59 protein-coding genes and 1 other annotated feature (1 of these 60 running past the window's edge) are annotated in these 57,671 nt (G+C 42.5%); of the genes, 37 read left to right on the top strand and 22 right to left on the bottom strand.

Features of this window, described 5'->3' with window-relative positions; genetic code table 11:
* Positions 1–56, bottom strand: partial view of a cyclic 2,3-diphosphoglycerate synthase gene (locus tag ACFQU8_RS08235; RefSeq protein WP_382358731.1) — the 5' end (the start) only. Its footprint begins 1,270 nt before the window's first position; the window shows 56 of its 1,326 coding nt (coding positions 1–56); its start codon is at positions 54–56; the stop codon falls past the left edge of the window.
* Between the two features lie 144 nt (positions 57–200).
* Positions 201–1,400 (bottom strand): site-2 protease family protein, encoded by a 1,200-nt coding sequence (locus ACFQU8_RS08230; protein ID WP_382358730.1) that lies wholly within the window; start codon positions 1,398–1,400, stop codon positions 201–203.
* Positions 1,401–1,646: 246 nt separating this feature from the next.
* On the opposite strand from ACFQU8_RS08230, the gene ACFQU8_RS08225 reads away from it, so the two are divergent.
* Complete coding sequence (locus tag ACFQU8_RS08225) at positions 1,647–2,360, top strand: EcsC family protein (RefSeq protein WP_382358729.1); 714 nt, start codon at positions 1,647–1,649, stop codon at positions 2,358–2,360.
* 248 nt (positions 2,361–2,608) lie between these two features.
* Here ACFQU8_RS08225 and ACFQU8_RS08220 read toward each other — a convergent pair whose 3' ends face one another.
* Entirely contained in the window at positions 2,609–2,692 is an 84-nt protein-coding gene (locus ACFQU8_RS08220) for a putative holin-like toxin (RefSeq protein ID WP_382358737.1), read from the bottom strand.
* Between the two features lie 320 nt (positions 2,693–3,012).
* Between ACFQU8_RS08220 and ACFQU8_RS08215 the strand changes: the two genes are divergently transcribed.
* From ACFQU8_RS08215 to ACFQU8_RS08155, 13 genes are all read left to right on the top strand, one after another.
* On the top strand, positions 3,013–3,807 hold the full coding sequence (locus tag ACFQU8_RS08215) for a hypothetical protein (protein WP_382358728.1): 795 nt from the start codon (positions 3,013–3,015) through the stop codon (positions 3,805–3,807).
* 3 nt (positions 3,808–3,810) lie between these two features.
* Positions 3,811–4,518 carry an AAA family ATPase gene (locus ACFQU8_RS08210; RefSeq protein WP_382358727.1) on the top strand — a complete coding sequence of 236 codons (708 nt, stop codon included), beginning with the start codon at positions 3,811–3,813 and terminating at the stop codon, positions 4,516–4,518.
* A 731-nt stretch (positions 4,519–5,249) separates the two neighbouring features.
* The gene (locus tag ACFQU8_RS08205; protein ID WP_382358726.1) at positions 5,250–5,549 is read left to right on the top strand and encodes a hypothetical protein; all 300 of its coding nucleotides are present in this window, start codon (positions 5,250–5,252) and stop codon (positions 5,547–5,549) included.
* A 55-nt stretch (positions 5,550–5,604) separates the two neighbouring features.
* Complete coding sequence (locus ACFQU8_RS08200; RefSeq protein WP_382358725.1) at positions 5,605–5,997, top strand: disulfide bond formation protein DsbD; 393 nt, start codon at positions 5,605–5,607, stop codon at positions 5,995–5,997.
* Between the two features lie 83 nt (positions 5,998–6,080).
* Positions 6,081–6,902 carry an SDR family oxidoreductase gene (locus ACFQU8_RS08195; protein ID WP_382358724.1) on the top strand — a complete coding sequence of 274 codons (822 nt, stop codon included), beginning with the start codon at positions 6,081–6,083 and terminating at the stop codon, positions 6,900–6,902.
* A gap of 126 nt (positions 6,903–7,028) precedes the next feature.
* Positions 7,029–7,397, top strand: a complete 369-nt coding sequence (locus ACFQU8_RS08190) for a thiol-disulfide oxidoreductase DCC family protein (protein WP_382358723.1) — start codon at positions 7,029–7,031, stop codon at positions 7,395–7,397.
* A gap of 112 nt (positions 7,398–7,509) precedes the next feature.
* Entirely contained in the window at positions 7,510–7,860 is a 351-nt protein-coding gene (locus ACFQU8_RS08185) for a hypothetical protein (protein ID WP_382358722.1), read from the top strand.
* An 821-nt stretch (positions 7,861–8,681) separates the two neighbouring features.
* Entirely contained in the window at positions 8,682–9,479 is a 798-nt protein-coding gene (locus ACFQU8_RS08180) for a fumarylacetoacetate hydrolase family protein (protein WP_382358721.1), read from the top strand.
* A 410-nt stretch (positions 9,480–9,889) separates the two neighbouring features.
* A complete protein-coding gene (locus ACFQU8_RS08175; RefSeq protein WP_382358720.1) occupies positions 9,890–10,261 on the top strand; it encodes a GntR family transcriptional regulator in 372 nt (123 codons plus the stop codon).
* Entirely contained in the window at positions 10,258–11,115 is an 858-nt protein-coding gene (locus ACFQU8_RS08170; protein ID WP_382358719.1) for an ABC transporter ATP-binding protein, read from the top strand. The genes ACFQU8_RS08175 and ACFQU8_RS08170 overlap by 4 nt, the downstream gene beginning before the upstream one ends.
* Positions 11,116–11,823 (top strand): hypothetical protein, encoded by a 708-nt coding sequence (locus ACFQU8_RS08165; RefSeq protein WP_382358718.1) that lies wholly within the window; start codon positions 11,116–11,118, stop codon positions 11,821–11,823. It begins immediately after the preceding gene.
* Positions 11,824–12,358: 535 nt separating this feature from the next.
* The gene (locus ACFQU8_RS08160) at positions 12,359–13,267 is read left to right on the top strand and encodes a hypothetical protein (RefSeq protein ID WP_382358717.1); all 909 of its coding nucleotides are present in this window, start codon (positions 12,359–12,361) and stop codon (positions 13,265–13,267) included.
* 78 nt (positions 13,268–13,345) lie between these two features.
* Entirely contained in the window at positions 13,346–13,861 is a 516-nt protein-coding gene (locus tag ACFQU8_RS08155; protein WP_382358716.1) for a DUF6141 family protein, read from the top strand.
* A 115-nt stretch (positions 13,862–13,976) separates the two neighbouring features.
* Here ACFQU8_RS08155 and ACFQU8_RS08150 read toward each other — a convergent pair whose 3' ends face one another.
* Positions 13,977–15,110, bottom strand: a complete 1,134-nt coding sequence (locus ACFQU8_RS08150) for an NADH-dependent flavin oxidoreductase (protein WP_382358715.1) — start codon at positions 15,108–15,110, stop codon at positions 13,977–13,979.
* Between the two features lie 475 nt (positions 15,111–15,585).
* On the opposite strand from ACFQU8_RS08150, the gene ACFQU8_RS08145 reads away from it, so the two are divergent.
* The 4 genes from ACFQU8_RS08145 to ACFQU8_RS08130 all read left to right on the top strand — a co-directional run bounded on the left by ACFQU8_RS08145 (position 15,586) and on the right by ACFQU8_RS08130 (position 20,514).
* The gene (locus ACFQU8_RS08145) at positions 15,586–16,527 is read left to right on the top strand and encodes a glycine betaine ABC transporter substrate-binding protein (protein WP_382358714.1); all 942 of its coding nucleotides are present in this window, start codon (positions 15,586–15,588) and stop codon (positions 16,525–16,527) included.
* Positions 16,528–16,662: 135 nt separating this feature from the next.
* Positions 16,663–16,890, top strand: a binding site (T-box leader).
* A gap of 86 nt (positions 16,891–16,976) precedes the next feature.
* Complete coding sequence (locus ACFQU8_RS08140; protein WP_382358713.1) at positions 16,977–18,140, top strand: pyridoxal-phosphate-dependent aminotransferase family protein; 1,164 nt, start codon at positions 16,977–16,979, stop codon at positions 18,138–18,140.
* Complete coding sequence (gene serA, locus ACFQU8_RS08135; RefSeq protein ID WP_382358712.1) at positions 18,137–19,723, top strand: phosphoglycerate dehydrogenase; 1,587 nt, start codon at positions 18,137–18,139, stop codon at positions 19,721–19,723. Before ACFQU8_RS08140 ends, serA begins: the two co-directional genes overlap by 4 nt.
* A 227-nt stretch (positions 19,724–19,950) precedes the next feature.
* The gene (locus ACFQU8_RS08130; RefSeq protein ID WP_382358711.1) at positions 19,951–20,514 is read left to right on the top strand and encodes a hypothetical protein; all 564 of its coding nucleotides are present in this window, start codon (positions 19,951–19,953) and stop codon (positions 20,512–20,514) included.
* Between the two features lie 152 nt (positions 20,515–20,666).
* On the opposite strand, the gene ACFQU8_RS08125 is transcribed toward ACFQU8_RS08130, so the two are convergent.
* Positions 20,667–21,566: a glycine betaine ABC transporter substrate-binding protein gene (locus ACFQU8_RS08125; protein WP_382358710.1), complete on the bottom strand. Its 900-nt coding sequence runs from the start codon at positions 21,564–21,566 to the stop codon at positions 20,667–20,669.
* A 389-nt stretch (positions 21,567–21,955) separates the two neighbouring features.
* Between ACFQU8_RS08125 and betA the strand changes: the two genes are divergently transcribed.
* Positions 21,956–23,638, top strand: coding sequence for a choline dehydrogenase (gene betA / locus ACFQU8_RS08120; RefSeq protein WP_382358709.1), 1,683 nt, complete (start codon positions 21,956–21,958; stop codon positions 23,636–23,638).
* A gap of 493 nt (positions 23,639–24,131) precedes the next feature.
* Here the strand turns inward: betA and ACFQU8_RS08115 are convergent, their stop codons facing one another.
* On the bottom strand, positions 24,132–25,367 hold the full coding sequence (locus ACFQU8_RS08115) for a cytochrome P450 family protein (protein WP_382358708.1): 1,236 nt from the start codon (positions 25,365–25,367) through the stop codon (positions 24,132–24,134).
* Positions 25,368–25,681: 314 nt separating this feature from the next.
* Here ACFQU8_RS08115 and ACFQU8_RS08110 point away from each other — a divergent pair, with 314 nt between their 5' ends.
* From ACFQU8_RS08110 to ACFQU8_RS08090, 5 genes are all read left to right on the top strand, one after another.
* Positions 25,682–26,290, top strand: a complete 609-nt coding sequence (locus ACFQU8_RS08110; RefSeq protein ID WP_382358707.1) for a TetR/AcrR family transcriptional regulator — start codon at positions 25,682–25,684, stop codon at positions 26,288–26,290.
* 134 nt (positions 26,291–26,424) lie between these two features.
* Positions 26,425–27,693: a kynureninase gene (gene kynU / locus ACFQU8_RS08105; RefSeq protein WP_382358736.1), complete on the top strand. Its 1,269-nt coding sequence runs from the start codon at positions 26,425–26,427 to the stop codon at positions 27,691–27,693.
* Positions 27,693–28,340 (top strand): arylformamidase, encoded by a 648-nt coding sequence (gene kynB / locus ACFQU8_RS08100; protein ID WP_382358706.1) that lies wholly within the window; start codon positions 27,693–27,695, stop codon positions 28,338–28,340. Before kynU ends, kynB begins: the two co-directional genes overlap by 1 nt.
* On the top strand, positions 28,330–29,172 hold the full coding sequence (gene kynA / locus ACFQU8_RS08095) for a tryptophan 2,3-dioxygenase (RefSeq protein WP_382358705.1): 843 nt from the start codon (positions 28,330–28,332) through the stop codon (positions 29,170–29,172). The genes kynB and kynA overlap by 11 nt, the downstream gene beginning before the upstream one ends.
* Before the next feature lie 152 nt (positions 29,173–29,324).
* Entirely contained in the window at positions 29,325–30,668 is a 1,344-nt protein-coding gene (locus tag ACFQU8_RS08090) for a sodium-dependent transporter (RefSeq protein WP_382358704.1), read from the top strand.
* 21 nt (positions 30,669–30,689) lie between these two features.
* Here ACFQU8_RS08090 and ACFQU8_RS08085 read toward each other — a convergent pair whose 3' ends face one another.
* Positions 30,690–31,316 (bottom strand): YczE/YyaS/YitT family protein, encoded by a 627-nt coding sequence (locus tag ACFQU8_RS08085; RefSeq protein ID WP_382358703.1) that lies wholly within the window; start codon positions 31,314–31,316, stop codon positions 30,690–30,692.
* A 127-nt stretch (positions 31,317–31,443) separates the two neighbouring features.
* Positions 31,444–32,073 carry a YczE/YyaS/YitT family protein gene (locus tag ACFQU8_RS08080; RefSeq protein ID WP_382358735.1) on the bottom strand — a complete coding sequence of 210 codons (630 nt, stop codon included), beginning with the start codon at positions 32,071–32,073 and terminating at the stop codon, positions 31,444–31,446.
* Positions 32,074–32,667: 594 nt separating this feature from the next.
* Here ACFQU8_RS08080 and ACFQU8_RS08075 point away from each other — a divergent pair.
* The 3 genes from ACFQU8_RS08075 to ACFQU8_RS08065 all read left to right on the top strand — a co-directional run bounded on the left by ACFQU8_RS08075 (position 32,668) and on the right by ACFQU8_RS08065 (position 35,602).
* Positions 32,668–33,435 (top strand): gluconate 2-dehydrogenase subunit 3 family protein, encoded by a 768-nt coding sequence (locus tag ACFQU8_RS08075; protein WP_382358702.1) that lies wholly within the window; start codon positions 32,668–32,670, stop codon positions 33,433–33,435.
* Between the two features lie 18 nt (positions 33,436–33,453).
* The gene (locus ACFQU8_RS08070; protein WP_382358701.1) at positions 33,454–35,196 is read left to right on the top strand and encodes a GMC family oxidoreductase; all 1,743 of its coding nucleotides are present in this window, start codon (positions 33,454–33,456) and stop codon (positions 35,194–35,196) included.
* An 88-nt stretch (positions 35,197–35,284) separates the two neighbouring features.
* Positions 35,285–35,602, top strand: coding sequence for a hypothetical protein (locus ACFQU8_RS08065; RefSeq protein ID WP_382358700.1), 318 nt, complete (start codon positions 35,285–35,287; stop codon positions 35,600–35,602).
* A 491-nt stretch (positions 35,603–36,093) separates the two neighbouring features.
* Here ACFQU8_RS08065 and ACFQU8_RS08060 read toward each other — a convergent pair whose 3' ends face one another.
* The gene (locus ACFQU8_RS08060) at positions 36,094–36,351 is read right to left on the bottom strand and encodes a DUF3006 domain-containing protein (protein ID WP_382358699.1); all 258 of its coding nucleotides are present in this window, start codon (positions 36,349–36,351) and stop codon (positions 36,094–36,096) included.
* 14 nt (positions 36,352–36,365) lie between these two features.
* Positions 36,366–37,694, bottom strand: a complete 1,329-nt coding sequence (locus ACFQU8_RS08055; protein WP_382358698.1) for an MBL fold metallo-hydrolase — start codon at positions 37,692–37,694, stop codon at positions 36,366–36,368.
* Between the two features lie 434 nt (positions 37,695–38,128).
* Here ACFQU8_RS08055 and ACFQU8_RS08050 point away from each other — a divergent pair, with 434 nt between their 5' ends.
* Positions 38,129–38,695, top strand: a complete 567-nt coding sequence (locus ACFQU8_RS08050; RefSeq protein WP_382358697.1) for a DUF3006 domain-containing protein — start codon at positions 38,129–38,131, stop codon at positions 38,693–38,695.
* A 551-nt stretch (positions 38,696–39,246) separates the two neighbouring features.
* The gene (locus tag ACFQU8_RS08045) at positions 39,247–40,656 is read left to right on the top strand and encodes an MDR family MFS transporter (protein WP_382358696.1); all 1,410 of its coding nucleotides are present in this window, start codon (positions 39,247–39,249) and stop codon (positions 40,654–40,656) included.
* Positions 40,657–40,755: 99 nt separating this feature from the next.
* On the opposite strand, the gene ACFQU8_RS08040 is transcribed toward ACFQU8_RS08045, so the two are convergent.
* Entirely contained in the window at positions 40,756–41,259 is a 504-nt protein-coding gene (locus tag ACFQU8_RS08040) for a hypothetical protein (RefSeq protein WP_382358695.1), read from the bottom strand.
* Positions 41,260–41,416: 157 nt separating this feature from the next.
* On the opposite strand from ACFQU8_RS08040, the gene ACFQU8_RS08035 reads away from it, so the two are divergent.
* A complete protein-coding gene (locus tag ACFQU8_RS08035) occupies positions 41,417–41,824 on the top strand; it encodes a hypothetical protein (protein WP_382358694.1) in 408 nt (135 codons plus the stop codon).
* Positions 41,825–41,962: 138 nt separating this feature from the next.
* Complete coding sequence (locus tag ACFQU8_RS08030; RefSeq protein ID WP_382358693.1) at positions 41,963–42,676, top strand: arylamine N-acetyltransferase family protein; 714 nt, start codon at positions 41,963–41,965, stop codon at positions 42,674–42,676.
* A 447-nt stretch (positions 42,677–43,123) separates the two neighbouring features.
* On the opposite strand, the gene ACFQU8_RS08025 is transcribed toward ACFQU8_RS08030, so the two are convergent.
* Both ACFQU8_RS08025 and ACFQU8_RS08020 read right to left on the bottom strand, forming a co-directional pair.
* Entirely contained in the window at positions 43,124–43,840 is a 717-nt protein-coding gene (locus ACFQU8_RS08025; protein ID WP_382358692.1) for a hypothetical protein, read from the bottom strand.
* Positions 43,837–44,682 (bottom strand): ATP-binding cassette domain-containing protein, encoded by an 846-nt coding sequence (locus ACFQU8_RS08020; protein ID WP_382358691.1) that lies wholly within the window; start codon positions 44,680–44,682, stop codon positions 43,837–43,839. Before ACFQU8_RS08020 ends, ACFQU8_RS08025 begins: the two co-directional genes overlap by 4 nt.
* 135 nt (positions 44,683–44,817) lie before the next feature.
* Between ACFQU8_RS08020 and ACFQU8_RS08015 the strand changes: the two genes are divergently transcribed.
* Both ACFQU8_RS08015 and ACFQU8_RS08010 read left to right on the top strand, forming a co-directional pair.
* On the top strand, positions 44,818–45,408 hold the full coding sequence (locus tag ACFQU8_RS08015) for a CBO0543 family protein (RefSeq protein ID WP_382358690.1): 591 nt from the start codon (positions 44,818–44,820) through the stop codon (positions 45,406–45,408).
* Positions 45,405–45,887, top strand: coding sequence for a hypothetical protein (locus ACFQU8_RS08010; RefSeq protein ID WP_382358689.1), 483 nt, complete (start codon positions 45,405–45,407; stop codon positions 45,885–45,887). Before ACFQU8_RS08015 ends, ACFQU8_RS08010 begins: the two co-directional genes overlap by 4 nt.
* Here the strand turns inward: ACFQU8_RS08010 and ACFQU8_RS08005 are convergent.
* The 8 genes from ACFQU8_RS08005 to ACFQU8_RS07970 all read right to left on the bottom strand — a co-directional run bounded on the left by ACFQU8_RS08005 (position 45,816) and on the right by ACFQU8_RS07970 (position 51,583).
* Complete coding sequence (locus tag ACFQU8_RS08005) at positions 45,816–46,109, bottom strand: DUF3923 family protein (protein ID WP_382358734.1); 294 nt, start codon at positions 46,107–46,109, stop codon at positions 45,816–45,818. The genes ACFQU8_RS08010 and ACFQU8_RS08005 overlap by 72 nt on opposite strands.
* A gap of 756 nt (positions 46,110–46,865) precedes the next feature.
* The gene (locus ACFQU8_RS08000; protein WP_382358688.1) at positions 46,866–47,849 is read right to left on the bottom strand and encodes a DUF3231 family protein; all 984 of its coding nucleotides are present in this window, start codon (positions 47,847–47,849) and stop codon (positions 46,866–46,868) included.
* Positions 47,850–48,031: 182 nt separating this feature from the next.
* Positions 48,032–48,562, bottom strand: coding sequence for a hypothetical protein (locus ACFQU8_RS07995; protein ID WP_382358687.1), 531 nt, complete (start codon positions 48,560–48,562; stop codon positions 48,032–48,034).
* A gap of 441 nt (positions 48,563–49,003) precedes the next feature.
* Positions 49,004–49,240 (bottom strand): hypothetical protein, encoded by a 237-nt coding sequence (locus ACFQU8_RS07990; protein WP_382358686.1) that lies wholly within the window; start codon positions 49,238–49,240, stop codon positions 49,004–49,006.
* Between the two features lie 131 nt (positions 49,241–49,371).
* Entirely contained in the window at positions 49,372–49,578 is a 207-nt protein-coding gene (locus ACFQU8_RS07985; protein WP_382358685.1) for a hypothetical protein, read from the bottom strand.
* A gap of 667 nt (positions 49,579–50,245) precedes the next feature.
* Positions 50,246–51,037 (bottom strand): VLRF1 family aeRF1-type release factor, encoded by a 792-nt coding sequence (locus ACFQU8_RS07980; RefSeq protein ID WP_382358684.1) that lies wholly within the window; start codon positions 51,035–51,037, stop codon positions 50,246–50,248.
* Between the two features lie 83 nt (positions 51,038–51,120).
* The gene (locus tag ACFQU8_RS07975; RefSeq protein ID WP_382358683.1) at positions 51,121–51,261 is read right to left on the bottom strand and encodes a lmo0937 family membrane protein; all 141 of its coding nucleotides are present in this window, start codon (positions 51,259–51,261) and stop codon (positions 51,121–51,123) included.
* Between the two features lie 79 nt (positions 51,262–51,340).
* Complete coding sequence (locus tag ACFQU8_RS07970) at positions 51,341–51,583, bottom strand: DUF4190 domain-containing protein (RefSeq protein ID WP_382358682.1); 243 nt, start codon at positions 51,581–51,583, stop codon at positions 51,341–51,343.
* Between the two features lie 283 nt (positions 51,584–51,866).
* Between ACFQU8_RS07970 and ACFQU8_RS07965 the strand changes: the two genes are divergently transcribed.
* Complete coding sequence (locus ACFQU8_RS07965; protein ID WP_382358681.1) at positions 51,867–53,024, top strand: M20 family metallopeptidase; 1,158 nt, start codon at positions 51,867–51,869, stop codon at positions 53,022–53,024.
* A gap of 97 nt (positions 53,025–53,121) precedes the next feature.
* Positions 53,122–54,528 carry a YfcC family protein gene (locus ACFQU8_RS07960; RefSeq protein WP_382358680.1) on the top strand — a complete coding sequence of 469 codons (1,407 nt, stop codon included), beginning with the start codon at positions 53,122–53,124 and terminating at the stop codon, positions 54,526–54,528.
* 126 nt (positions 54,529–54,654) lie between these two features.
* Here the strand turns inward: ACFQU8_RS07960 and ACFQU8_RS07955 are convergent, their stop codons facing one another.
* Entirely contained in the window at positions 54,655–55,542 is an 888-nt protein-coding gene (locus ACFQU8_RS07955) for a LysR family transcriptional regulator (protein ID WP_382358679.1), read from the bottom strand.
* Positions 55,543–55,654: 112 nt separating this feature from the next.
* Here ACFQU8_RS07955 and ACFQU8_RS07950 point away from each other — a divergent pair, with 112 nt between their 5' ends.
* Positions 55,655–56,878, top strand: coding sequence for an MFS transporter (locus tag ACFQU8_RS07950; RefSeq protein ID WP_382358678.1), 1,224 nt, complete (start codon positions 55,655–55,657; stop codon positions 56,876–56,878).
* A gap of 21 nt (positions 56,879–56,899) precedes the next feature.
* A complete protein-coding gene (locus tag ACFQU8_RS07945) occupies positions 56,900–57,325 on the top strand; it encodes a universal stress protein (protein ID WP_382358677.1) in 426 nt (141 codons plus the stop codon).
* Positions 57,326–57,671: the final 346 nt, after the last annotated feature.

The raw sequence follows: 57,671 nt of genomic DNA, 5'->3' as shown, positions 1-57,671 counted from the left end.
AAGTTATGGAAATCTCTCCCCGCCGCACCTATAATAATAACGTTTTTGGTTGTCATAGATACAAGCCTCCAATGATTGTCATTGAGCGTCTTAATTGTTTTTATTTTCTGTATTTTAAATCAAATAGGACTATTTTGCAATGAAAAGTTGGCAAATATCAATTTTCAAAAACGATTCACCTTAATCGAGAGGCCCCTGATCTACTGTCTAATGTTACTTGCCTCCAATATATTCATCCCGTACACGAGCAGCAGTGCCAATACAATGGCCAGGCCGAGATACAGGGACAAGGCGCGGATTTTTGTGCTGGTAGACGTTTTGTAATAGGCTTTGGCTTGGTTGATTTCTTGTCGAATTGGCGCCAGCTTTTTTTCGTTTTCACGGATGACGTTAGTCAAATCCTTATCAAGCGGCGTGTTTTCATAAAAGGCCATTTCATAGTTTTTGACGTTACTGAACAAACCTTGCAATATGTTTTTTTCCGTTCGAAGCTTTTTAAGATCATTGCGCTTAGTTTCCTGAATGATCGGGATAGCCTTTCCCGACTCATTCGAAAGGTGAGCATTGATGGTATCGAGCCTGCTCGCGATTTGGTTTTTTAAAGCACGCGCCTGGAGCGGATCTTGCTCTGCATGCGACGCGTCTTGCGATTCATCCGGAGCGATACGCTTCAAGGCGTCGTTCCATTTGGACCGTACAGTTTCTTCATGGCGCAGGATCTCGATGCGTGCATTGTCTTTATAACGTTCCCACCATGTGAAAATACCAAAAATGAAAATCAACATGATAATCGGATCCGGCGACAGGAACATAACTGGAATCATCGCCAAAAGCCCGATAAGCCATATTTTTGTTGACAGAACGGTCACGATCCGTCCGCCGTCAAGCGGTGAAACAGGAAAGAGATTAAACAGATTAATAAGCGCACCGAGCTGTATGACCAGGCCCCAGTAAGGCTCTTGTGTCATCAAATACAGGGCGACGGCTGGCATAATAGAAATGAATCCCGCCAGCGGGCCTCCATACGCCACAAAAAATTCCGTTTCCGCATCCTTGATTTTTTTCGGATCGATGCCGATAGCGGCGCCCAAAAACGGAATGAAAACGGCCGGACTGGTCGGAATGTTCCGCAGCTTGGCCGCAATGAGATGCCCCATTTCGTGGACAAAAATAAGATAGACGATAGCGAACGCGAACTTCCAGCCAAAAAACAGAGCATATCCGCCCAATGAAACGAACATCGACGCAAGCGTTGCAAACTTGCCGATTTTAAACAGCGCAAGCACCCATTTCAGTTTCGCCGCAAGAAACACCCCGATGACTGCGAGCCATCCCCATAAGCCTCGCTTGGTATTGTTGTTTGTATTCGTTGCCATAATAGCCAACCTTTCTAAACGCATCCAATTTCTATCCATTTTACCATATTCAGCGAAGGACTGGGAGAGTGGGATTACCCAGATAGCTGGTGTCTGGCACGATCCGGATTAGTTCGCAACAATTAACAAAGACAGCAATCAAAAATAAGATGTCACGTTTTCCTGGATCATTACATCTGCTAATGATAGTGTGCTAAGATTAATCGGAACTTATTTCAATATGAAGGTTTATGGCGAGGGTCTTTTGATTCCCATGCTGGAGGTTTTAACATGGACTATGAAGCATTGGTTCAGCAGGAACTGTACGAATGGGAGACGAAGATTTTCAGGCGTTCCAGCTGGTTCAAACGGCTGTCTAAAAAAACACAGAATAAAATAAACAGCAAAATACCTGATAAAGCACATGCGATCATTACAACAAGCATTAAGCAAATGGTGAAAGCCACCTTGTTCGGTTCGGACTTAACAACGACAAGTCATTACCCGAGCGAGCATTCCTTGTATGAAAGGGACCGGCTTTTAGACGAAAAGTTGACTGCTTACCGGCGAACGGCCACGGCAGAAGGTGCTGGGACAGGTACAGGTGGATTCTTCTTAGGCCTTGCAGACTTTCCGATGCTTCTGCAGATTAAGATGAAATTTTTATTTGAGGCAGCCAGCATCTATGGGGTAGAAACAAAAAGTTATGAAGAGCGGCTATTTCTGCTGCACGTCTTCCAGCTTGCTTTTTCGAGTGATGAGAAGCGCCGAGAAACATACCGGATTATAATCGATTGGGAAAACCAAAAAAATGGGCTTTTAGATATGGATTGGCACGTGTTTCAGCAGGAATACCGGGATTATATGGATATTATCAAATTGCTGCAGTTAGTGCCAGGTTTTGGCGCCGTGTTCGGAGCCTATGCCAACCACAATTTACTGGACCAGCTGGGTGAAACCGCCAAAAATGCTTACAGGATACGCTATTTAGAGCGCATGTTGTAGGCGCGTTTGGCAAGGGTGCCAGGTACATACACTATTGTGATTTTTATGAATATTTTATGTACCTGGCACGGTTTTGGATGTTTACTTGCTATAAAAAATGGCGTATACTATATATAGAAGAGTATAATATAATAAAGACCGCCCATGCGGATACATGGACGGCCGTGTGTCACAACCCTTCACAGGGTGACTCACATTGATAGGAATAAATAACCATCCTAGATGCTTGTCAGGCTAAGATAGGGTGGTTATTTTTTATTTGAAAATGACAGAATCGCCACAATCAGACTTCCAAAAGAAATCATGAGAATCAGGCTCTGAAAAACTGTCATATTCGATCACCCCCCCTTTATAAAAGGGGTGAGCCACCCTAAGAAAGCCTTATGACACGCACTTTACAATAACATATTTCTAATAGAATATAATACCATCACTGATTATGCATACATTATTATGCAAACATTAAAAGAAATGGAAGGGCTGCAGAGTGATGAGCACAGGGTGCCAGGTACATACACTACTATGATTTTTCTGAATTGTTCATGTACCTGGCACGGCTTCGTCCATTAATTATTTGTTATTTTCTTGCGTTGATTTTTATACTAAACTAAGTATATTGCATTTTATAATTTCCGAATATTACTAAAAAGGGATGAATTTATTGAGTAATTGGGTATGGGGTGGCATTTCAACGATTCTTAGAAGCTTTGAGTACTTTAAAATTTTTAATAAAGAAATTTTCTATAATAAAATTTCTTACATATGGTCATTAGGCGCTCCTATTATTTTTCTTATCATAAATGATTTCAATGAACGAACCAACATGACTTATGAAGCTTTTAGTTATGACGTTTTATTTTACTGGAGTTATATCATTCTCATAACCGGTATTCAAGGTATCGGAATCGATTTACTCTTTATGCGGGATCAAAACTTTTTGAAAATGTATACGTATATAACCGGAAGCAAATTCCCTATCATACTTGGCAGAATTCTGTCCCAGTGTCTTTTTTTGTGGGTGAATCTAATATTATTTACGGTCTTCATCGGTCTGTTTCAAGAGCAGCCGATAGCCAGCTTGCTCGTCACTAGTTTGCTAATACTTATTCCGGTAGTCATTCCAATTTATTTTTTCATTGTACTTATTGCTGCAATGCCGATAAGATCCAATAGCATCGGTCCGATACTAACTTTTATAGTCCTGTTTTTGGTAAGTTTGATAGGGTTAAAGATTGATACCGGCACAGTTATGGATTATTTTGTTTATTTGAACGACTTCCTGAATCCTGCTCAAGTTATTGTCACAAGCGCTGAATCGATCCACAGCATGCTGAGCGGTGCTGGAAGTATCCTCATCGGTTTTTCTGTATTGCCGCTGGCGGTTTATCTTTTAGTGGGAAGCATATCCTGTCAAGAGATGAGCATTATTTCAAAAAAAGGAAGGTAAAGTATGAAATTAGGGCCGATCAACTTTCAATATAAACAACAGAAGGAACCACTGTTGGATAATGCAGCTTTAACGTTACATCCAGGCAAATTGAATGTGCTTATTGGCACAAACGGAGCTGGTAAAACAACGCTTCTGGATATCATTAGTGGTTTGCATGATGTTTCAGATTTTAAAAGTCCATTTCAAAAGAACGAGATTGTCTATCAACTTCAGGGAAATTCTTTATCATCTTATGTACAAGGAAAAGATCTTCTGCGGCTTATTCTGAAATCTGATAATCCCCGCGAACCCTTTCGAAGTCTGGAAAAGAAGTTTTTGGATCAATTGTTTCCGAGAGAGCTTGACATGATGGTCCGGTTGCGGAATACAAAGTTTGGTGATATGTCCGGCGGTGAACGCAGGTGGATAATGATCAGAGCGATCGCCGCGCTTGATAGGAAACTTTACATATTTGATGAACCCACAACAGATCTGGATCCCGCTATGAGATCCATGGTTATGCGTTCACTCGAACATTTGGCTGCCCAGGAAAAGAGTCATGTTCTGATGTCTACCCATATTTTGCATGAGCTGGCCCATACGTCTTGCCAAATGAATTTTCTGCATGAAGGAAGGATCGCATTTACTGGTGACTATTCATCTTTCTTGAAGGAATATAATGCAGAAAATCCAGACACAGCCTTTCAGAACTTTTTGGATACGGTATGAAATAGAGGGCTGTGTTCGGGTAATGCTATTGTTGGTATCCGTCGAAACATATTCATTTAACGAAAGATGTCGTGTTTAGTAGAACTTGCTATGTGAAAAATTTTAAAAGGTTATTGCGCTTTTATTTTTATAGCTGTTGTATTATCTATTGGTTTAACTTGAAACAGTTAAAAGCCTGAATGATTTATGGTCAATCAGTAAAATAGACGCATGACATTCATAAATCGGCAACGTTTAACCTCCGCTATGGCACGGTTTTGGATGTTTACTTGCTATCCAAAATGGCGTATTCTATATATAGAAGAGCATACACTAAAAAAGACCACCCATGCGGTTACATGGAACGGTCATTATAAACTGAACCCCACAAGAGGGGTTGGCAGCTCAGGACAATAATCCCTCACTTACCTGTTAGAGTGCATGAGGGGTTATTTTTTATGGTTATTATTAGAAACGATAAACGCTATCAGCATCCCGAAGGATATCATCAGCGTTAGCGCACTAACAATGTCCATCGGCAAGCGCCTCCCTCCCTGGGAAGTCTCCCAATCGAAGACTAACGGCAGATCGGCAGTGCTGCCAGATCCCTCATGCGAAGCCAGTCTATTATACTTTATTTGTTATGACTGAAGAACTTTTTAGCTTTTAATACAAAATGTTTGAATTATGTTAAAATAAAGTTGGTATTTATAACCATATTGATTAGCAGTAAAATGGGAGTGAAAGCAAATATGAATTTATTTATTGGTATACTTATAGGTGCATTTTTAATTTGGGCCGGCTATATGGTCCAGGCAAAAAAGGTATTTTCCTTTCTTGCAGATGTCACGCAAATGTGGGAGCCGGTTAATAAAACAAGGCTGGGAAACAGGGTTGGTGTGCTCTTGATTATGATTGGCGTTATAGCCATACTGGCAGCTATCGTTACCCCGTGGTTCGGGGCTGCAGCTGGGATAGTCTCAGGTATCTTAGCTGGCATTGGTGCGATTATGATTATTATAGCAATCGGATTAGATCAAATGGGTTATTGAAGCCTCAAACGTTCTCAAAACAGATTAAGAAAGGACTGGAAAGGTGAACATTAAAGTGAGTCAAAAGCTGTTTAATACAGCCGGCTGGATGTTTCTTATAGCAATAGGCGTTTTCTGGATCATCATGGGCTATTCAGGCTTGTATTCATTGTTACTTGCATTATCTTATATAAGTTTTTCAATCAGTGATGGCAGCATTAAAAAACTAGGGAAGCTGTCATTCTCGCAAGCCGCTTTAATCTTATTTGCATTAGTGGTATCAGTGGCTGTTGCGTTTGGCTTAATTCAATTAGGGAACTATATTATTAACGATATGCTGCATTTAACAGGCGTTATCAAGACGATCAGCCTGATAATCGCTACTATCCTTTCGTTAACGCCTGCAATGTTTCTATTTGGCAGCATCATTTACAAAGTCTCCAATCATTTAGAGTCTCATAAATCATGAGTTTGCCAGCAATGGTCCTTTGTTTGATGATTTTTGCGATGTGGTAAAGACTAATGAGTACTGATTACGAAAGGGGCCTGACGATGAAGAGACTTGATCAATATGTATGCGTTATCTCGGGTGCGGCGACAGGTATCGGGCGTGCGAGTGCCAAGCGGTTTGCTGATGAAGGGGCAATGGTACTCTGTGCTGATCGAGATGAGGAGACGGTTCAAAAAACAGCACAGGAAATACGTGACTCCGGTGGTGAGGCGGAAGCATATTATGTGGATGTTTCCGAAGAGGAAAGTGTTAAAGCATTGACGGAAAAAGTCAAGCAGAAGCACGCAAGAATTGATGTTTTGTTTAATAATGCCGGTATTGACCGTGATGGCGGAAAAGTTCACGAATATCCTGTCGAGGCGTTTGATGCTATTATAAATATTGATTTGCGCGGCACGTTTTTGATGAGCAAGTATATGATTCCGCTAATGCTGGATAGGGGCGGCTCTATTATCAATACGTCCTCCATGTCCGGCTCGGAAGCTGACTTCGAACGTGTCGGTTACAATGCTGCGAAAGGCGGGGTGAACAACCTGACGAAAGCGACGGCCTTTGATTATGCACGTCAAGGCATTCGTGCCAATGCTATCGCCCCCGGAACCATTGAAACACCGCTCGTCGATAAAATGGCAGGAACGGAAGAAAATGAGGGTGGCAAGACATTCCGCGATGCCCAGAAATGGGTCACGCCAATGGGACGGTTAGGCAAACCGGAAGAAATGGCGAGCATCGCTCTGTTTCTCGCATCAAGTGACAGTTCGTTTGTGACAGGCGAGATCATTACCGGCGATGGCGGCCTAACTGCTTATACATGGCCAGCCGAAATGTTATTTGAAAAAGGCTGGAAAGACACAACAGACTGAGCGGTGCCTGGCACGGCCCGGTTTTTGTCGAATGCTGGCATATTTAAGCACGAAACGAATAGGGAAACTTGTTTAAATAGTCCGTACTAAACTGAGCGAAAAAAGCTGTTAAGGAGATATTTCCAAATGAAACATACCGTTTTTTACGATGCCAGATGTCCTTTATGCTCAAGTGTGAAGTGGGTGGTTGGTAAGCTGGACTGGTTTCGGCGGATTCGATGGATTCCCGTTCAGGACGCCGAAAATAACAATGACTATAGCTTTTTGAAAAACCGGGATATCTATGACCGCATTCAGATGCTTTCATCCAAAGGTAGGATATACGAGGGTTTTTATACCATACGAAAAATATTAACGCTCTTGCCAGTAACATTTCCTGTAAGCTGGCTATTCTATTTGCCTTACATCGATCGAATCCTGTCGCCTTTGTACATGTGGGTATCGAGAAATCGTTACCATTGGTTTGGACGTCAATCATACGTACCCCAGATCTAAAAAGACATTCAATATAAGGCACAGGGCTTATAGATTTCATCGAAAAAAGGGGAGAAGCTTTTCCCATAAGACTGACAAGGGAACGGAATCTTACGGTTAGGAGAATTAAAACATGGGTCTAAAAAGCAAGTCAGCTCTTCTCATTTCAGCAGGGGCTGTTGCTGCATTTGTGCTCCTGGTTTTTGTACAGAAAGACTCATACAGTACAGAAGATGTGGTTGATTCATTATGGGACCAGTATAGTATTCAAAGTACACAATTCGATGATGATCATACTGTCATGACGGTGACTGTATTTGATAAGGGAGATAAAAACAAAGTCAAAAATTATTTGGCAGACAATTTATCGGAAAAAGACCTGGAACATTATAAACTCAGGGTATATGAGTACTCATCCAATCAAAAGAAATTCCATGAAAACGCAGACAAAGCGGATTTAGTTGATTTTAATCCAGACAATTAAATAGAACAATGCTGCGGCATTTTTAACGTAGTGACACTATTTATTGTTGCTATGTTATTTTGCTGTTCATTAGTATGCTAAAGCATTTGTGAATTTTGGTGTGAATTAGTGTGTCTTTTGATAGTTAATATTAAAATTTGTACAATTAACAAAATGTTTTACTCCACCAATAGTGGTTACTTTCAGTTTTTACATGTTAAAATAAAGAGACACAATAAGAATTTTTAACTGCTTTAATTAGAATTATATTGCGACAAACAGAGTCATTTAGTTGAGCGAAAAGGAGGTATTTATTATTTATATTTTGGCTGCTATTGGAGGATGGCATCTGGAAGATATGATATCCCAGTTAGCGTTTCTAATTGCTTTTATAGTGATTATTGTCCTTATCGTGTCAGCTTTTCACTCACGTTCAAAGTGATCTAAACAATTGGATAGAATTGAAAAGAAATTAGACACCATAAGTGAACAAGTTAAAAAGAATAATTAACCCCCATATTGCGCTGAATTCAGCTAGCAGCACTGCCGAAAGAGACTTCTCCATTCAGTGCATACCACTTTGCTTCCTCTCCATCCCCTCCATATAAACCAGTTCCAATAACAATGAAAAAGCAATCCGTCATAATTTAAAAAAATTCCAGGCGTCATGACTAGCCGTGTAATTTTCAATGTGATAACATAATGCTGTAGAAACGCTTTCAAGTTCATCGGATAACTTACGGCAGAAAAAGCATGAGTCAGCAGAAGTATTTAAATGCCGAATGAAAAACCAAAAATGACAGAAGATAAAATGAAGCTAACGTTATAGGACTGGTGTTAACATGCAAACAACGGAAGAAACGCAGCGGATTGTTCGTTATCAGCAGCATAACGGACAAGTGTACTATGGTATTCTCGAAAATGGCGACATTGAACAACTGACGAGTGATTTTACGGATATTGTAAACGATGACTTAAATTACGATGGGACCAGCGTTAAGTATGAAAATGTGACGATTCTGGAGCCCGTCGAACCGTCAAAACTTATTAATTTTGGGTGGACGTATTCGGAACATGCCGAAGAGACTGGGGGAGAGGCTGATCTGGATGAGCCTTTTCTGTTTTTTAAACCGCCATCTTCTATGATTGCTGATCAGGAAACGATCATGCTTCCTTCCAAGGATTTAACCACGCAGGTGGAAATGGAGGGAGAGGTGGCCATTGTTATTGGAAAAAGAGGCAAAGATATAACAGAAGCGGACGCATTGACGCATGTTTTCGGCTATACCATATTTAATGATGTGACAGCACGGGATCTTACACAAACCGACCCTCAGTTCACGCGTGGCAAGGGTTTTGATACGTTTGGACCTATAGGAACGTATATCGTTAAAGGCATTGATCCCACTAATTTAGGGATCGTCACGACATTAAATGGTGATGTCGTTCAAAAGGGCAATACGAATCAGATGTCACTCTCCATTCCTTTTCTCATCAGTTGGATTTCACAGATCATGACATTGGAACCAGGTGATGTTTTGGCTACTGGTTCACCTGCTGGAAGCCGTCCTATGAAGGCGGGCGATACTGTTGTTGTGGAAGTCGAGCAAATCGGAAAGCTCTCTAACGGTGTGAAATAGAAATGACATAATGCTTTGTTAAACAACCCTGCGATTCATATCGCGGGGTTTTCTTTTAAGATTTTATCCGCAGATTTAGGTGCCTGGCACGACCCGGATTTTGTCGAATGCTATTGGCAAGAAGACAGACTGGTTTTTGGAATGGGTCCACCTGGAACAAGCAATCAAACGGCATTTGAGTTCAGCAAGGTTAATATGATTAAATATTCCATTAGATTAGCATACCGGGTTCAACTAGTTTGATTAAATACTTTGAGCCGGCGAAATAGATCCTGCTTGAAAAAAGCAGGTTTTTTAGTGTGCTTTTGTTCTAAGATATATCAGTAATTTCAAACGATTTTGACATTATACTTAATTAGTTATATAGTTAACCACATAAGTAGTTAACAAAGAACGCAAGGAGCTTAAACATGACGTTTCAATTGGATGAAAACAGTCCCATCTTCCTGCAGATTAAGGAACAGCTGGAGGATTCAATCATTAATGGCACGGTCAAACCGGGTGAACGTATTCCGTCTACGAATGAATTTGCTAAACACTATCAAATCAATCCAGCGACAGCGGCGAAGGGGATCAATGAGCTCGTGGATGAAGGTATTTTAGTGAAGCGGAGGGGTGTCGGCATGTTTGTGACGGAAGATGCAGAAACGATTCTCGTCAGGAAACGGAAGCAGACATTTTATGACCATTATGTAGTGCCATTAAAACGTGAAGCCAGGAAATTGTACATCAGCCAGGATGAGTTACTGGAAATGATTAAGAGGGAGGATGCCGAGTCATGAAAATTGATGTAAACCATCTATCGAAAACCTATAAAAACAAGAAGGTGCTGGACGATTTGTCATTCACCCTGACGGAGCCAAAAATTATTGGGCTGCTGGGACGAAATGGCGCAGGTAAGACAACATTTATGGAAATATTAGCTGGGCATATTTTAGCGTCTGAAGGGGCTATTCGTATTAATGGCGCCAATCCGTTTGATAATCAGCGTCTGACAGAATCGATTTGTTTAATCCAGGAAACTAATAACTTTAAAGCTGAGTTAAAAGTTAAAAATGTCCTGCAGATTTACGCTTATTTTTACCCCACATGGGATCAGGCATTGGCTGATGAACTGATTCGCAAATATCAGCTGGATCCGGATGCCAAGGTCAAAGCATTGTCTAAGGGAATGGCCTCAGCTCTTGGTATTATCGTCGGTTTGGCAAGCAAGGCACCTATTACGATTTTTGATGAACCCTATATTGGGCTTGATGCAGCTGCACGTAAGACATTTTACGATCAATTACTGGACGAATATGAGTCTGAGAAGCGAACGATCATCTTATCGACACATTTGATTGATGAAGTCAGTCTGATGTTTGAGGACGTGCTGATTTTACAGAATGGCAAACTGGTGTTAAAAGAAGAGGCTGAGCAATTGCGGCATCGTGCTTATGCTGTTTCCGGATCTGCCGAGGATGTTGAGGCATTTATCCAGGATAAAGAAATCATCCATAGCGAGGCATTTACTGGAGTGATGACCGCCTATGTTTACGGAAGTATGGAGCAGGCTAAAGCAACAGGTCTTTCTGTTGAAAGTATTCCTATTCAGAAATTAATGATTTATTTAACCGAGGAAAAGGAGGCGCAATAAATGAGACGACAAATAAAGGGACTGCTTTACTTTTTTGGAACGGACATTCGCAGGTCGCTGGCCATTTTCTACACGATTTTACTGGCAATCTTAGTAATATCTCTGGTCATCACTTACTTTCTGGCTCGTGTTGATAACGGCGATGGGATGTTTACGGTATCCTTAACTGGGCCGATGTATGTTTATTGCGCTATTTTTGGTTTTGTGAGCGTGAAGGAATTCGTGCCTTTTTCCATCAAGATGGGGGCGACACGCAAGAATTTGTTTGTTAGCACAGGGGTGTTTTATCTGGCGCTCTCATTTTTGATGGCTGTTGCTGCCAGTATCCTGCAGGAGCTTGTTATGGCATTCATGAAGACAGCCGGGATTGAGCTGTTTTCATTTCTCCATCCGGCATATTTTCTAAATAACACATGGTACACACGAATTGTTATGGATACGTCGATCATGTTTTTCTTTTTTGTGATCATGTTTGTCCTGGGTCTCTTGTTTTACAAATATGGTTTAGCAGGTGCAGGAAGTGTTCTGGGAGCTCTGGTGGTTATTATGTTATTGGGCATTGCCCAGGGCTGGCTCATTGATTTTATAATTGATTTATTTGCCGATATTGAAATGACATTCTTTTATCAGCTGTTTGGTATGGGGTTGCTGTTTTATGGTATCTCATTCCTATTATTGCGGCGAATCACAACGGTCATCGTAAAGTAGACGGATTAACGGCTGTTTTGAGGTGAAGCAGCCGTTTTTTAAGGTGCCTGGCACGGCCCAGATTTTGTTGAACGCTAGTCTTCTTGACTGAAAAAGCATTTAAAATCTAAACAAGAAATGATTGTCGCTGAACCTCAACGAAGCGCTGATTGCGTCGATTGCTACAAAACGACTGTGATTCATGTTATTTCCCGGGTAATAATGTCGAAGTATAAGATGACATAATATCCTGTTTTATAATCAATCACTTAATCAACTTTGAGTTAATTTCATCATTTAAAAGTATCTGAATGGTTGATTGAGTCAACTTATATTTAACTATACAATAAGAGTTAAAGGGGGGATAGTGAAATGTTGCAGATTGGAACAATTATTTCGAGGGAGCGGAAACGTCTTCAAGTGACACAGGATAGATTAGCTGAACATTGCCAAGTATCCAAAGCAACTGTTTCCAAATGGAAAAAATAAAGGTTAGCCTGATATTTTCTTACTGCCGAAGCTGGCTGCTTATTTTAATATCACGGTAGATGATCTATTGGGCTATGAACGGCAGTTATCAAAAGAAGACATACGAAGTCAGTATGCTGCATTCACTTATCGATTCAGTCAAGAACCCTTTGACCAAGTGCATGCCGATGTTGAAGAACAAGTCAAACGTTTTTATCATGACAGCAACTTCTTGCTGCAAATGAGTATTCTGATGTTGAATCATCATATGTTGAGTGAACATAGCGCTAGCATACTTAATGCTGCAGATGAATGGTTAGAACACGGCCGTAAATTAAGCGACGATATCTGGATAACGAAGCAAATCAATTATCTGCAGGCATCTATTGCTCTTATAAAGGCTAACCCTGAAACAGCATTGAATTTATTGGAGGCGGTTAACCAACCAAAAATGGGGGATGAAGTATTACTGGCTACTGCCTATGAACAACTTGATAACCAGACACAAGCAAAGCGGGTCATTCAAGTGATGATGTATCAGAATATTATTGAAGTTGTTGGAAGCAGTCCAAATTACTTACAGCTCGTCTCGTCTGATCTGCCCATTTTTAATGAAACGATAGATCGAATAGAAGGGCTTATTGAACTGTATTCCCTGCGGTGGCTCCATCCCAATACATGTTTGCAATTTTATTATAGCGTAGCACAACGTGCCGCCTCACAGGGAAATAGTGATTTGATGTACACTTATCTCGAAAAATTTGTGGATGGATGTATTCATGATCTTTTTCCTTTGGCGTTACGAAGTGATGATTATTTTTATCTATTGCAAGAATGGCTGGAAGATTTAGATTTGGGGACGAATGTACCGCGTGATGCATCTATCATCAAACAATCGATACATGACTCGATTAATACGCCGTTCTTTGACACCTATGCAGACGAGGATAGAATGACAAAATTGAAAGAACGCCTTGCTTCAGGAATGGAGATTTGATGAAGCCTGCTAATTGAATAGAGAACATCGATTAAGTGACTGCTTCTGAGCAAATGTTAACAAAAGGGACGTGTTTAAATGGATGAAAATAATGAGATGGTGTACCGGGAAGTCCAGCGGCCGCGGCAAATTTGGTATTGGGGATTAATTTTAGCGGTAGCTGTTTTAATGTGGTACTGGTTTATTCAGCAGATTGTGTTTGGTGTGCCAATAGGAAATAACCCTGCTCCAGACGTGGTGACGATTATCCTTTGGGTCCTTTTTGGCATTGCTTTTCCAGTGATCATGCTAGGCGTATTAAAACTCGTTGTTGAAGTCCATCATGATGGCGTTTATATACGTTTTGTTCCTTTTCATATTCATTACAGGAAGTACCTTTTCAAAGATATACGTGATTATCAACGTATGACGTATAGCCCTCTCAAACGGTTTGGCGGTTGGGGATTGCGATTTAATTTTGAGAATGAAAAAGCTTATAATCTGATTGGAAAAGAGGGTATAGAGTTAAGCTTCAATTATAGTAAACTGGTCATCGGCACTCAAAAGCCAGACGAGTTAAAGCGGGCAATAGATTCGGTACGAAAGGAACTGTAATATATCATGCTTAGCCTATTATATTAAACAAACGTACCATTTAATCAAAAAACATCAAAGCCATTGCGTTTACACAACGGCTTTGATGTTCAATCCGGGCTATTGAATTAAATACTTACTTACCATCCGTTCTAGGCAATGGATAGAAGCCGTCATTAAATGCGTCCCATAAATTAGGTGGTAAATCATGCTTATCTTCTCGATACGGATCGAATTTTGAAATGATGGTGTCCGTTGCATCATTTTCGATTTTATTAACGAAATTATGATCTAACAGGATCTCCCTGCCTAATGCCAAAAGTTCAATATTTCCTGTCTCGACAGCCTCTAATGCCTGCTCAGGCGTGAATATGGATCCGATACCAAGTAATGGCATACGGCCATCAATCCACTCGTGAAGCAGTTTAATGCGCTCTTCACCCTGATACTTGCCGACACGCGTTTTAGCGTGCACGTCCATTAATGAAACATGTAAATAATCCAGTGGTTTTTCAACTAAATGTTTGACCAGGTCTTCCGTGATTTCCATCGTGATACCCGGATTTTCGGCTTCTTCTGGTGAGAATCTGTAGCCAATGATGAACGAATCATCAGTATGCGTTTTAACCGCATTAACCACCTCATCGACCACTCTCATAGGGAATTTTAATCGATCTTCTCCCCATTCATCATCACGGCGATTATAGTGGGGTGACACAAACTGCTGGATGATATAGTGATTGGCTCCGTGGATTTCGACACCATCAAATCCTGCTTCGATCGCTCTGCGCGTCGCCTCGCCAAATGCCGTAATCGTTTCTTCAATTTCGTCTTGCGTGATTTGCCGGGCATAATGTTCTTCACTTTCATCGAAGCTTTTTAAGGTGATAGGGCTTGGAGCTGCAGCCTCGCCGCTTGATGTTAGACGCGGCAATGCCTGAGCCCCGCCATGATGGATTTGGGCAATTGCTTTGGCGCCATTTTTCTTCATTGCAGCAGCCAATCGTTTTAATCCATCCAGATCTGAATCACGCGAAACGGAAGGGTGGCCTGGGAATGACTTTCCTAAATCAGTCACATAACTGGCTGCCGTAATCGCTAATCCGACATCTGTCGAGCGTTGTTCCATATAGTTAATTTCCACATCAGAAATGGTGCCATCGTCGTTAGAAGATGTATGCGTGAGTGGTGCTAAGACAAATTTATTCCTTAATTCAGCTTTATTGGGTAATGTTACGTTTTCAAATAGTGGTTCGAACTTTTTATCCATTACTGTAATGCCTCCTCGTATTTATTATCAGAAGAGCGATTAGCCATTCTAGCTATTTCACCTTTTCAAATCCGCGACCAAATCATTATAAACTAAACAATTGGTTTATCAAAACGTAAGACTTGAGAAATTGTTTACAGTTAATGTAAACATGGTGATAGTCATGTCACGCAGGAAGGGTACAGATGGTATCTGACCATACATCCGACGTTTTGTTTCGGCACATATCTTTTCTAAAATCAAAACCCATAAAATGATGCAAATGATTGCTATATTCCTTGAATTTCTGGATAACTATTGTTTTATGTAAAATAATTATAAAAATGCTATGGTTTTCTCGGAAAAACCTTCAAATACACGTTTATGGATTTTTGTTTCTTTGTGTTATAGTGTTAAACAACATCGTTTAATTAGCAAAATTCATTATTTTTTTATCATGCTTGCTCAAACATAACAGAAGGAGTGACGGAAAGACATGAAGAAACAATCTTATATCACAGCGATGATAGCCATCCTGCTTTTAATGTTCCTTGGAGCGTGTGGAAGTGATGATAACAGTGGCAATTCCACATCTGATGCAGCTGATGAAGGTGGCATGGAACTCGGCGGAAAAAAGCTCACATTAGGCGTGGATAGCTATGTCTCCAATACCTCCAACACCTATGTCGCAAAATTATTACTGGAAGAAATAGGGTATGACGTTGATATTAATCAAACCGATGTTGGTGTTGAATATACTGGTTTAAATGAAGGCAGCAATGATGCTATCGTTGGTGGCTGGCTGCCAACCACACATGAAAGTTATTGGGAAGAATACGGTGATAATCTTGAAAAAATTAACACGGTGACAGAGAATGTCGAACTCAGTTTAACCGTACCAGCTTATATGGAAGATATTAATTCTATCAAAGATTTAGCCGATAATACTGATGATATTGGCGAAAAACTGGACTGGGAGATTACGGGCATAAGTCCAGGTGCAGGTGAAATGAAAATAATGAATGAAGACGTTATGCCTGGCTATGGTCTGGATGACGATTGGAACCTGACAGAGAGTTCAGGAGGCGCGATGTCTGCTGCTTTAGGCGATGCCATTAACAACGAAGATCCTATTGTTGTTACGCTATGGGAGCCTCATTGGACGTATAATGAATATGATTTGAAGAAGTTAGATGACCCGAAAGAGAAATTTGGCAAACCAGATGATGTTTTTGCAATTGCGGGCAAAGATTTTGAAGAAAATCACCCTGCAGCTTATAAATTCCTGAGTCAATTCGAAATATCTCAGAAAGATACCCAGGATATTATGCAGGCTATTAAGAATGATGTAAGTGAGGAAGAAGCAGCGAAAGACTTTATTGCTGAGCATCCAGACTTAAAAGATAAATGGCTGGAAGGCATCGAAACAGCCGGATAACAAAACGGCTTTTTTTGGTGCCTGTCACGACCCGGTTTTTGTCGAATGCTGGCGAGTAAGCGTGATACAGGCAGGCTGTTGACATTATCCGTTGATTTGGTTTATTATAAGAAAAATCAAACATACTTAAAATAGCTAACTATAAGGAAGAAGACAGGTGCATTTGTTTTAATCCCTCAGAGAGCTGGTGGGTGGTGTGAACCAGTGGATTGGGCAATGGACAGCACTTCGGAATAAATGGGTCGATAATATGTAGGCCCGTTCGGCATGTGCCCGTTATGCATGAGGACCAATGAAGGCTGGCCGCCACTTGGCCGGCAAAACAGGGTGGTACCGCGAAAACGCTAACCTTTCGCCCCTTCGTACGAGAAGAGGCGAAAGGTTTTTTATGAAACGATTTCATATCATTGGAAAACGATTCAAATCTATCGTGAAAGGAGAGAAAGACGATGCTGCAAGATTCTAAATTACTTCGTACACCAGGACCGACACCGATCCCGCCAAGTATCCAGCGTGCCATGAACCAGCCGATGATCGGACACAGAAGTGGGGAGACAAAGGAGCTTCTGGGGCGGATTCAACCCAAGCTAAAGTCCGTATTTGGTACGGAGGAAGACGTTATGCTGATGACCGGCAGCGGCACAAGCGGGCTGGAAGCAGCGGTTGTCAATTTGGCTGCAGAAGGAGATGAGGTGCTGGTTGTCGTAACTGGCGCATTCGGTGACCGATTGGCTACCATTTGCGAGACCTATCACTTACGCACACACCGGCTTGAATTTACGTGGGGTCAGGCAGCAGACCCTGATCAGATCAAAGCTTTTTTGCAGCAGCACCCGCATCTGAAGGCTGTCTTTCTCACTTATTGTGAGACATCGACTGGTGTGTTAAACCCGGTTCAGTCGATCAGCAAAGTGGTACGTGACCAGTCTGATGCGTTGGTGATTGTGGATGGTGTTTCCTGTATCGGTGGTGTCACCACACAAATGGATGCATGGGGAATCGACCTCCTTGTAACAGGATCGCAAAAAGCGCTGATGCTGCCGCCAGGCTTAACCTTTATTGCTGCAAGCCAGCGGGCATGGCACACGATTGAGGCAAACAAACAAGCAAGATTTTACCTTGATTTGCGCCAGTACCGGGAACAGTTGGCGAGTCATGCTACCCCGTTTACGCCTGGTTTGTCTTTGTTGTTTGGATTGGAAGCGTCGCTGACCCTCATGGAGGAAGAAGGGCTGAACCGTGTTTATGAGCGGCATGAAACAATGGCAAAAATGCTGCGCGCGGCCATGAAAGCCTTAGATGTTCCCTTATTAACCAAGGATCAGGATGCCTCCCCAACCGTTACGGCGATTCAGCCGAAAGATGTCAACGCTGAATCGCTGCGTGCCCAGGTTAAACAAAAATTTGGCCTCGAGTTAGCGGGAGGTCAGCAGCATTTAAAGAATAAACTTATTCGTGTTGGCCATATGGGCTATTGTGCACCGAAGGATATTTTACAGATGGCAGGGCTCTTGGAACTTGGATTGCAGCTAGTGGGAAAGTCAGTTGTGCTGGGAAGTGGCGTCGCAGCAGCACAGGAAATTTATTTGCAGCGGGAGCGTGAGTTGGCATGACATATCGCGTATTTATCAGTGATCCATTAAGCGAAGATGGTATTTATCCATTGCAGGAAGCGGACGATATGGAGGTTGTGCAAGAAACCGATCTGACAAACGAGCAGCTCCACGAGCGCCTGACCGATTATGATGCATTACTGGTTCGAAGTCAGACCAAAGTAACGCGGGAACTGATAGAGAATGCTCATCGTTTAAAGGTGATTGGGCGAGCGGGTGTCGGTGTCGATAATATTGATCTGGAAGCAGCAACAGAATACGGCATTATGGTTGTGAATGCGCCGGATGGCAACACGAATTCAGCGGCCGAGCATACGATGGCGATGCTCGCGTCTCTAGCCCGGAATATCCCACAGGCTGATGCTGCGTTGAAGCAAAACCGCTGGGACAGGAAAGCCTACGTTGGTGTGGAAATGAAAGGCAAAACACTGGGGATTGTTGGACTTGGCCGCGTCGGTGCTGAGGTGGCAGCACGTGCCCAAGGGCAGCGCATGAACGTGATTGCTTATGATCCCTTTTTAACGGCGGAACAGGCCGATAACCTGGGAATCAGGAGCGGATCAGTGGCTGACGTGCTGCAGGCAGCAGACTTTATTACCGCTCACACCCCGTTATTAAACGAGACAAAACACATTATTAATAAGGAAGCATTCGAACAGATGAAGGATGGTGTGCGGATTGTTAACTGTGCGCGTGGCGGTATTATTGATGAGGATGCTTTATATGAAGCTATTATCAATCAAAAAGTCGCCGGAGCAGGGCTGGATGTGTTCGAGGAAGAGCCGGTTTATGACCATAAATTACTTGAACTGCCAGAAGTTATCGCAACCCCGCATCTGGGAGCCAGCACGGTTGAAGCACAACGAAATGTAGCCATTGATGTCAGTAATGATGTTGTAACGATTTTACGCGGCGGGGTCACGCAAAACGCCGTTAACATGCCATCTGTCCCACAAGACATCATGAATCAGATTGCCCCGTACTTTGATCTGGCTGCAAAGCTTGGAACATTTCTGGCGTACCTGGAACAGGATGCTGTCGAGGAAATACATGTTTACTATGCAGGGGAATTGGCGGAAATGGACGTCACCCCTTTAACAAGGAATACGGTTAAGGGCCTGTTGAAACGGCATTTGGGCAATCGCGTTAATGATGTGAATGCAGCATTTTTAGCCGAAAAAAAGGGAATTACCATTCACGAGCAAAAAACATCCGCAACCAACGGATTTACCGACCTGTTAACAGCAGAAATTAAAACCAAATCCAGTATACGTCAAGTGGCAGGAACATTGCTGCGTGGACTCGGGGCACGCATTGTCAAAATAGACCATTACAGCATGGATCTTTCGCCACAGGGGCATATGGTCTTCATCCGCCATAACGATCAGCCGGGAGCCATCGGGCGCGTCGGCGGGCTTCTGGCTGACAATCAGGTTAATATTGCCACCATGCAAGTGGGGCGTACAGAAATCGGCGGCGAAGCGATCATGATGCTTGTGATCGACAAACCACTGAAACAGCACGAACTGAACCAGCTGAAGGAACTGACAGAAGTGCATGACGCGACCGCAGTGGAATTGTAGATGGCGCGGCTGTTCCTGGGGGCTGTTCCTGGGTGCCTGGCACGACCCGGTTTTTGTCGTTTTCTGGCGGATGCTGTCGCCGGAGAGGGTAGCCATTTTACTGGAAGTTAGCTTTATTTAAACGTGAGATGTTAAAGTGAGAGGGGATTAACCAGAGTTTACCATTCTAATGATAATCATTTCTCTGGCTAACCAATAAAGAATGCTTGAAAAGGGGTCCATTTATAATGAAGAAAAGATATTTAGTTACGATTCTAGCTGTTGCTTTTACACTACTATTACTATCTGCATGCAGCGATGATTCCTCAAGTGCGTCAGATCAACCCGATGAAAACGATCAGGAAGACGTGATAGATGATAACCGTCATGCAGATAACAATGCTGACGCTGCAGCAAATCAGGATGAATCTGATAGCAAAGACGTGCATGGATCGCCTGACAGTGAGCAAAACGATCCTTCTTCCGATACAGATCAGACTAATACCGTTAACGGAAATAATAGTGAAAATGCAAGTTCTAATGATAAGTTCACGAAGGGCGATCATGACAATGCGAAGATAACGCGTATGGCTGAAGCGATTGACCATCTGAAAACGAAACTTGATGAGAACGATGAGGTCAATATGAGTGACACAGAATTCATCCCTGATGATAGATCTCCAAAGACAGATAAAAAGGGCAAGTATTATATCATCAGCTTAGTGTCTAAGTCGATGAGAGAAGAGGGCGGCTCCGGAACTGTTGGAAAATATAATGTGTATCAAAACGGCGATTATGAAATGGCATACTAACCATACTCAAAGCAGTGCCTGTCACGACCCGATTTTTGTCGAATGATATAAAAAATGCTAGCTGAATCCCTGAGTTTTCGAGTGATGCAAACTCGGGGATAAGCAGCTAGCGTTAGAACTTTGAAAAGTATTAGTGTGTTTTATTTTTTATGTTAGTTCATCCATTCGTCAACAACGTCTTGGTTGTTTTCTATCCATTTTTCAGCGCCTTTAATTGGTGCATCCTCATTTTCTTGGACCGAAACCATTAAGTCACCGAGTTGCTCGTCCGTTAATTCCCAATTGCTCATCCAATTATAGACATTTTCATAATCTGATTTAAATTCATCACGGCTTGCCATATAAATTTTCTCTGTTTCCCCATATGTTTTTTGGGGATCGTCCAGAAACTTCAAATCAGCTTTGGAGAAAATGTCATGAGGCTTCCATAATGGTGCCACGACAGGCTCTTTATTATCCACTTTATCTTGAATGGTTGCAATCATGGCGGCCTCGCTGCTTTCGATTAGGTTATAATCAAGGTCATAGTCCTCAATGACTTCCTTCGTTTTCTTCATTGTGCCTGCGCCAGGCTCAAAACCTGTTATGTCGCCGTTGAACTTATCTTTATTTGCATTTAAATCTTCAATACTATTAATATCTTCCATATATTCAGGAACGGCTAATCCTACGATGCCATTCCGATACCATGGATCCTCCTCAAAATTGGCTTCATCTTTATATTTGTCATAATAACTTTTATCCTGTACAGGAAGCCATACTTCAGGAGCTATATCTAAATCGCCCTCAGCTAAAGAGGCCATTTGAGGGCCCATTTCCATAAGTTTTAAGTTGACGTCATACCCTTCATCTTCCAAAAGAGCCTTCCACATGCTTGTTACAGCAATGTTTTCCGGCCAATTAATTTGTCCGATAATGATTGTGTCTTTATCTTCAGCTGACGCTTCACTTTCTTTATCTGAATCATCACTTGAATCACTTTCGCTGCAAGCTGCGAGAACAAGGAGCAGCATTGTGGTTAAGATTAATAGACTTTGTTTACTAAAACGCATGAATTTTTTAACACCCTTCTTTGTTGAATTTAAAATAAGATTTTTCATTAAGTATTATAACTTATTTGTATATGGCGCCTTCCCCCTTTACGATGTTAAAAATAATAAATGTATTTATTTTTAATTAAACAATCGTTCCACATAATATGATATTAAAATAAATAGTTTTGTCAAATCAGTTATTGATTTTTACGCCCATTTTACATCACTAATGCCGTGTCACGTGTTTTTTGTTCGTTTCTATTACTTTTTAATGGTTTACAAGGTTTATAGAACCATGTTATATTAAGGTTATTCAACCTGTTAAAAATAAATTTAACAAACTAAATTAAACGTATAAAAGATATGATGATGTTTTAATGCAATCGATAATTTGGGGAGGTTTTAACATGAATCATGAAAAATATGACTATGTCATTGTCGGTGGTGGCAGTGCGGGTTCTGTCCTTGCCAATCGCCTTAGTACAGATGAAGATAAGAATGTCCTGCTCCTGGAAGCGGGTCGCAGTGATTATCCGTGGGATTTGTTCATTCAAATGCCGGCAGCGTTAATGTTCCCGTCAGGCAATCCGTTTTATGATTGGCGCTACGCAACGGATTCGGAGCCTTATATGAATGGGAGGCATGTCGACCATGCCCGCGGCAAAGTACTCGGGGGCTCCAGTTCCATTAATGGTATGATTTATCAACGCGGCAACCCGTTGGATTTTGAACGGTGGGCATCTGATAAAGGAATGGAGAATTGGGATTATGCCCATTGTCTTCCTTATTTCAAACGACTGGAAACAACATCTGGAGCCGATGATTCTGATGCGTATCGCGGTCATCACGGACCCATGAAATTAAAACGCGGTCCTGCGACTAATCCGTTGTTTCAAGCCTTTTTCGATGGAGCCGTAGAGGCCGGTTATTCAAGAACCCCTGATGTCAATGGTTTTCGCCAGGAAGGGTTTGGTCCCTTTGACAGCCATGTGCATAATGGCCGCCGCATGTCTGCATCACGTGCCTATTTGCGCCCGATCATGCACCGAAAAAATCTCAAGGTGGAAACACGTGCGTTTGTCACCGGCATTGACTTTAACGGGACGCAGGCTGAAGGTGTAACCTATCAAAAAGATAAAAAAGCCTATAATGTATCTGCCGGAGAAGTGATTCTGGCAGGCGGTGCCTTTAACACGCCGCAATTACTGCAATTGTCCGGTATAGGGGAAGCTGAACATTTACGGTCGCTTGGCATTAATCCGATCGTTGATTTGCCAGGTGTTGGTGAAAATCTTGAGGATCATCTGGAAGTTTATATTCAGCACGCAACGCCGGAACCTGTTTCCGAGCAGCCAAGTCTTAATAAAGCTAAAATGCCTTGGATCGGTCTGCAGTGGCTCCTGGGAAGAACGGGACCCGCGGCATCCAATCATTTTGAGGGCGGCGGTTTTGTCCGTTCGAATGAAGAGGTCGATTATCCAAACCTCATGTTTCATTTTCTGCCGCTGGCGGTACGGTATGACGGGCAAAAAGCTGACACCGAACATGGCTTTCAGGTTCATGTCGGCCCGATGTATTCGAACTCACGCGGAAGCGTTAAGATTAAATCACGCAATCCTTTCGAGCATCCCAGCATCATCTTTAACTATCTATCGACGGAAAAGGATCGACGTGAATGGATTGAAGCGGTGCGCGTTTCAAGGAACATTTTGAATCAGCCATCCTTACAGGCGTATAGTTCAGGTGAAATTTCACCCGGGCCATCGGTTCAAACCGATGAGGAAATTCTGGAGTGGGTAGCCAACGATGCTGAAACAGCCCTGCATCCATCCTGCACAGCTAAAATGGGGGATGCGTCTGACCCGATGGCTGTCGTTGATCCGAATTCAATGAAAGTTCATGGACTCGATAATGTGCGTGTGGTTGATGCTTCGGCTATGCCGTATACCACCAATGGCAACATTCATGCACCGGTATTGATGCTTGCCGAAAAAGCGGCGGACCTTATCCGCAGCCAAGAGCCTATGCCACCTTTATATAAGGACTTTTATCGTCATGGTGTGCATTCGAAAGACGCCGGAACCGTTTAAAAACAGCAGCCTGCTGGATAATAATTTAAACTACTGGATTGATTAGCTATCCAGTAGTTTTTTCATTCGGGATTCATGTAATCTGGGAAGGGAAAAACGCTAGGGGCACGTTACAGTATATAGGAACAATTGTTCGGTTAAGTTTCTTGTGTTACAATGTGGTCAAGCATAATGGATCGATTTCCCAAGGGAGGGCGGCTATCCCCTATGAAAGGGGGGTGATGCCTATCGACGTTTTCCAAGTATTATCCTTGATGATTTCGTTTGGGATACTTGTTTATATGCTGACCAGTCATAACGATAAATAGACCTCCCATAAGGTAGCTGCTCTACCGGGAGGCCTCTCACTTAAAACGGAGCTGCCCCGCTTGACGGGGTGCGGTCCGTTATGCTCATGTTACATACATATTGCTTAGTATTATTGTACCATTTTATCTATTGAGCTGCCAGGTACATACACTATTCAGAATTGTGTATGCACCTGGCACTGCTTTTAAAATGCTACGGGTAATTCTTTCAGGCCGCGCATTAGCATTCCTGGGCGCCATTGCAGTTTTTCTGGTTCGGTGTCCAGCTGGAGATCGGGCATCCGGCGCAACAAAGTCGTTATGGCGATTTCGCCTTCTAAATCCGCCAGCGGGGCGCCAAGGCAAAAATGCACACCCTTGCCAAAAGCAAGGTGTTTGCTATTACTTTCCCGTTTGATGTCAAACACATCGGGATCATCAAAATGCTCGGGATCATGGTCCGCAGAATCCAGCGCGACCAGCACATGATCGCCTCTTTCGATGGTTTTGCCTTGCAGTTCCACCGTTTCATTTGCCCAGCGATCGGTGCTGAACTCAACAGGGCCTTCGTAGCGGAGGAATTCGTTAAGTGCACCATGAATAAGGTCCGGCTGATTTTTTAATTGTTCCATTTGGTCAGGGTGCTGCAGCAAGGCAAGGACACCATTTGTAATCAAGTTCACCGTTGTCTCATGTCCGGCAATAATTAAGAGCGATATAACGCCATAAAGTTCCTTCTCTGTCAGACGGTCGCCCTCGTCCTCAGCGTGGATGAGCTGGCTGACCAAATCATCCTGAGGATCCTTACGACGTTCGGCGGTTAACTGCTGAAGATAGGTCACAAAGGCCTCGACGTATGGCTGCATATTTTCATTGGCGTGTTCTGGATTGTTATTAGCTTCCACAAGCGCATTCGACCATGTACGAAATTGGTTCCGATCTTCTTTCGGAATGCCAAGCAGTTCACAAATAACGATAATTGGCAACGGAAAAGAAAAATCACCGACCAATTCCATACGACCTTTGGCTTCTGCATTATCCAATAATTCATTGGTAATCTCTTCAATTCTCCCCCGGTAGCGCTCGATCATCTTAGGTGTAAAGGCTTGCTGAACCAGACTGCGCAGTCGTTTGTGATCAGGTGGATCGGAAAATAGCATGTTTTCAGCTAAAGCACTTGAATGATCATGACTTGTTTTTTGCTCTTGTTCGTCCCGCAACTTGGCGTAATCCTTAATAAATCGTCCATCCTTTAAAACGCTTACAGCATCTTCATAACGCGTTACGATCCATGCAATATGACCGTCCGGCATGAGCGTTTGATAGACGGGATCATGGCCGCGGAGGATGCGAAACGTTGGATAGGGATTTTGATTAAACGTTTCGCTGAATAGATTAACCGATTCATTTGACTGCTGCTGCCTTGATGACTGTTCGGACATATGATGATGTCTCCTTTCGTTTAGTGCCTGTCATGATCCGAATGTTGTCAAATCACATCCTGTTGAGCATTATTTATTATAGGATAGTTTTCACCCCATCCTAAAAAAATATGTCCAGGTGCCAGGTACATACACAATTCTGAATAGTGTATGTACCTGGTACGTTAATAACATTTTCTGGGCTTTTGTTAAGTCATGCCTAATGAGATAATAGGTCTGAATTTTAATGTGGGAATGTATGGATCACTTGGGAGATTAATACAGGGTGCAATGGCATTACATTAGGTGATCTCAATGTAAAGGGATGTTTATACATGGAATTCTATGAGACAAATCGTGACAAGCAGGCAATGGAAACGAAAAAGCGAGTGATTGAAGCTGCCCGGCATATATTCTTAAAAAATGGCTTTGATAAGACCACCATTTCCCAAATCATTAAGGAAGCGGGCGTCGGTTATGGTACGGCGTATGTCTATTTTAAGAATAAGGATGATATATTCGTTACCGTTATGGAAGATGTTATGGCGAAATTTTTAAAAGTGGCTCACCAAACATTTTATCCGCAATCGAAAGAAGAAGCTGTGGAACAAATCAGAAGCCAGGTGACTGACTATATGGCCCTGGCGGTTGATGAGCGTGCCATCTTAAAAATTGTCAATGAAGCGATTGGACTAAGTGATATGATTGCATCGAAGTGGTCGGAAATCCAGCATAAGTTTATCGATGGTATTACGGCCGATATAACGTATTCTCAATCCAGACAACTCGCCAATTCTGCATTTGATCCCGCGATTACGGCTAAAAGCTGGTATGCGATGAACGAAACATTTATGTGGCATTTTGTGGCGTCACAAGATCAGGAATTGAAACCAATCGTCGATCAATTAACGTTATTTTACATGTCAGCGTTATATGAGGAATGACTATTAAGCAATAGTTAATTGTCAGTTAACTGATATAGGGTCATTGACATTGTATCAATAATTCTATATAATCTGAATATAAAAACAAATTTACAAATAAGCATATAGTAGGATGGTGACAATGCATGGCGGACATGATGTATTCAAGAACAGATGCCGAGGATATGGATGCTCGCGACGAATTGCGTCAGTATCGCGATGAATTTTATATTCCAAATAATACTGTTTACATGGACGGAAATTCATTGGGACTTATGACCAAACGGGCAGAAAGCTATACACAGTCGATGCTTGATGCTTGGAAGAACTATGGAATTGATGGATGGACAGAAGGAACATATCCGTGGTATTACGTGTCTGAATACCTTGGTGATCGGATGGCACCGCTGATTGGCGCGAAAAATGAGGAAGTGATTGCAACCGGTTCCACAACGGTTAACTTACATCATTTGGCAGCAACTTTTTATCACCCTAAGGGCAATCGGACTAAGATTCTAGCAGACACGCTGAATTTTCCCAGTGATATTTATGCATTGAAAGCGCAGTTGCGCCTGAAAGGTTATGATACTTCCCAGTTGGTGCAGGTGTCCAGCCAAGACGGGCATATGCTGGATGAGGCAGACATTATCGCGGCGATGACGGATGATGTTGCGCTTATTGTGCTTCCCAGTGTATTGTACCGGAGCGGGCAGATTCTGGATATGGAGCGGCTAACGAAAGAGGCGCATGCGCGCGATATTACCATCGGGTTTGACTTATGCCATTCAGTCGGAGCCATTCCACATAACTTGCATGATTGGGGTGTTGATTTTGCCTTTTGGTGTACGTATAAACATTTGAACGGAGGACCAGGCAGTATAGGCGGACTCTTCCTGCATGAAAAACATTTTGGCATAACGCCGGGGCTTGCAGGCTGGTTCAGTTCTGCGAAGGATAAGCAGTTTGATATGGAACATACCTTGACACCAGCAGATGATGCCGGAGCTTTCCAAATTGGAACCCCGCATGTGTTGAGCGCGGCACCTTTGATTGGTGCTCTGGACATTTTTCATGAAGCCGGGATGGCAAGCGTGCGCCGAAAATCACTCGAATTGACGGATTATATGATGAAGCTGATCGATTATGAACTAGCTGCATATGGCATGGCGATCTGCAATCCGAAGCAGCACGAACAACGGGGCGGGCATGTCTATGTAGAGCATCCGGAAGCTGCCCGCATATGCAAAGCGTTGAAGATGAAGGGCGTGATCCCGGATTTCCGGACACCGAGTGGTATTCGCCTGGCACCGGTTGCTTTCTACAACACGTTTACCGACGTGTATGATACGGTACATACTTTAAAAGACATTATGGCTAATGGTATCTACAAACAATTTGCCAACGAAAGGGATGTTGTTTCCTGATGGGTGAATGGATCGATATTTCGCAACCACTCAATAATGATTTGGCGCACTGGCCCGGAGATCAGGCCTTTAATTATCAGACGCCGCTCACTAAGGACCAGACTGGTTCAGTAAATATAGGGAGAGTGACGACGAGTGCGCACGTCGGGACGCATGCAGATGCGCCTTATCATTTTCAAAAAGATGGCAAGAAGATACTGGATTTAGAAATTGATCGCTATATCGGCCCTTGCAGGGTAGTTGATCTGCAGATGTTTAATCGTATTGATGCAAATGCCTTAAAAAGTAAAGTTACCGCCTATACCGAACGATTGCTGATCCGGACTTCCTTGCCGAATGACCCGAAACGTTTCCCGGAAGATGTCACTCCGATTACAGCTGATGGCGCCCGTTATATGCAGACACTCGGCGTTCAGGTTGTTGGAGTCGATACGCCTTCGGTTGATCCGATCACGAGCAAGGAGCTTGTCGGCCATCACGCTCTATTCGAGCACGACATCAATATTTTAGAGAATGTTATGCTTGATCATGTGGATGAGGGCATGTATGAGCTGATAGCGCTGCCGCTGCCGCTTCAGGATGCTGATGGAAGCCTGGTCAGAGCGGTGATCAAGCCAATGAAGGGGGCCAATGACCATGCAAAATAAGCATGAAACCTTTAAAAATGAAGCTGGCATTCATACGGATTTTAAAGAGAAGATGACATACAGCGATTATTTAGGACTGGATACATTGCTGAATAGTCATCATCCATTGAGTGACCACCATGATGAAATGATGTTCATTTCCGTGCACCATGTGAGCGAAATCTGGATTAAGCAAATTCTGCATGAACTGCATTCGGCCACTCGTGATATTCAATCAGGCCATTTATCCACGTCATTCAAAAAATTAGCGCGGGTGGCTGAGATTCAGAAACAGCTGAAACATGTCTGGGATGTGTTGGGTACATTGACACCGGCAGAGTACATGGCGTTTCGTGATAAGCTCGGCAATGCTTCCGGATTCCAATCATATCAGTACCGGATGCTGGAATTTGCACTTGGCTATAAAACAGAATATGTGCTGCAAATCTATGAAAATGAGCCGAAACTGCTGGCGATTCTGCAGGAAGCACACAATGCTCCGAGTCTTTATGATGTCTCCGTCCAGGCACTTGCCCGAGCAGGACTTCCGATCGATGAAGGTGTTCTGCAGCGTGACGTGCGTTATACGCATCAATCCAATACGAGTGTCAAAGAAGCGTGGATCATGGTATACCGGAACGTGGATCACTATTGGGAGCTTTATGAGCTAGCGGAGAAACTGGTGGACATCGAAGACCTCTTTCAGCAATGGCGTTTCCGGCATATGAAAACGGTCGAACGGGTCATCGGTTTCAAGACGGGAACGGGCGGATCCGGCGGTGTCGCCTACTTGAAGAAAGTATTGGATCAGTACTTTTTCCCCGAGCTTTGGGAACTGCGAACAGAGGTATAAGCACGTTATCCTGGAAATATACATGTGATGGGCAGACGTTCGTGTAAGGACACTGCTGAATAGCAGGAGTGGCGGCTGAAAGCAGGTTACGCAAAGGGGAGCCATTTGGCGTCATTGGAAGAAAAACGTTTATTAAAGGGGGAGGAAGGACATTGGCACAAGGCGATAAATTTCGTTCAAAAGCTGGTTTTATTTTAGCTTCGGCTGGTTCCGCAATCGGTTTGGGAGCGATTTGGGAATTCCCTTATATGACCGGACATGCCGGAGGTGGCGCTTTCTTTTTCATGTTTCTCATTTTCACCTTCCTGGTGGGATTGCCCATTCTGCTGGCGGAGTATTTCATCGGAAGGGGATCGCAAAAGGACGCTGTGCGTTCTTATAAACATTATGCGCCTGGAAAGTCGTGGCATTTAGTTGGACGATGGGGCATCGTGGGCAGTATCATCCTTCTGTCTTTTTACAGTGTTGTCGGCGGCTGGATTTTAGTCTATCTATTGAAGGCTCTAACAGGTGGTTTGAGTAACCTGGGAAGCGAGACATATGGAGATGTTTTTGCGGCTATGTCCGCGAATCCTTTCATCGCTTTCTCAGCTCAGATAGTCTTCTTGCTGGTGGCCGTTTTGATTGTGTCACGCGGCATTAAAAATGGTATTGAAAAAGCAAGCAAATTTCTCATGCCCGCATTGCTCGTGTTGTTTATTATCATCGTCGTACACTCCTTAACACTGGCCGGTGCAGCCGAGGGCGTATCGTACTTTTTATCATTTGATTTTTCCGGCTTGACGGCAGAATCGATCCTCATGGCCTTAGGGCAATCCTTTTTCCTCTTGAGTGTCGGTTTCAGTAACCAAGTCACGTATAGTTCCTACGTCGCCAAAGATGAAAACCTCGTGCGCTCAGGTACCACTGTTGTCATCATGAATATATTCGTTGCTTTGCTGGCGGGATTAGCTATTTTTCCGGCTGTATTTTCATTTGGTATTGAACCGGAGGCAGGACCAGGCTTGCTATTTATCGCATTGCCGGCTGCGTTCAGTCAAATGCCATTGGGAATGGTGTTCTTCACGCTTTTCCTTATTCTGTTCCTGTTTGCGGCTCTCACGTCGGCTTTTCCGCTGCTGGAAATTGTCACAGCTGCATTGACTAAAGATGACCAGTCCAAACGTAAAAAAATGGCATGGCTCGTGGGTCTGATCGTGTTCATCGTTGGTATTCCATCCGCCCTCTCATTTGGCGTCATGAGCGATGTACAACTTTGGGGCAACACGGTATTCGACAATGCCAATTATCTCGTTTCCAATATCATGCTTCCGCTGGGTGCATTGTTCATCGCCCTTTTTGTACATTTCCAGATCCCGAAAGAAACATTGTGGAAAGAATTCACCAACGGCATGAGCAAAGGAAGGCGCCTATTTGCCGGCTGGCTGTTCATCATTAAATATGTCGCCCCCATCGCCATTATAATAGCCTTTCTGAATGTTATCGGCGTATTTTAAAGTACCAGGTACATAAACAATTCAGAATTGTTTATGTACCTGGTACCTTCTATTATGCAGGATTTTTCGGCTGCAGTGGAGAGAGACTTGAATGATGGGTCCAAGTGCAAAAGCAATGATAACCGTCCCTATGCCGATGGGGCCGTCTAATAAAAAGCCTGTGATAGCGACGGCAATTTCCAAAAGCGTTCGCGAAAAAGTAATGCTCCAATTCAGCTTATCCGACAGCAGAAGCATTAATGAGTCCCGCGGGCCGGCTCCTAAATCCGCTGAAATATAGATGCCGCCGCCGATGGCCAGAAGTATAACACCAAGAATAAAAGCGCTGGATTCCGACAGAAGTGTATGCGGATCCGGTATCAGCCAATTAAATAAATCGATAAAAACACCGACTAATGTTAAATTCGCAAATGTGCCTATCTGCGGCAGCTTACGCAAGCCAATCGATGACGCTATAATAATAATGACGCCGACAATAATGGACCATAGACCAATGGAGAGTCCCAGCTGTTTAAACAAGCCGACGTGCAGCACATCCCAGGATCCTACACCAAACCGCTGTCCTTTGACGGTCAGAGCAACACCAAGTCCTTCGATCATTAGGCCAACAAAAAAGAAAAGCCACCGAATACCTAGATCTCGTTTCATGTTTGTCCTTCTTTCGCTTGTCATATCGTTAACCAGTCTAGTTATAACAGACTATTAGATTTTCGTCTATATAGGTGGCAGGTACACGAACAATTCCAAATATTATATAGCATTTGTGCCTGGTACCTTAATGAGCTGCCTGGCTTTCTTTACCTATTTTGCTATGAAGGAATTTTCGGCTGTAGCGCAGAGAAACCTGAATGATGGGCCCGAGTGCGAAGGCGATGATAACCGTCCCTACGCCGATGGGGCCACTCAATAGAAAGCCGATAACCGCGACAGCAATTTCCATAAGTGTTCGTGCAAAGGTAATACTCCAATTCAGCTTTTCTGACAGCAGAAGCATTAACGTATCACGTGGACCTGCGCCTAAATCCGCCGAAATATAGATGCCACAGCCTATGGCTAGAAGCATAACGCCAAGAATAAATGTGATAAATTCCAGTACAAATGAATGCGGATCCGGAATAAGCCAATTAAAAAAGTCGATAAATAAACCAACTGATGCCAAATTCGCAAAAGTGCCGATTTGAGGCCACTTACGCAAGCCGATAGAAGCACTCGCAACAATAAGGATACCCATAATAATGGACCAGAGCCCAATCGATAACCCGAGCTGTTTAAACAAACCCACGTGCAGCACATCCCAGGACCCAACGCCAAATCGCTTCCCTTTGATAGTCAAGGCAACGCCCAGGCCAAGGACCAAGAGACCAGTAAAAAAGAAAAGCCACCGAAAACCTAAACCCCTTCTCATATCCACCCTTCTTTCACTCATCGTAAAGTCAATTAGTCTAGTTATAACAGATTGAAAGCATCCGCGTCCAGATGATTAGATGTTTTATTTAGCTGTTCTGGTCGTCAGCTATTTTGTTTATTATTTGATTGAACAGCTATGAAAAAATAAGATTTTAGTACTTCGATGGGTTCAAGGATTCACATAAGATATCCTTGCTAAGAAATGTCGGTTATCCCTACTTAAGCTGAATGACTTAAGACTTCAGACTAGTTCAGAAACACAGTTATATCAATCAAGTTTTGAAAGAACTGTATAGAGTCGGTGATCACTTCGTATATCTTGATCCACGATTTATTTGTTGCTGGTACTGCAACATGGCAACCCCCTAAAACAGCCTCATCCCCTTATTGAACCAAAACCGGATAAAATCTCATGCTGTTCACCATATGAATGAGGAATAATACCAAAAACATACATAACAAAAAGAAATTGGTTAACAATGATAAATGCAAAGACTGACAATGATTTACACACATAATCGATTTTACCAATAAGTCTTTGCGATAAAGTTGAATCACCTAAAAACTTTAATGTCGTAAGGAGGCGGGGAAAGTGGCAGATGATGATAACCCAAATAATCAATCCTCGGAAAAAGAAAGGTTTGATTCGAGCAGACGTCGATTTGTTAAAAATACCGGAATGGTTGTTGGAGGCGTAGCTGGGGGTTCTCTCCTTGGTGGTTTTTTTACTGATCAATTTCTGGACGATACAGGAACAAAGGAAAAGGAAAATGGCAAACAGCCTATTGACTATATTGAAGCAAGGATGTTTTTTAAACATAAAAAAGACTTTGATGTTCTTAACCATGCAACAGAGCGTATTTTTCCTGAAGATGAAAGTGGTCCAGGGGCGATTGAATTAGGCGTTCCTTATTATATTGACAAACAATTGGCGGGAGATTGGGGAAAAAATACGGAAATGTATATGCAGTCTCCTTTCCAAGACGATGAAATACCTTTAAAAAGAGAAGATGTTTTTTTACAAGGTGTACGTAAAATTAATGAAGCGAGTAAAAATAAGTTTGAAGACGATTTCAAAAATCTGGAAAAGGGCGAACAAATTGAAGTGCTGCAATTACTTGAAAATGATGACGTCGATATGGAATTAATCAGGGCATCTGATTTTTTTGAAAGTCTAAAAAGCGCTGTGATGGAAGGGTGTTACTCTGACCCTATTTATGGCGGTAATAAGAATATGGAAGGGTGGAAGATGAAGGAATATCCAGGTGTTCAAATGTCTCATAGAAGTAATCTGGAGAAAGAGGAATTTATCGCCATGGAGCCAAAAAGCTTGAAAGATTACATGGATATCGAAAATTAATATACAAGGAGTATTAAAATGCCTAAAAAAATGGATAAAGTAGATGTCGTAACAGTTGGCGTTGGCTGGACGGGAGGAATTATTGCTGCTGAACTGACAAAAGCTGGTTATAAGGTAGTAGGATTGGAAAAGGGCGGCGAAAGAAGCATTAATGACTACCGATACGATCGGAACGAACTCAAATATTCTGCCAGAGGCGAAATGATGCAAAATTTAAATGATAATACGATTACTTATCGAAATAATTTAGATCAAAAAGCTAAACCAGTAAGAAATAAAAACTCCTTAGTATTGGGGACAGGGACTGGAGGTGGAGGGAGTCATTGGGCTGCTCAGGCACATCGTTACTTTAGTTATGATTTTGAAATTCGAAGTAAGACGATTGAAAGGTATGGAAAAGATAAAATTCCAAAAGGCATGATCATAAAAGACTGGGGAATCACTTATGACGAATTAGAACCCTATTATGATCGCATGGAAAAGACAATGGGTACTTCGGGTGAAAAAGATCCTCTAGCGGATGAACGATCTGACGCCTATCCAACACCGGCAAATAAATTACCGCCATCAATGAAACTATTTCGGAAGGCAACTGAAAGTCTTGGCTACCATCCGTTTGTTAGACCTACGGGCATTGCATCTGAGAAATATGAAAACCCAGATGGGAAAACGATTCAAGCCTGTCAATTCTGTGCCTTTTGTGTTAATTATGGTTGTGACTGGGGTGCTAAAGCAGATCCTAATATTACTGTTATACCAACAGCTAAAGAAACTGGAAACTTTGATTTGCGTACACACGCTGAAGTAAAACGTATTTTATACGATGGCAATAAAGCGACTGGCGTTTTGTATGTAGATACTAGGACAGGTCAGGAATATGAACAACCTGCAGATGTTGTTTCTCTGACAAGTTTTATATTCAATAATGTTCGCTTATTACTTTTATCGGAAATCGGCGAACCTTATAATCCCAAAAGTGGAAACGGGTTAATTGGAAAACATTTTGTGGATCACCATTTTGAGCCTGTTACCAGGGGATTTTTTGAAGACGAAAAGTTTAATAACTATATCGGATCTGGAGGCCTTGGTGTTTGTTTCACAGATTTTGGTGCAGATAATTTTGACCACTCAGATGTTGATTTTCTCAATGGTGGCCAAATTGAAATACAAATGGGTGGAAATGCTCCGATTAGCAACAATCCTGTTCCCGAAGGCACACCTACATGGGGAGAGGAATTCAAAAAACAATCATTAAAGTACTATAATAAATACCTTGATATAAGTTTTAAAATGGCAACATTATCTTTTGAAGATCAGTACATGGATTTAGATCCAGTATATAAAGACAGTTCAGGCGATCCGTTAATTCGATGCACGTATGATTTTACAGATGATTACCGTGCCAAGAGTGAGTTTTTACAAAATAAGTGTGTTGATGTACTGGAAGAAATGGGTGCGGATAAGATTGAAAAACACGGACTTCCTGACCATTTTGATGGTAGTTTTATCTTCCAGCATAACGGTGGCGGCGCCGTAATGGGAGATGACCCAGAAGACTCTTTTGTAAATAATTACTCACAAACATGGGATATGGATAACCTGTTTGTCATTGGTGCTTCGTCTTTCCCGCAATTTGGCATGACAAACCCAACCTTGACAGTAGGAGCATTAACTTATCGTGCATCCGAGGGGATCATTGAATACCTGGAGAACGGCGGTGGTCAATTAGCTAAAGCGACTACTAAACATCAACGCACGTAAACAGTGCGCTCCCCTGGATACAATACAGCATGGATATTTAGATGTTGGTTAGCTGAAACTAATCATCAAACATAAAGGAGATAAAAGAATGACAAAAAAATGGATTACTAAATTAGTCATACCTGTTGTCGCACTCGCCCTGGTGAGTGCTTGCAATACAACGGATGACGATAATGATGAAGCACCGCAGGATACTAATGCTCCAGAAGATACCGATACACCAGAAGAAGAAAACCATCCAGAAGACGAAAATGTTCCAGAAGACGAAAACGTTCCAAAAGACGAGGGGCCAAATCATGATGACACTTCTGATAACAATGATGACTTGAATGCTCCCAATAATAACGTGAACGAAGATCAAAGACCCGGAGCTGGCGGGGAAAGCCGGGATGATAATAATAACTAGGAAAGTGAAAAATGGTTCTCTAATAAGGGATACCCTTAAGAAAATTGCCAACCACCTGCATGGGTGGTTGGTCATTTTAGTGTGTCATGTTATGATTCGTCTCTTTTTGGATTGAATATTAAATCTAAAGTCTCAGCATTTTCTTGAATTCTCCCTGCGAAACGGAGGTTTCCATCCACCTTTCCTGATCCGCAAGTTTTATTCGATGATCTCCAACGTTCGCGGTATATCTATAATCGAAACCAGTGTTATCCTGGGGTCTAATACCGCCTAATTTTTTCTTCAGCTGCCCCCTCTTTTGCTAGAGATTTGTCATGTCTCGATTGGTTTTCCGCATTAAATGTGACTTCAATATAATTATCTTCAAAGGTTTGATTGACTAGACAATTAGCAAGATAGATGCTTGAATAGGTGAGCCGATTCAGGACTTCCTAGGCGATCATAAAACCTGACTAATAGTCAGAACATAATGTTATATCCAGTCACAGCTGCTATTTCTTCTTAAATTGACTCCCCCGGCTTTTCGCTCTGAGCTCCGCCACTAAATCAGCCGACGTCTGCGCTTCCTGGGCGGTTTTTTCCGGATCAATCGTTAAATGATACTGCTCCCCGCTTTGTTCGATATCAAACCATGTATTGACGTCGCTGCCTGCAGGGAGACTATGCCAGTCGATAATAATTTCCGTATTGTTTTCTTCCATTAGAATAACCGCCTGTTTCTCTTCAAACCGGTCTAATACGCCTTTCATAACACATGTCTCCTTTATGATTTAACGCATGCCACATCTTCTGCTTTAATTTTTTTAATGTATGCGTCACCGATCCCCTTGACGTCTGTTAAATCATCTACGGAATCAAAAGGGCGGTGGTCCGACACGTTTGGTGCTCGCTTTTTTCCAATGTATTTGATATTTTGCAGTTCTTTAGCGGAAGCATTGTTAATATCGACACATCCCCCCGTACTTGCTGAATCGCCATTGCCGCTGGTGTTTTTATTAGCTGGTGGTTCGGAATCAGACTGATTGGAGGCGCTTGTCTCGGCGCTTCCGGTACTCTCTGCACGTATCGTGCCTTCTTTTTCCGTGGAAATATCATAGGACGTGCCATCGGTGGTGACGGTAATCGTCCCGTGAACGTCCGTGCCATATAAATCAATGCCCGCATCCTGAATCCTATTGACGACTTCGGCATGGGGATGGCCATATTGATTGTCGGCACCTGCGCTGTAAATCGCTGTGTCAGGATCAACAGCTTCGATAAACGCAGATGTGCTGGATGTGTTTGATCCATGATGACCAAGCTGCAGGATATCGGCGTCGAGCGGCGCGTCAGATTGAACCATGGACGCCTCGGCGGCCTTCTCGGCATCGCCTGTAAACACAAAATTAACGTCTCCATAGGCCATGTGCAATGACACGGATTCTTCATTCAAATCGCTCGATATGCTATTGGGATACAACACGTCGATAGCCATGGGACCGATGGAAAATTCCTCACCGGTTCGTGGTTCGTGATAGTCGGCACCGCTGTTCTTGACAGCCTGGAGTGCCTTCTGGAATGTCTTGGACGAGGATATATTTCCAGACATCCAAACCTCGCCAACATCGTATGTATTCACGATTTCTGCGAGCTGGCCGATATGATCGGAGTGCGGGTGACTGATGACGATCAGATCAATGTCAGCAATAGCCTGGTTTGCCAAATAGTTAACGACATCATCACGCTGCCAGTCCCCGGTATCGAACAGGATGGTATAAGGTTCACCGTCATGCCCATATTGGAAAAGGGTTGCGTCCGCCTGAGCGGCATCGATGTATTGAACGGTCAACTCCTGTAATGCAGAACTGTTTGCCGTTTGTTCTGAGTCGTCTTTTTCGCTGTCATTTGCCTTTTCATCCGCTTCATCTTTGTCCTCATTATCTTCTTTTGGTTCTGCATCGGAATCTTCTGCTGTGTCAGTCGTAACGGCTTCAGTTGTTTCTGCATCGTCAGTATCTGCATCCGCTGCTGACTGCTCAGCATCATCTGTTCCGCACCCGGCCATGACAAGAAAGAAAGCCGTGATAAAAGCTGTAAAACTGTGTCTGAGCAACTATATATCCTCCCTCTATTTATCGGGAGCCCGGTTCATTAAAGGAAAAAAACAATACCAAGTTTTTCCGCACCGCGAGCCGCCACCATTTAATGAGATCGCTTTTCATCTTATCTAGTAACCTATCTAAAAGATATCAAATTGACATGGGGAAAGCTACTGAAAACTGTATTTTCTTTCCGGAAAGAGCCAGCGAAATTAAAAAATCAAGGTGCAGTCGGTACGTATTTTTGCAAAATACAGGGTGCCAGTCTGCCGTTTATGTGCAAATTCGTTTAAAACGGTTTTCTCGATGAACAGAGGACAGGCAAATAGCAATTGGCCCCTTGGCAAAATTTGTTTTCAGAGGCGCTTTTTACTCACGAATTTGTTTTTTGCCAATGTGCGTTATGTCTGATCGGCTGGCATAATGAACAAAATGGGGTGGCTAGGATTTGAAAATATCATTTACAGTTCGTTTTATTCTGGTTGTCAGCGTTTGCTTTTTATTAGTCATTATTGATCCAAAAGGAATGAATGCGACGTCGTCGGATAAGCTGATTAAGGTTAATGCAAACGCATCATGCCATGACATGATGACGTGGCAAGAAGTCAGTGCGGCGAATGTGCTTGGAAACAGATTTGACGTCTGCCGGGATACGTTTAGTTATCTGAATGCGTGCGGAATGCATCCCCTTCAATCATCCGCGGGAATAGGGAACAAGGGTAGTTTTCAGGCGGAGACAGCCATGATGCAGGCATTACTCGATTCGTTCCCCCGGTACACAGAAGCAGTCCTGGAGCGATTCGAAAAAGATAAAGCTGTTATTCTGTTTGAGTCGCTTAATGAAGAGATGGTTGTTCCGAAGCAAGATATCCCCTATGAGGCAGATGTCAATACCTGGTTTAATGTCTGGACGGATAAGCAGGGAAATGCGTCCTTATCCATAAATTATAACCAAACAGAACAGGCACAAAAGCATGCTGAAAAGCTAATAAACCAGCTGAGGTTCATGGAATAGCGGATTTAGATCGCAAAATAATTTAGCGAGTTATGAACATGTGGGTAGTTATTAAATAAGATATATGCTACAATAAAATAATCTTGATGAGTTAGAAGAAGTCGGAAGAACGGAGAATTTGATTTTTTTCAGGAGTGCTCTGCCAGCTGAAAAATAGTCAAAAGGAAGACATCCGTATGCCGGGTGTTTTTTAGTTACCAGCGCTGCTGTGTGGAAATCGATCTATGCACATAGCCAATTAAAGCCATCACAGTGTTAGACAAATTCCCCAAAACACACTTGGATTACACGCTTTATACTGACAATTGCATACGAAGATGGGACAGTAAATATGGGAGTTATATCCTAATGCATCTGGTGAACAATATACAGAACACACACCCAACCAACCTTTCCTTGAGTGTGTGCGTTTTCTGTTGCTGGTACAGCCGTTTAATTTTCGGTTTTTCTTATCATCATAAATATCTGTTTTGTTTTTTATTTTTCGGACATGGTATAAACAGCAGATATTTTTCATCAGCAATTAATTTTTGAAAGAAGGTTGGTATGTCATGGCGAATAAAGAGTCATTTGATTTCAAAAAATATATTCCGCTTTTCGTGGTATTGCTCTCAGGTGCTTTTATTACCATTTTGAACCAGACGCTTCTGGGGACAGCGCTGCCACCTATTATGCGGGATCTCGGATTGGCTGAGACGACAGCTCAGTGGCTGCAGTCCGTTTTTATGCTCGTCAACGGTATTATGATTCCTATTACCGCATTTTTAATCGAGAAATTTACGACACGTCAGCTTTTTCTGACGGCTATGAGCTTGTTTGCTACAGGTACCTTAATTGCTGCCATAGCACCAAGTTTTGCCTTCCTAATGGTTGGTCGTGTCCTGCAAGCTTCAGGTGCGGGTATTATGATGCCGCTCATGCAGACCATTTTATTCCTGACCTTCCCCAAAAATAGAAGGGGTACGGCAATGGGACTGTTCGGACTTGTAATTGCGTTTGCTCCGGCAATTGGTCCGAGTCTTTCCGGCTGGCTTGTCGATCAGTTCCCATGGCGCAGCGTTTTTTATGTCATACTGCCAATTGCTATTTTGGACATTATAGCGGCATATTTCTTGCTGAAGAATGTGACGGAACAGAAAAACCCAAGAGTGGATATTTCATCAATTATCCTCTCGACTGTTGGTTTCGGAGGCCTTTTATACGGATTCAGTACCGCTGGTGATGCTGGGTGGATCAGCCTGCAGGTTATCCTGTCGCTTGTCATCGGTGCCATTTCTCTCACTGTATTCATTACAAGACAGCTGAAATTGAGAGAACCGCTTCTTGAATTCAGGGTATTCAAACATGGCACGTTTGCGTTAGCGACCGGTCTTGGCATGATTGCTTTCGCAGCGATGATTGGAACGAATGTGATCCTGCCATTGTACATGCAGAACATGGTTGGATTTTCGGCGCTTAAATCTGGACTTGTGTTGTTGCCAGGTGCCATTATCATGGGATTTTCAAACCCGATCACCGGTTTTCTGTTCGACAAATTTGGAGGGAAATGGCTCGCCCGCGGTGGTTTGTTACTATTGTCACTGACAACATTCACGTTCACGAATTTGTCTCCGGATACAAGCTTTGCCTATTTGGCAAGCATGAATGGTATTCGTATGATTGCTATTGCCATGATCATGATGCCGATGACAACGTTGGCTTTGAACCAGCTGCCTGACGATCTAATTCCACACGGAACAGCGATGAATAACACATTCCGCCAGGTTTCCGGATCGATCGGGACTGCGATTCTCGTCACGATCATGTCGACAGCTTCCATACCAAGTGAGGGTGTAAGCGGTCTTGTTCATGGTGTGAATATTTCCTTTATCGTCGCAGCCGCCGCGGCTATTGTAGGGTTCATCCTTTCGTTTAAACTGAAAGAAACGGTGAAACCTGGAGAGGGATCATCTGACAGTTAATATATGGTATAAAAAAACCGTCCTTGCTCAGGGCGGTTCTTTTACTGCTGGCTGTTATTATCTTTCAAAGAAGGAATCATTTATTATCACTTCTATTCATTAACCTAGGTTGGACATTGAAAAGAATGCGTAAGTGATGCCAGCCAGCAAAAGAGGGTCTAGGGGGACGTTGGTATCGCTTAGTTTAATTTCATAATAGCCATTAAAAAACAGTCCTTTTGGTGATGCTTCACCTATAAGTTCTTGATTTATAAATAGCTGAATTCCGGACTTAAACAGCCCTTCAGCTTTAATGAACAATGTCGTACCGTCTTGAAATTGTGTTTTGATTTGATCAATTTTTTTCAATGTACCACTCTGCATGTCTGCAACAGGAATGCCTCTGTCCAGAATATGCCAATTGTTGCCTTCGATTATCGAGGACGTTTGCTGAAGAATTTCATAAGTTTGTTCGTTGCTTTCTATTGCAATGTTGACATCATTTTTAGGGTCATGTGAATGACCTTGTTTCCAATAGCGCATTTTGCCGATTTTCGCTTCACCTTGATAGATATCCAAATATTTACCTGATATGAACATCGGGCGCTTGAACGTGATAGTCATGTTTAACGATGCCTCCGTAATATGATGCTATTATACAGGCACTATAACGTTTAGGAAAGTTCTTGTATATGTATTAAACGCTCATTTGTTGAATTAATAGATAGAACATTGTACGGTGTTGTAAAAGAAACGTTTCATAGCAAGGGGGCATAGCAGCATGACGTTTTATGGAACGAATACAGTTTATAAGCAGATGCTGACGTTTGGAATTCCCGCTGCATTAGCAGTGTTTGTCATCGCGCTTTTTATGCAGGGGAAGGGATCCAGTATTGTCAGTCTGCTGTTATTTGCGCTCACCGGCCTTTTGGCAGGCGGTTTAATTGTTCTTCCGATTACCTACATGAAGGACAGGGACAAACGGGTTGTCCTGACTGAATGCGAACTGCGTGTCGAGGAAAAAGGGCATTCGCAATCCGCAAAGTACAGCGATATTCAGGACGTTAAATTTAATGGCAAACAGATCCAAATTAAACTTAAAGAAGTTAAGATCGACATTGCTCATGTTCATGGGTATCCTGTGAATGACATTTATGAACAGTTAGAGAAAAAGCGTCCTAAGAAATGAGAATTAACACCAAAATCTATGGTTGATAAATCACTGCTGGATTATATGTTCGCTGCGGAAAAGGATAATAAATCAATCACTAATGTGTAGAAAGGGCATCTTAAAATGAATGTTAATTCCTATTTACAACGAATAGGTATGGACCGTGTAAAAGAGGTAAATTTAGAGACACTAAGCGAACTTCAGTTACAGCATATGCTCCATGTTCCTTTTGAAAATTTGGATGTGATGCATCAGGTTCCGATTCCATTAGACGTCGAAACGTATTATAAAAAGATTGTGCTGAACAAACGCGGCGGTTTTTGTTATGAATTAAACGGTTTGTTCAACTGGTTATTGCAAACGCTGGGTTTCAATAGTTGCTTTATATCGGCTACCGTTAGCCGTCCCGATGGCTCATGGGCTAAAGAAGGCAGCCATGCAGCTCAGATTGTTGAGTTCGACCAGCCTTATCTGGTTGATGTCGGTTTTGGAGACTCTGCAAGGAAGCCTATCCCTTTAACAGGAGAGCCCTGTGAGGATGTAAGCGGTGTTTACCGTGCCGTCAAGGTGAGGGAGAATATTTTTGACCTGCAAAGAAAGAAAAATGAACATAAATGGGACACGCTATTTCGCTTTGATACAACGCCTAAGGAATTAGCAGATTTTGAGGAGGCATGTTATTTTAATCAAACCTCGCCAAAATCTCATTTTACTCAAAAAGACATCGTATCATTGGCCACTATAGAAGGCCGTATGACGCTTTCGGGTAATGCCTTCATCATCACGCGGCACGGCGAAAAGCAGGAGACGACCGTCAGTGACAGTGAAAAAACCACTGTATTGGAAAAATACTTCAATATCCATTTATAATCATGTGCATACGCTATCCATAAAAAATTTAGTTTTCTTTTTTAAAAATGTGGGGTATAATCATGGAGGATGGTCATATAATGAAAACCGTAGGCATTTGTTTAATGCCTACGGTACAATAGACCATCTCCATTAAGAGGGGTGGCGCATGTGGCTAAATAACCCTTCACGGCCGCCAAGCATATGAGGGGTTATTAGGATTTGTCGGACATAATAAACGCTATCAACGTGCCGAAAGAAATCATCAGCGTTAATACGTTTGCTGTGTCCACTGGCGTCATCTCCCTTCTTGGAAGGCTCCAGAACACCCACCCCTCATATGATGCTGGTCTACTGTTATACATATTTTAACATGTATGCATTTATTATTAAGCGTTTCCCGGAAAAAGTATACAATTAGACAGCCTTCGCTACTTTATTCAACGAACGCACCTCTAGTCTAACCTTCTAGCAGGAACCCTGATATCCCCGATGCTGAATCCAGAAAAACATTAAGATTAAAATGGCGGAATATATCGCTAGCCACACATAAACAAAACCGATCGCCGGAAAAATTGATGCAGCATTGGTTCCTCCCATTAAAGACATCAAATACGGTACGGGTGGCAGAGCCCATGCAATCCACTGCAGGGCATGCGGCAATGCATCATGCAAACCGGCAGAGGCAATGGAGGCAAGCAATACAAAAATAATACCAAGCCAGGCCATTCCCGAATTTTTGGCAATGTGTCTTGTGAATAAAGCTGTTATCGATACTGATAGAACGCCGAGAAAGATGTGACTGAGAAATCCGATGGTTAATTTAGGAATCGAAATAGTTGCCCCGAACATACCCAAAACTACTGGATAAGCCACGGAGGAGGCAGAAAGAGCGATGACGCATAAAGACATCGTTATATATTTGGCTAAAAACACTTTCGCCTTGCTCTTTGCATGAAGAATCGTTAAATGCTGCTGGACAGGATTTTCTGTATGGAAAAAAGTCAGTGTAAACCAGGCCATAAGCAAAAATAAATACACCGCCGTCATGGCTGTACTGCTTAACACCGGGCTTGGCTTATAAGTGTAATTAATGACGACTGCGATCAGATAAATTGTAAGCGGTGGAACATAGCGGTATGATTTTATATAATCTGAGACGTAATAACTGACTAATTCCTTCATTTTTCGCTCTCCGTATGCAGGGATTGAATGGAGCAACCGTGCTGGATAAGTGCAAGCAGAATGCGGTCACTGGCAAACGGCTCAACATCCAGCCGAATAACATCCCCATCATCTATTGGTTCCTTATCTATCACGCCAGCTATTCCATATAGAAAGTCGAGTTTTTGGGCGTTGGTATCGGCTTGAATGATGACACGATGCGGCAGTTCCCCGGCAGGATAATATTCCGATTGAATCGGCTGATCACCCAAAATAATGCCCCTGTCAACGATACTGTTAAAGCGTTTTTGCTCATGACAGGCGACTAAAATCGTCATGCCATCCAACTTCAATTGATATAAAATTGACTCCAAGTCATCCTGTGTACCCGTATCAAGGCCTGAAAGCGGCTCATCCAGCAAAAGAATATCCGGTTTCGCCAATAGAGCCTGCATGATGCCGACTTTTTGTTTCATACCTTTGGAAAACGTATGAATAGCATTAGCATGCTCGCTTTCCAAGCGAAATTGCCTGAGAAGCGATGATATACGATCTTGCAATTCCGGTTTTGTGAGTCCCTGAATCCTGCCCATATGATAGAGATATTGTTTTGCAGTAAAACGAATATCGTCTGGGAATTTTTCCGGTACATAGCTGATTATCAAATCTGGTTTCATGCGCTTAATGGTACCATGTGTCGGTTCTGTGATGCCGGCAAGTATTTTCAAGAGCGTACTTTTGCCCGAGCCGTTGTTGCCCCTTATCACAAGGACTTCACCATGATTAACAGACAGTGAAAGATTAGAAAAGAGTCTGACAGAGTATTTCTTAGTAAGCTCTTGCGCTTCAATTAATGTCGTCATGAATACACTCCGATTCGCTATATAAGATACCAAGCAATATATGCATTCATTATGCCATAATTTGGTTCAATCGTGGCATAAAATTTATCTCTTGGGAAAGTCTAAGTAAACAAAACCATTAAAGGCGGTTACTTAATGAAACAACAACCTTCCGTCTCGATCCAAAAGCTTTACGATGTAAAACAGCAAATGTTTGAAGCAAATTACGAACGTTGGGTAAACGATGTTCTTTTCACATTTAATTGGTGGCTCTTAATTATTTTGACGCTTGTTGTCATCTTTATCTGGCTAAAAGCATTAGACACAAGCCGGCTCCTGGAGATTCTGTTCGTGGGGCTGTGCATAGGAATCCTGGCTACGATTCTTGATGTTACAGGTGATTCCTTGTCTTTTTGGACTTATGGATACAAAGTTGTCCAAATAATAACGCCGCTTAATCCTGTTGACCTTGCCGTTTTACCGGTCGCTTACATGCTGATATACCAATGGTTTACGAAATGGAAACCATATATTTGGGCAACGATTGCTTTAGCCGCTATCGGAACATTTGTGGCAGAGCCTGTCTTCGAGTTGTTAGGTATATATCACTTAAATACATGGAAATTTATCTATTCCTTCCCGATTTACATTGCGATGGGTATCGGTATTAAAGCCTTAACACACAAGATGATGGCTATTCAAAGGCGAGCACGATCAACCAAACAAGGTGAGGAAGACGCGACATGAAGGATCAAAAAAAATCGCCCATTGTAGCTTTAGCCTGGGCTGTTGGCTTGCCGGGATTTGGTCAAATTTATAATCGTGATTATGTCTGGGCCTTGGTTCTCATGGCATGGGAACTATATGTGAACTTACAAGCCGAGATAAATTTATCCCTGTATTATACGATCCAATTAGACTTCGAGCAGGCTCATGACATTGTTAACTTTGAATGGGGATTATTTTACCCTTCCGTTTATGCCTTTTCTATGTGGCAGGCGTATAACCAGGCCAGAGTGCTAAATGGGAAACAAGGCATGGATTTGACCGGCTTTTTCGTGGGATCTGTTGTTGGAATGGTGATAGGCATTACACTTTACTTTTCCTGGACGATGCACACGCCGTTTGCGAGCCCTGTTATAAGCGGCATATTACTAGGACTTATCGCCGGATTTATAGGCCATTTGATTGAAAAACGTTTCGTGCGTAAGCGAACTGATTATTGACACCGGGCGCGATGCCGTTTTTTCCAATTGCTCGGCCAGCCGTTTCAGGCTATTGTTTTCTCTCGTCAGTTTAAAGGGGAGCGATTGGCCATTCTGTCTAAATGTTCCTTCAATCGGGCGCTTGTTCCTGATAAACGCCCGATTGACTAATTTAATCTCAGGTGTTTGCGGAACACCAGCACCATCAACTTCTCTCAGCCAAATAACAGCTGTCCCCGTCACAAACAGCAAAATTCAGACTCGTTTGAATTTGTATGATGACTGTGAATATATACCTGTTTTACTAAACGTTTTCCATCGTCAACCATTCTAACCAATGGCATCCTTAAGTCTGCAGCTTAATCTATCTGAAACTTTAACATATGATTCGATTAAATAAGTCATTTCGGATGGCTCTAAAATTTTCTTTTGTGACCTTTTTCCATATAGCAGCAAATATGACGAAAACAGCAAGACATACCGATAACTCAATCACCTGGTTAAGGATCCAGACATGCGTCAGCTGCGTATTTTTTTAGACGTCTAATGTGATATAAACCAAAAATATAGTGATGAAGAATTCTTTATCAAACATGATTAATGCTCCCAGGTGTTTTTAATTTCCCGAAGGTTGAGGTAGATACCGTACCCTCCAGCTATCAATAGGACTATTTGGCCCAGACCGAAGTTAAGATTGAGCCCATAAGTGAATAAGGCGAGGAATCCAGTCACACTAAACACAATGATTATAATATTCAGGTGATATTGCGTCATCGTCTACCTCCTTGGTTGTTAGGCAAATGGTGTTGAATGATAAATTTACCGAAAATGGTTTTAACTTAATTTTATCATGATTCATTCACTCATTTAACCAGGATCGGATAATTTGGAAAAACATTGCATAAGGTGACGCGAGAAATTAAAAGTCTGCCCAGCTTGAGACAGACTCTCCCGTGCTTGTTATCATAGTACGGTTTAAAAACCGCTCGGGGTGATGGATTAAAGATTCATTTTTGGGGGTTCTTCAAACCAGCCTTTAGACATCATGAGCTTGGTGCCTTCCCGTTGATATTCAAATTCGTCCTTGGCAAAAATCCCGGTTTTGATCTGCAAATCATTCCGTAAATTAAAGCCGGCGCCGAAACCGCCTCCGCCAATAGCAAGGCCGCCTAACAGATAATTACAGAACATCATCAGTTTTTCAGAAAAAGGTGGTATAGTTGAACTTGTAACAGTGCCTCCAGGTGTGGCGGGGGGCTGGATACCATTTTCGAGAAGAATATCTGATGTTTCACTTATAATCTCTTTCGCCAGCTCTCGCCCTTTCGTAAAGTACTTTTTTACATCTTCGTCCTGCGTTGTCTGTATAAAGCCATCCATCAGCTGCATGCCCGTAATATTTGTCTCAATATAACGATATAAAACACCAAATTCAACTGTGTTGAGTGGTCGTTTATTCCCCATTATATTCGTTCCTTTGGCATAATTCTTATCGGTTATATAGCCAGTCGATTTTGGCATTGTGACATAGTTGGGGCGAGAAAGGAATCTTTCTTCAATAAGGTATTGTGTGAAATGGTCATAATAGGTTTCGGTTATCTCGGTCAGTTCTTTATAAAGCTTAATGATATCTTTCCGGTAAGTCATTGTTAGATGAAGGACGTATATACCCATACTGACTTGCTTCAAAATACGGCTGAACATAATGTCGAAACCATTGTCCCACAGCTTGGATGCTTCAAGGTTAATATCTTTTTTGGTAAAACCTTCGGGAACAGCACTACCCTCGTTTTCAAGCAATGTTTTTATTTCGATTGCTTTTGGGTGAATTTCTTTCCACAAACCTGACATAAGATCTTTAGCTTTTGGATCATCAGCTTTTTCAATAAAGTACTCCAGCATTCGCAAAATGACACCTTTTTTATGGTATGTCATCCATAGCGCACCCAGCTCAGTGGAACTCATCTTAGGTTGCTCATTCATACGGGTCCTCCTAAATGCATGTTTTAAGATTAGCCTTTGTTTCGTTCTCAAAAATATGTATTTAGGAGGAATCTGACAAGCTAAAAACACCCTTAAAAGAATAATCTGAGTTCAAATACTCAAGATACTATTGTAGCGAGTGACCCAATTGATGAACAGCCTTTGTCGTCTATAATAAATGGTTAGCTTTCAGAAACGGCTTTTGCTAACCCGTCGTCAGCGTTAAATTTAAACCGCTTAATGTCTCCCTCTTCCGAAAAATTGGCCTGACCTTTTATTTTAAAATGCTGCTTGTCTGCGTCTTCCTTCTGGTATGCTACGTTGGCTGTAAAGTCATAGATGATTTCATCTGAACTCTTTTGCTTAATATCAATGTCCGCAACGTTCATGTCATCGTTTTCTTTTGCCTGATAAGAATAAACGTAGCGACCGATGTATTCCTCGTACATATCTTCCGTGAAATAAGACTGGTACATGTCTTCTGAATATGAATCCAGTTCCGTATCAGCCGGCGATACCACCTTATTTGTTTCATCCTGATCATCAGGAACATTGATATTCTCAGGATCAGTCAATCGATTTAATTTTTTATCTGGCCCTGTAAACGTGTTTTCCAAAACGGCTTCTAAAGTCGTTATGTTTTCATCTTCTGGTTCGGATTCCGAGCTGTCTGCTGAACAGCCTGCACTTAATAAAACAACGCCTAGTATCACAAAAGGGATAACAAGTCGATAAACAATCCTAGTTTGTATTATTTCGAATACCTCCCCGTCATTAGTACGAATGGACGCTAAAGATTTAAAAAAATAAAAAAATCGTAGCGATTAAGCTGACAATTGTATAAAGAACAGAGCCATAGAATGCAGCACCAACATGTGCCTTCAGTTTGCTGCTTTCTTTTTGGACTTTCCATACAGATTCACTTGTCTCAAAAATCGCTCCTTTAGATAAAACACCGCCACTGCTATTAAAAAAATAAATAATAACTGATAAACCCAGACCAATAAAAAAACTCCATTCACTATAGGAAAAGGTGAAAAGGATACTGGCGATTCATACAACGACAGCAATGATGACGGCTGATAAAATTGATCGGCTAATAACGCTTTTCACTGCAAGAACGCCTCTTGGATGATTAGTCGTTTAATTCTGATTTAAGAAGCTTTTTTAGCTGACATTTTTACGGACATAGTAACACCTGTGATTAACTCGAGAATGGCTAATCCCAATACATATAAACCGATCGATGGCAGCGATAAAATTCCCAGAAAAACATGAAAAACGGCGGCAAGATATAAGCCTATCGATCTCCTTAAATAAATACTTAAAATAGCATAGATCAAAACAGCTGTTATCATGCCTGCGATAAGCCAAGGCGTCCAGGATGTCATTAAAGAACCTCCTTTTTATGGTTATACTTTCATTATACACACTATTCAAATGTTAAGGGAACCCAAAAATGACGCTGTACCTGATATGATTAAGGCAATCGACAGTCCTTTCTGCCGCAGTATGACCGCCTTCAGCTCTCTGTTCCGTCTGATTTATCCTTTTTGATCTGTTGGATTGTCGTGATCAATCCTGATAAACCGGCGACAAAAGCGGCTGGCAGGCTTAAAAGAAAAAAGCCCCAATCCCCAGTGTATAGGGATATAATCAGAAAAATAACAGGGATGCCAACTAACGCAAACAGTGAAGCAGTCAATCCCATTCTGTTGTGTTTTGTCATTTATAAACCCCCATTTTTTAATGAGTAGCTAGTGCCTTTGTGATAGCACGACAGCTATTTATCTAAACCACGAGACCGTCTGTTTCAAAGATTTATCAAAGGCTGCAGAACAGTCTCCAAAGGATTTTATAAACGTCGCATCATCTTGTCATAACGATCCAACCCAAGATAACAGCTGCATATAATACGGCAATATAGGTTGCTGTATTATGTTTGAGCGCGTATTTCATCGAGATAAACAGCCTTTCGATTTTAAGTTTTCATTCAATAATCTAGCCAATGGACACCTAAATCCGCAATGAATGAAATGGAGTAATTTAATTGAGGGAAGAAAAGAAGGTGTAACGTAGCCTAAAGCCGTTCTAAGAAAAAATAAAAATGGCAGATGGAATGCAAATAGTGCGCTCTCGGTATTTGTTCACGCTGCGTTCCTCTTGCATGGGATTTACCAAATTAACTGAATATTAGTTTAACATATTTCAAGGTGTTCGTCATTGTTTTTTGTCCGGATGCGGAGAATTCTTACGCGTTGAATCGAAAACAGAGACAAGGAGAGTTTGAGAGGGGAAATAGGGGAGTAAAGTCTTACTACAAACAGTCCTTTCTTTATACAACAAGACAGCCCTTCGCAAGGACTGTCTTGTTAGTCTTTTATGTCTCAAAAAACTTATTCTTCCTCAAAGACGTCAGCTACAATTTTGCTTGGGTTTTCATCTAACAAATTACGCGGGACCATTTTATTGATTTTCCGATCAAAATAATCCTTCAGATGCTTAATCTCATCGTTTTCACCGACTAGCTGAAGCTCGTCCCAGCCTTGTTGTTTAGCCTTTTTCTGTATGGTTTCAGCCAGGCTTTTGAACCAGCGCTGCTGATGAGCTTCAACGCGCTCTTGGTATTCATCTTTTTTGGCGCCGCCCTGTGTCCAGTCACTTCCTTGCGGGCCTTGATGCTCGCGCCAATTATCTGTGTTCAGATCCAGTTTATAATAGTCGGTGTTAAGCACCATACCGATTTCAGTTTCAATCAGCTGTGCCCGGTCCTGTTGAATAACCAGAACGCCCGAGTGCGGATAATCCGAAAGAAGATTTTGCAATTGTTCCGTGTGAGGCTTGTTGTCCCAATGATACTCTGTTGTAACCGGAATATTAAGAGCCTCTGAGAACCATAAGTCTTCATCTGATGTAGCAAATAAAATGATGCTGCGCTTTAATTCATTTTCCTTACCATAAATTTCGTTTTCGACTTTTTCCCGAATTTCTTTGGCTTGGTTCTTTTCTTCATGCGAGTCACTGTCCTGTGTTTTATTAGCCAGATCTTTCAAGGCATTTTTGAGTCTTATTTTCCATTCATCAGCCTGTTGCTCAGGGTCACGGGGATCCGTGTTGAGATATAGGGTAAATACCTTTTTCGGCTCCTCATAAGCCGTGTTTTCCAATTGTTTAAGATAATCTTTCATTAGCATGCAATCTTCCTTTCTTTTTACGTGTAATATATTCAGTATTGTTTTGTGCCGGATTCACACTTAGAATACAGCTCAATTCAAAGTATTGCTCGTATGATTTTAACAACAAGCAGAATGACAGCAATGACCAAAATAATGTGGATCAAACCACCGGCAATGTGGAAGGAAAAACCAATCAGCCACAGAATAAATAAAATAATTAATATGGTCCAAAGCATTTTTACATCTCACCTTATTTATTATTAAGCTCTGCAATATTTACATTCCCATGTATGGTTGCATTTAAAACACAGCAAACTAATCAATTACATCAAAAAACTGCATCAGCACCCCAACGATACTCAGAATCAATCCGGCTATTGCCATGCCTTTGCCAGACACCTCCTGCTGCGATATGTCGTTTTTGGCTTTTACGTACAAAACAATGCCAGCAATGCCAAGGATGAGACCGATCCATTCTTGGGTGACAAGCGAGAGAATTCCTAACACTAAAATGGTAATGGCTTTACCGCTGTATGGCTGTTTCGTTTGTGGCGTCATGCCCAGCACCCTCTTTGAAAATGATACAGTATTATACACTAATATGGTCGGCTTAATCAGTCTTTATGCATTAAATAACACGTCTATGACAGTCCTGTTTTAAGGCAAGTATAAAAATCGCCGATAGGGCATGTATCCCTATTGAAGCGATTTTTTTGTTTGATGGTGCTTGAAAGCGTTCGTTAACCGTTAAAATCGTTATTGACGATCGTCTGATAATGCATTATTATTAATTAATAAGCATAAATATACATTCATTATTCTTATATTGGAGGGCTTTTCTATGGGTTTGCTTAATGAATTCAATGCGATTCAAGACGATTTAGTTCGCATTAGTGAACAGTTGTACCATCATCCGGAGCTTGGAAATGCAGAATTTAATTCAATGCAGCTGCTCGTTGATTACCTGGAGAAACATGATTTTGCCGTGGAAACCGGACTGGTTGATGTGCCGACATCCTTTCGCGCGGAATTCGCTAGTGACAAACCCGGTCCGACGATCGCTTATCTGGCTGAATACGATGCATTGCCGGATATCGGCCATGGATGCGGCCATAATCTGATTGCGGCCACGAGTATTGGTGCTGGTATTGTCCTGAGTAAAATGCTTGAGGAGACTGGTGGAAAAGTAGTCATATTCGGAACGCCCGCTGAAGAAACGGACGGGGCCAAAGTGCCGATGGCTGAACAGGGCATTTTTGCCGATGTGGATCTGGCGATGATGGCTCATCCGGGTGGCGTGGCTGAGGAAAGTGGCCCGACACTTGCTTTGGATGCCATCCAGTTTGCATTCACCGGAAAATCATCACATGCTGCCGCAGCACCGGAAGAGGGTGTTAATGCGCTGGATAGCGTTATTCAGCTGTTTAATGGCATCAACGCCTTGCGCGAGCACGTGCCTGCTGATGTGCGTATGCATGGTATTATTCCGCAGGGAGGAAAAGCAGCTAATGTTGTTCCGGACTATGCCGTGGCGCAATTCTACTTCCGGGCCGAGACGCGCAGCACGTTAAATAACGTTGTGGAAAAAGTCAAAGGCATCGCTGACGGGGCTGCCAGCATGACAGGCGCAACCGTAGCCATATCCAACTATGAACTCAGCAATGACAACTTAGTCACGAATAAACGTCTGTCAGATCAATTCCTGAAGCATCTAAAAGACATAAGCGACGAGGCGATTGAACCAGCTGGTGAGGCGTCGGGATCAAGTGATGTAGGCAATGTCAGCCAGGTTGTTCCGGCCATTCACCCGCATATTGGGATGAATGATGCCAGTCTGGTTCCGCATACCAGGCGTTTTGCCGATACCACCGTTACAGAGGACGGACAGGGTTTCATCAGGAAAGGCGTGCTGTCGCTTGCCGGGACCGGTTATGATGTGTTGACCGATTCCAGTCTGCTGGCGTCAATACAAACAGAATTTAATCAGACGAAAAAATAAAATCAATGGAAGGCCAGGTGGCTGTCAGTTGGACATCTGGCCACTTGTAATCTTAATATTTGTAAAATTAAAATAATTAATTTGAAAGGGAGGTTCCATGAAAAAATCAGGGAACACAATCGGCAACAAGAAGAAATTTGAATTCCCCCATGTTTTTGTTCTTTTATTTGGTATGATTATTATTTTCTCGATCCTGACGCATTTTATTCCTGCCGGTGAATTTGACCGCGTTGATACAGACGACGGGCAAACCGAAATCGTTGAAGGAACCTACCATCAAGTAGAAGATAATCCCATCGGCTTTTTTGATATATTCCAAATGGTGCATAAAGGGATGGTAGAAGGGTCAGGAATTATTGCCTTTATCCTGATTATTGGCGGTGCCTTTGGCGTATTGAATGCTACCAAATCAATTGATACGAGTTTAATCCGAATCTCTGAAAAAATGAAAGGGAAAGAGATTCTCATCATCCCGATTGTCATGACACTCTTTTCGCTTGGCGGGGCGACATTTGGCATGTCAGAAGAAACAATTCCGTTTGTGCTGATATTTATACCGCTGGCATTAAGAATTGGCTATGATTCCATAGTCGGCGTGGCCATGGTGCTGGTTGGGGTATATGCCGGTTATGCCGGCGCGTTTCTTAATCCATTTACGGTAGGTGTTGCCCAGGGGATCGCCGAATTGCCGTTATTTTCAGGCTTAGGCTTTCGCATATTAGCATGGGTGTTATTCACGGGTATCAGCATCGCTTTTGTCATGCTGTATGCCCGGAAAATTAAAAAAGATCCAGCTTCCAGTTCGATGCATCAGATTGATCAATCCTACGAGGTTGCAGACTCAGGTGACGTAACATTGCTGCGGAGACAAGTCATTATTATTGGCCTGTTTTTACTCACGATTGTCGGTCTTGCAGTCGGCGTTATGCTGTTCGACTGGTACATCAAGGAAATAGCTGGTCTGTTTTTGCTGATGGGAATTGTGGCCGGCATCATCTACGGTATGCGGCTAAATCAGATCGCCGAAAAATTTGTTGAGGGGTGCAAGGATATTGTTCTGGCAGCTGTGTCGGTTGGATTTGCTTATGGCATTTTAGCTGTACTCCAGGAAAGTTCCACCATTGACACCGTGTTAAATACCATTTCGACTTGGTTAAGTCAGGTACCGACCAGTTTTTCCGCCGTTGGGATGTATGGTGTTCAGGCGGTCATGAATTTTCTTGTTCCATCCGGCAGCGGTCAGGCAGCTTTGACGATGCCGATTATGACCCCGCTATCTGATCTGGCAGGGGTTAGCCGTCAGGCAGCCGTCTTTGCCTTCCAGCTCGGGGATGCTATCTCCAATGTGTTTTTACCAACATCCGGTATTGTTATGGGTTCCTTAGCGATCGCCCGGATTTCCTGGATTAAATGGATACGCTGGATCCTGCCGCTGCTCGCTATCCAATACGTACTGGGCGCCGCACTCCTGATAGTAGCTCATACCGTTATTTGGCCGAGTTGATGGGTGCCTCTTTGGTGCCTGTCTCCCTTTGGTGCCTGTCACGACCCGGTTTTTGTCGAATGGAGTTCTTTAACAGGGCGCATCTTTAATGGTTGTCTTTCACCACCATTGAGACGTGCCAGCCTGTTAGTACTGACTGGTATTAGCATATTTAAGAAAAAGGTCTGCCGCCTTGGATAGACGATGATTCTTTAGCCATACGACAGATGGTTCAATGTAAAAACCGAAATACGTCATATCAATCGCCACGATATCGTGATAAAAGGCTTTTTGGATAGCTGATTTAGGCAGGATTGACAGTCCGACGCCTGAAGCAACAAGGGCTAATAATGTCGAGATATCTTTACACTCCATAATAACATTCGGCGAAAGATTGCGTTTGTGAAAATGCTGGATAATATTCTCGTAAACCGAATAACCCTCCATAGGCGCAAGCATTAGAAATGGATAGCTCGCAATTTGCTGCAGCTGCACATTTTCCGTGATGGGCTGCTCTTCCCACTGCCTGGGCGCTGCGATGACAAACGGCTCAGATGGAAGTCTGGAAAAGTGATACGCGTCCAGTGCCATCGGCAGCAGCATGAATGCTAATTCAATGATGCCTTCCTGAAGCAATTCCTCCAAATAAGACGAATCGCCGCGCCAGACTTTCAAATAGATGTTGGGGTGAGCAGCCCGGAATGTTTTAATCACCTCAGGCAAATAGGAAATACATGTTGACGATACCCCGATTGCTAATGTGCCGCGTGTTCCCTGACTGATTTCTTGAATCTCCGTTACGATATCCGCAGACGATTGCAGCATGTTGACAGCATGCTGGTATAACGTATTGCCTGCTTCTGTCAGCTCCCACTGCTGATTACTTCGATGGATTAAGGTGGCATCCAGTTCGGTTTCCAATCGCTTTAAATTCTGACTAAGCGGTGGCTGGGCCATGTACAGGATTTTCGCCGCTTTCGAAATACTTCCGGCATCCGCTATGGTCTTAAAATAAGACAACTGCTTTAAATCCATTTTGATCACCCTCGCCCTATATCTTTTACATTATAACATTATCATATTATATATATTTTTCATATATAAGAACCCTTGTTAGCCTTGGGAGGTGCTATTTTTTATAGTTTAGATGAATAGGAGTGAAACGATGGATTCGACTAATAAATTATGGTCCAAAAACTTTATTTTAGTTGTTGTCGCTAACTTATTTGTTTATCAGGGATTTCAAATGCTGATCCCGACATTGCCGGTTTATGTTAAAAGTATGGGCGGGAGCGAACTGCAAGCCGGTTTGGTCGTCAGTTTATTTGCGTTCTCCGCATTGGTCTTTCGGTCCATAACCGGAAAAGGCGCCGATACCATTGGCCGGAAACCATTTCTGCTTATCGGTTTTTTGGTTCTGATTTTGTTTAACGTAAGTTTCTTCGCGTTTTCCATTGTAGCGATGCTGCCGCTGTTGCGTTTGTTCCAAGGCGCAGGATGGGGCATGACCTCAACAGCGATCGCGACGATTATGGCCGATAATGTTCCGGATGCCCGGCGCGGGGAAGGGACAGGCTATTATGCCTTATCGGTTATTCTTGCCACATCTATCGCACCGATCATTGGTATTTCGGTGCTGAATCATTATGATTTTAATATGATCCTTGTTCTGACAACGGTCTTTATGGTAATTGGATTTATATTAACACAAGGTATTTCCATTCCAAAACAGGAAAAACAACCTGAACCAGCCAACGCGCAAAAAGAATCCTTTTGGAAAAGCCTTTTTGAAAAGAAAGCATTGCTGCCATCATTGCTTTGTTTATTTTTAGCCGTCCCGTTTGGCGGATTGATGAGCTTTATAGCCTTATTCGGTGAAGAGATAGGCATCGAGAACATTTGGATTTATTTTGTGGGTCATTGTTTCATGATCCTGATTAGCCGGCCGTTTATTGGCAAGTTATTTGACAGTAAAGGACCTGCTATCGTCATATTTCCAGGAGCTATTTTAATGCTGATTGGCTTGCTGCTTTTATCGTTTACGACGACGATTCCGATGCTGATTCTAACGTCCGTCTTTTATGGTTTAAGTTTTGGAGCGGTCCAGCCGTCGCTGCAGGCATGGGCTATTGACCGGTCAGCTTCAAATCGTAAAGGGGCAGCAAACGGCACCTTTTTATCTTTCATGGATTTAGGTGTCGCATTAGGATCACTTGTACTGAGTTCTGTTGCTGCAGCTACTAGCTATGCCATGATGTACCGGATTTCTTCCATTTGTATGGTGATTTTCATTATTATTTATGGTATCTATTTATTGAAAACCCGAAGCCAAAAGCATTCAGAAGATCACGCAGAAGCGGCGAATCATTAATTTAAAAAGCAGGTGAGATGTATGTTTTGCGAAAAAGTCGTACTCGCTTATGATGGATCAGATGTAGCTGAACAGGCATTGGAAAAAACAGTGGCGATTGCTGAGGCGAATGCCTCTATTCAAATCAGTGTCTTATATGCTGTTGAACTGCCTCAGACGCCTTATGTCATTGGCGATGTATTTGAAGATATGCAGAAGTCGATGCATGAACACGGTGATAAAGTTCTCGCCGAAGCAAACGAAAAATTGGAGGGACTTCCCAATCAGATGGACTTTACTGTCGTGGAAGGAAAAGCACCTCGAGCGATATTAGAACACGCCACAGATCAGGATTGTGATTTGATTGTTATCGGCAGCCGCGGATTAACAGGCGTTAAGGAGCTCTTAGGGAGCACCAGTCATTACGTCGTGCATCATTCGGACGTCCCGGTGTTGGTTGTTCGGTGATAGATGATTTTAGATTAAAAGCTGTTTGTTTTATAGATTCTTATTCCCCCTTTAATGATCCTATTTAAAGGGGGATTCTTATAATCACACGTTTTGTGTTAGCTCATATTGTAGCTGTAATGCGTTTTTTATGTGTTAAGCTTATAGTGTCTTTGATAAAAAGAGACAAAATAATAATAGGACTGGATATTGAATTATGTTACAATAAACGTCAATAACTGTTTAAACAAAGTGTTTTTAGCTGAGAGCGTAAAATAGTTTGTGTAAATCGCAATGACTCAATAATGGTCATAGAAAAAGGAAGACCCTTTCCTGTAGAATAGAGTTAGCCAAAACACACCCACAG

It is taken from the genome of Lentibacillus kimchii, assembly GCF_042666895.1.
Lineage (GTDB): Bacteria > Bacillota > Bacilli > Bacillales > Amphibacillaceae > Lentibacillus > Lentibacillus kimchii.
This window is presented reverse-complemented; position numbering and strand designations above follow the sequence as displayed.

What these genes read in the sequence shown, in the direction of transcription:
- ACFQU8_RS07980 (WP_382358684.1), bottom strand. Translation starts at nt 51,037, where the DNA reads ATGAAAGATTATCTTAAACAATTGGAAAACACGGCTTATGAGGAGCCG.
- ACFQU8_RS08155 (WP_382358716.1), top strand. Translation starts at nt 13,346, where the DNA reads ATGGATGAAAATAATGAGATGGTGTACCGGGAAGTCCAGCGGCCGCGG.
- ACFQU8_RS08065 (WP_382358700.1), top strand. Translation starts at nt 35,285, where the DNA reads ATGACAAAAAAATGGATTACTAAATTAGTCATACCTGTTGTCGCACTC.
- ACFQU8_RS08180 (WP_382358721.1), top strand. Translation starts at nt 8,682, where the DNA reads ATGCAAACAACGGAAGAAACGCAGCGGATTGTTCGTTATCAGCAGCAT.
- ACFQU8_RS08020 (WP_382358691.1), bottom strand. Translation starts at nt 44,682, where the DNA reads ATGACGACATTAATTGAAGCGCAAGAGCTTACTAAGAAATACTCTGTC.
- ACFQU8_RS08145 (WP_382358714.1), top strand. Translation starts at nt 15,586, where the DNA reads ATGAAGAAACAATCTTATATCACAGCGATGATAGCCATCCTGCTTTTA.
- ACFQU8_RS07985 (WP_382358685.1), bottom strand. Translation starts at nt 49,578, where the DNA reads ATGACAAAACACAACAGAATGGGATTGACTGCTTCACTGTTTGCGTTA.
- ACFQU8_RS08205 (WP_382358726.1), top strand. Translation starts at nt 5,250, where the DNA reads ATGAATTTATTTATTGGTATACTTATAGGTGCATTTTTAATTTGGGCC.
- ACFQU8_RS08125 (WP_382358710.1), bottom strand. Translation starts at nt 21,566, where the DNA reads ATGCGTTTTAGTAAACAAAGTCTATTAATCTTAACCACAATGCTGCTC.
- ACFQU8_RS08140 (WP_382358713.1), top strand. Translation starts at nt 16,977, where the DNA reads ATGCTGCAAGATTCTAAATTACTTCGTACACCAGGACCGACACCGATC.
- ACFQU8_RS08110 (WP_382358707.1), top strand. Translation starts at nt 25,682, where the DNA reads ATGGAATTCTATGAGACAAATCGTGACAAGCAGGCAATGGAAACGAAA.
- ACFQU8_RS08195 (WP_382358724.1), top strand. Translation starts at nt 6,081, where the DNA reads ATGAAGAGACTTGATCAATATGTATGCGTTATCTCGGGTGCGGCGACA.
- ACFQU8_RS08035 (WP_382358694.1), top strand. Translation starts at nt 41,417, where the DNA reads ATGACGTTTTATGGAACGAATACAGTTTATAAGCAGATGCTGACGTTT.
- ACFQU8_RS08045 (WP_382358696.1), top strand. Translation starts at nt 39,247, where the DNA reads ATGGCGAATAAAGAGTCATTTGATTTCAAAAAATATATTCCGCTTTTC.
- serA (WP_382358712.1), top strand. Translation starts at nt 18,137, where the DNA reads ATGACATATCGCGTATTTATCAGTGATCCATTAAGCGAAGATGGTATT.
- ACFQU8_RS08025 (WP_382358692.1), bottom strand. Translation starts at nt 43,840, where the DNA reads ATGAAGGAATTAGTCAGTTATTACGTCTCAGATTATATAAAATCATAC.
- ACFQU8_RS08225 (WP_382358729.1), top strand. Translation starts at nt 1,647, where the DNA reads ATGGACTATGAAGCATTGGTTCAGCAGGAACTGTACGAATGGGAGACG.
- betA (WP_382358709.1), top strand. Translation starts at nt 21,956, where the DNA reads ATGAATCATGAAAAATATGACTATGTCATTGTCGGTGGTGGCAGTGCG.
- ACFQU8_RS08030 (WP_382358693.1), top strand. Translation starts at nt 41,963, where the DNA reads ATGGACCGTGTAAAAGAGGTAAATTTAGAGACACTAAGCGAACTTCAG.
- kynU (WP_382358736.1), top strand. Translation starts at nt 26,425, where the DNA reads ATGATGTATTCAAGAACAGATGCCGAGGATATGGATGCTCGCGACGAA.
- ACFQU8_RS08215 (WP_382358728.1), top strand. Translation starts at nt 3,013, where the DNA reads ATGAATTTATTGAGTAATTGGGTATGGGGTGGCATTTCAACGATTCTT.
- ACFQU8_RS08130 (WP_382358711.1), top strand. Translation starts at nt 19,951, where the DNA reads ATGAAGAAAAGATATTTAGTTACGATTCTAGCTGTTGCTTTTACACTA.
- ACFQU8_RS08115 (WP_382358708.1), bottom strand. Translation starts at nt 25,367, where the DNA reads ATGTCCGAACAGTCATCAAGGCAGCAGCAGTCAAATGAATCGGTTAAT.
- ACFQU8_RS08085 (WP_382358703.1), bottom strand. Translation starts at nt 31,316, where the DNA reads ATGAAACGAGATCTAGGTATTCGGTGGCTTTTCTTTTTTGTTGGCCTA.
- ACFQU8_RS07950 (WP_382358678.1), top strand. Translation starts at nt 55,655, where the DNA reads ATGAATAGGAGTGAAACGATGGATTCGACTAATAAATTATGGTCCAAA.
- ACFQU8_RS08040 (WP_382358695.1), bottom strand. Translation starts at nt 41,259, where the DNA reads ATGACTATCACGTTCAAGCGCCCGATGTTCATATCAGGTAAATATTTG.
- ACFQU8_RS08185 (WP_382358722.1), top strand. Translation starts at nt 7,510, where the DNA reads ATGGGTCTAAAAAGCAAGTCAGCTCTTCTCATTTCAGCAGGGGCTGTT.
- kynA (WP_382358705.1), top strand. Translation starts at nt 28,330, where the DNA reads ATGCAAAATAAGCATGAAACCTTTAAAAATGAAGCTGGCATTCATACG.
- ACFQU8_RS08165 (WP_382358718.1), top strand. Translation starts at nt 11,116, where the DNA reads ATGAGACGACAAATAAAGGGACTGCTTTACTTTTTTGGAACGGACATT.
- ACFQU8_RS07975 (WP_382358683.1), bottom strand. Translation starts at nt 51,261, where the DNA reads ATGCTTTGGACCATATTAATTATTTTATTTATTCTGTGGCTGATTGGT.
- ACFQU8_RS08150 (WP_382358715.1), bottom strand. Translation starts at nt 15,110, where the DNA reads ATGGATAAAAAGTTCGAACCACTATTTGAAAACGTAACATTACCCAAT.
- ACFQU8_RS08000 (WP_382358688.1), bottom strand. Translation starts at nt 47,849, where the DNA reads ATGAATGAGCAACCTAAGATGAGTTCCACTGAGCTGGGTGCGCTATGG.
- ACFQU8_RS08175 (WP_382358720.1), top strand. Translation starts at nt 9,890, where the DNA reads ATGACGTTTCAATTGGATGAAAACAGTCCCATCTTCCTGCAGATTAAG.
- ACFQU8_RS08015 (WP_382358690.1), top strand. Translation starts at nt 44,818, where the DNA reads ATGAAACAACAACCTTCCGTCTCGATCCAAAAGCTTTACGATGTAAAA.
- ACFQU8_RS07955 (WP_382358679.1), bottom strand. Translation starts at nt 55,542, where the DNA reads ATGGATTTAAAGCAGTTGTCTTATTTTAAGACCATAGCGGATGCCGGA.
- ACFQU8_RS07970 (WP_382358682.1), bottom strand. Translation starts at nt 51,583, where the DNA reads ATGACGCCACAAACGAAACAGCCATACAGCGGTAAAGCCATTACCATT.
- ACFQU8_RS08010 (WP_382358689.1), top strand. Translation starts at nt 45,405, where the DNA reads ATGAAGGATCAAAAAAAATCGCCCATTGTAGCTTTAGCCTGGGCTGTT.
- ACFQU8_RS07965 (WP_382358681.1), top strand. Translation starts at nt 51,867, where the DNA reads ATGGGTTTGCTTAATGAATTCAATGCGATTCAAGACGATTTAGTTCGC.
- ACFQU8_RS08070 (WP_382358701.1), top strand. Translation starts at nt 33,454, where the DNA reads ATGCCTAAAAAAATGGATAAAGTAGATGTCGTAACAGTTGGCGTTGGC.
- ACFQU8_RS08060 (WP_382358699.1), bottom strand. Translation starts at nt 36,351, where the DNA reads ATGAAAGGCGTATTAGACCGGTTTGAAGAGAAACAGGCGGTTATTCTA.
- ACFQU8_RS08170 (WP_382358719.1), top strand. Translation starts at nt 10,258, where the DNA reads ATGAAAATTGATGTAAACCATCTATCGAAAACCTATAAAAACAAGAAG.
- ACFQU8_RS08230 (WP_382358730.1), bottom strand. Translation starts at nt 1,400, where the DNA reads ATGCGTTTAGAAAGGTTGGCTATTATGGCAACGAATACAAACAACAAT.
- ACFQU8_RS07960 (WP_382358680.1), top strand. Translation starts at nt 53,122, where the DNA reads ATGAAAAAATCAGGGAACACAATCGGCAACAAGAAGAAATTTGAATTC.
- ACFQU8_RS07990 (WP_382358686.1), bottom strand. Translation starts at nt 49,240, where the DNA reads ATGACATCCTGGACGCCTTGGCTTATCGCAGGCATGATAACAGCTGTT.
- kynB (WP_382358706.1), top strand. Translation starts at nt 27,693, where the DNA reads ATGGGTGAATGGATCGATATTTCGCAACCACTCAATAATGATTTGGCG.
- ACFQU8_RS07945 (WP_382358677.1), top strand. Translation starts at nt 56,900, where the DNA reads ATGTTTTGCGAAAAAGTCGTACTCGCTTATGATGGATCAGATGTAGCT.
- ACFQU8_RS08210 (WP_382358727.1), top strand. Translation starts at nt 3,811, where the DNA reads ATGAAATTAGGGCCGATCAACTTTCAATATAAACAACAGAAGGAACCA.
- ACFQU8_RS08190 (WP_382358723.1), top strand. Translation starts at nt 7,029, where the DNA reads ATGAAACATACCGTTTTTTACGATGCCAGATGTCCTTTATGCTCAAGT.
- ACFQU8_RS08080 (WP_382358735.1), bottom strand. Translation starts at nt 32,073, where the DNA reads ATGAGAAGGGGTTTAGGTTTTCGGTGGCTTTTCTTTTTTACTGGTCTC.
- ACFQU8_RS08220 (WP_382358737.1), bottom strand. Translation starts at nt 2,692, where the DNA reads ATGACAGTTTTTCAGAGCCTGATTCTCATGATTTCTTTTGGAAGTCTG.